Here is a 57,671-nt window from a genome sequence, read left to right as displayed (position 1 = left end):
CCGGAGCGGCGAGGGTCAGTAGCGCGCCGGGCTCCGCCTTGCGGATCGCGTGCCAATCCTCGACACGGACGGCGGTCGTGCGCATGACATTGTCGACCCGCCGCCCCAGGAAGCGCAGATCGCGCTCGCTGCCGATCAGGACGACGCGATGGCCGTGCTCACGCGCTGTCCGGGCGAAGGCGGCGAACTCACGGAGTGGCGCCCGGTGCTCGACGAAGCGCGGCGGCGGGCTGTCGCACCGGTCGATGGTCGCGGTCCGGCGATCGGCGAGAAGGCGGGACCAGTCCTTGTCGGCGATCATGTCGCGCGCCGCCCGCCGCGACCCGCGCCTGGCGACATCGGCGCTCAGCAGTAATAGGCGACGACGACGTTCGTCGGCGGCGGGCTCGACGATGATTTCCGCATCGGGGAGATGCTCGATCAGGCTGGTCGGCCTGGAGCCGAGCGGCGGCTCGGCGACGCGGCCCAGTTCGCGACGATCCAGATCGCCGGTACTCCGCTGGTCGGCGGGATCGTAGGACCGGATGGCGCCGATCCGCCCGTCCGCCACTTCGATGCGCAGCGGTTGCTCGGCATCGGCGGGAAAGACGTCCAGCACCTGGCCGCGCACCGCGACTTCGCCCGGTTCGTCGACCCGCTCGTCGGCGATATAGCCGAGGTCGAGGAGCATCGCGTGCAACCGTGCCAGATCGCAGGGCTCGCCCCGCGCGACGCAGGGCGGCTCGGCATCGAAGGTTTCGGGCGAGGGAAGACCGCGCGCGAGCGCTTCGCCCGAGGTGACCAGCGCGATCGGCCCGCGCTTCTTCTTGCTGAGCGCCGCGCGCAACATGTGCAGCGCCGATACGCGCTGGCCGACATTGGCCGGGGACGCGGGGGCATCGTCGCCGGGCAGCGCATCCGATCCGGGGCAGAACAGGACGGTCGCATCGCGGGCGATGGCGGTAAGGATACTCACCACCGCCATCGCGCGCGTCTCGTCCGTCGTGGCCAGGACGATGTCGCCGCGCGCCAGCCGTTCCGCTGCGCCAGCCGCGAGTTCGGCGACGCCCAGCGTGACATGGGGCGCATCGCCGGACGGGGGCATTGTGGCGATTTCGGCTTTTGACAAGGAACGCACGATGCGGGGCTCTCCCAGGAACTCTCAACCTTGCGAACGGGTGGGGCGCGCACGGCGTTCCGCCGGGGATCAAAGACTTATCGACGGAACCCTATGCCGCCTCATCACTTCATCGGGGCGAATTGATCTGCATCGATGACATGGCCGACCGCCCCCGCGGGGAGGTTCCTCACCATGCCGCGCCGAAGGAGAAAGACGATGGATCTGGGTATCAAGGGCCGCATCGCACTGATCAGCGGATCGGATTCGGGCATGGGCAAGGAAACCGCGCGGCTGCTGCTCGAGGCGGGCGTGCGGGTCGCGCTGACCGACAAGCCCGGCGGTACGCTGGACGAGGCGGTGGCGGACCTGAAGTCGCTCGGCGAGGTGATCGCGGTGACGGGAGATGTCACCAGGCCGGACGAGGTCAAGGCACTGTGGCGGGAGGTTCGCGAAAAGCTGGGCGATCCCGACATCTACGTCAATGCGGCGGGCGTGACCGGCGCGCAGGGTGACTTCCTGGAGACGGGCGACGAGGGCTGGCTGGAGACGCTCGACATCAACCTGATGGGCGCGGTGCGGATGTGCCGGGAAGCGATACCGGCGATGCGGCGCAAGGGCTGGGGCCGGGTCGTGCTGTTCGCGTCGGAGGATGCGGTGCAGCCCTATGTCGAGGAACTGCCCTATTGCGCGTCCAAGGCGGGAATCCTCAGCCTCGCAAAGGGGCTGTCCAAGGCTTATGGCGGCGACAATGTGCTGGTGAATACCGTGTCACCCGCCTTCATCGCGACGCCGATGACCGACAAGATGATGGAGAAGCGCGCCGAGGAAAAAGGCGTGAGCTTCGACGAGGCGATCGACAGCTTCCTCGACGAGGAACGCCCCGGCATGGTGCTCAAGCGGCGCGGCAAGGCGGAGGAAGTGGCTGCCGCCGTCGCCTTCCTGGTGTCGGAACGGGCCAGCTTCATCAACGGCGCGGGCATCCGGGTCGATTCGGGTTCGGTCTTCACCATCGCGGGCTGAAGTCTCCCCGCCCGTCGGCATGGCCTTTCGCGTCGCGCGGGATTAGGCTGACGGGCAAAGCACTTGGGGAGAATGGCGATGCGGCGATGGGCTTGGGCGATGCTGGCGGGCGTGGCGCTGTCGGTGACGGGAAGCGGCATCGCGCAGGATAGCCAGAGCGCGACCCTGGGCGCGACCAACACCAATTTCGACGGCCCGATGACGACGCCGAGCACCGCTCCGACCTTCGGCGACGAATTCAACCGCGCGATCGATCCGAAGCGCTGGCGCTGGGACGTGTCGGCGAACAAGCGCGGCTGGCCCAATCACGAGCTGCAATATTATGTGGGGCCCAAGCGGAGCAACGCGCGGGTCGAGAAGGGCGCGCTGGTGATCGAGGCGCGGCGCGAGGCGGCGAAGGACGCGGCCGATTGGGGCGGGCAGGACTATACCTCCGCCAAGCTCGTCACCCAGCAGACGCTGGGCTACGGCTTTTACGAAGTCAGGGCGAAGCTCCCGTGCGGCCGGGGTATGTGGCCCGCCATCTGGCTGCTCCCCATGGACGGCGCGCGCTGGCCCGACGGCGGCGAGATCGATATCATGGAGATGGTCGGCTGGAACCCGGGCGTCATCCACGCGACCGTCCATTCCGCCGCGTACAACCATGTGAAGAAGACGCAGCGCGGCAGCCAGACCGATGTCGCCACCGCCTGCACCGCCTTCCATCGCTATCAGCTCGACTGGACGCCCGACGTCATCACCATCGGGGTCGATGGGCGCGCCTATATGCAGGTCAGGAACGACAAACCCGGCGGCGCGGCGGCCTGGCCCTTCACCCGGCCCTATTCGCTGATCCTCAACCTGGCGGTGGGTGGCGACTGGGGCGGGCAGAAGGGCGTCGACGACGCCGCGCTGCCGCAGCGGATGGACGTGGACTATGTGCGCTATTGGAAGCGCTGATCGGGTATTCGTCGCCCGAGCGCAGGCTGGGGACTTTCGCGAGTGAGGGTATCCGCTCGCCCGAGATCCCGGCCTGCGCCGGGATGACGACTCTCTCGATTACAGCAGCGTCCCCGACAGGATCGCCAGCGCGATGCTGAAATAGATCACGAGCCCCGTCACATCGACCAGCGTCGCGACGAACGGTGCGGAGGCGCTCGCCGGATCGAAGCCCAGCCGCTGGAGCAGGAAGGGCAGCATCGATCCCGCCAGCGAGCCGAAGGTCACGATCCCGACCAGCCCGGTGCCGACCGTGGTCGCGACCAGCATCCAGTGCGGGCCATAGTCGTAAAAGCCGAGCGTCTGCCAGATGGCGATACGCGCGATGCCGAGCAGCCCCAGGATCGCGCCCAGCGTCATCCCCGCCGGAAGCTCGCGCAGCGCCACGCGCCACCAGTCGCGCAGCCGCACCTGGCCCAGCGCCAGCGCACGGATGATGAGCGAGGTCGCCTGGCTGCCGCTATTGCCGCCCGAGCTCATGATGAGCGGGATGAACAGCGTCAGCACGACCGCGCGCTCCAGCTCCGACTCGAAATGCTGCATCGCGCTGGCGGTCAGCATCTCGGAGAAGAACAGGATGCTCAGCCACCCGGCGCGCTTGCGGATCATCGCAAGGAAGCCGGTCTCCAGATAGGGATTGTCGAGCGCCTCGACGCCGCCGAACTTCTGCGTGTCCTCGGTATGCGCGGCGACCAGCGCGTCGAGTACGTCGTCGACGGTGACGATGCCGATCGGGCGCCCCTGTTCGTCGACGACCGGCAGCGCGAGCAGATCGTGGCGGCGGATCAGGTGCGCGACCTCTTCGCGGTCGGTGGTCGGCGCGACGGTGATCGGGTCATGCCCGCGCGCGAGATCGATCGCGTTCGCGCCGGGTTCGGCGGCGATCAACTGGCGGAGCGAGACGGTGGCGACCAACCGGCCATGCGGCTCCAGCAGGAAGACCGAATAGACGGTCTCGCGGCTCCGCTCGACGGTGCGGATATGCGCGAGCACGTCGGCCACCGTCGCATCGGCGGGGCAGGCGACATATTCGGTCGTCATCATGCCGCCCGCGCTGTCCGGCGGCCAGCGGAGCAGGGTGTCGATCGAGGCGCGGACGGGGGCGGGCAGGTCGGCGCGGATCGCGGCGGCGGCGTCCTCGTCCATCTCGGCGAGTACGTCGGCGGCGCGGTCCTCCGACATTTGCGAGACGAGCGCGGCGGCGCGCGTGGCGGTCAGCAGCGGCAGGATGTCGGCGGCGCAGCGCAACTCGGGGCTGTCGAGCACGGCGACCGCGCGCGCGTCGGGCATTTGCGTCAGCGCGTCGGCCGCTTCCTCGAGAGGCAGCGACTGCAGCGTATCGACGAGATCGGCGATGGACAGGCCGCGCCGGGAAGAACGGAAACCGGCGGTGACACCGGCGATCAGATCGTTGACCATTTCAAACCTTTCGTCCGCACGACCCGGGGCGGACGAAAGCCAGTTTCGCGAAACTAGCGGACGAGCCCTGGGCGTGCGGCGCTACTGGAACTGTCGCTGGACATGTTCTCGCTTTCTGGAACGACGCGGGGGTTCCCACGTCTGTCCGGCGCTCTGATCCTCCGCGCCGCAATCGTCAACACCGCCGGGCAACCTGACAAATATTTAATCCTGGCACCAAGGGTCCGGCGCCGTGGCTCCGTCTGGAAGGGCAAAGCGCACAAAGGGGACTTTATTCGTGCATCGCCTGCTCTTCGCCTCGACCGCCACGCTCGCGCTGGCGGCGGGATCGGCCGCCTCGGCCCAGACCGTCATCGATACCAGGCGGACGACGCCGGTCCGCACCGCGACCGTCAATAATGGCGCCGCCGCCGATATCAGCATCGCGGCGGCGGGCAGCGTCGTGACCGCGGGCGGGACCGCCGTCACGATCGACAGCAATAACAAGCTCGCCAATGCGGGCACCGTCCAGATCACCGACGCCAACGACGCGATCGGCGTCGGCGCGGCGGCCGGCGTCAGCGGCGAGATCGCCAACACCGGCAAGATCATCGTCGACGAAAGCTATACGCCGGTCGATATCGACAAGGACGGCGATCTGGATGGCCCCTTCGCGCAGGGCGCGCGCCGCACCGGCATCCGCACGGCGGGCGCCTTCACCGGGGCGATCGGCAACAGCGGCGAGATCACGGTCGAGGGCAACGACTCCGCGGGTATCTATCTGTCGGGGCCGCTGACGGGCAGCCTGGCACAGTCGGGCAAGATCAACGTCCTCGGCGATCGCTCGGTCGGCGTCCGGACCGGCGCGGTTTCGGGCAACGTCAATCTCGGCGGCACCATCGTCGCGGTCGGCGAGGGCGCGGTCGGTGCGCGGATCGATGGCGATATCGGCGGCGCGCTGACCATCGAGGGTGGCATCGGTTCGACCGGCTATCGCTACACCACGCCGCCCAGCGACGTGTCCAAGCTCGACCCGGACGATCTGTTGCAGGGCGGGTCGGCGCTGGTCGTCGGCGGCAATGTCGCGGGCGGCATCACGCTGGGCAACGCCGCAGGCAAGGCTGCGGATGTCATTTCGAACGGTGCCGCCCCCGCCATGCTGGTCGGCGCGGCGGACCGGGCGATCGTCATCGGCGCGACCGGCGGCAGCACCCCGGCACCGGGCCTCGTCGTCAACGGCCGCATCACCGGCAACGGCGTCTATAGCGGCGTGCGCGCCAATGCGCTGACCATCGGCGGGCAGGGCGGCAACGTACAGATCGCGCAGGGCGTCGCGGTCGGCGGGACGGTCCAGGCCACCGCCAATGGCGCGGAGGCGACCGCGATCCGCTTCGGCTCGGGGGCGGCAAGTCCGGAATTGCGGGTCGGTGGCACGGTCCAGGCGACGGGCGGCGGCGCGGCGTCGGCGGTGACGTCGGCGGTGCTGATCGACAGCGGTGCCACGGTGCCGACGATCCGCAACACCGGCACGATCCGCGCGACGGCGGCGGGCGCGAGCGCGGTGGCGATCCTCGACCGGACCGGCGGGCTGACGCTGGTCGAGAATTCGGGCGCCATTGCGGGGGCGGGCGGTGACAGCTCGCGCAGCACCGCGATCGACCTGTCGGCCAACAGCAGCGGCGCGATCATCCGTCAGGTCGCTCCGGCCAGCGGTGCGGCCGCCCCCAGCATCACCGGCGCGATCCGCTTCGGCAGCGGCGACGACCGGCTTCAGGTCGGGGCGGGCTCGGTGACCGGCGATGTGGGTTTCGGCACGGGCAACAACCGGCTGGAGATGAGCGGGACGGGCACCTATGCGGGCACCGCGAGCTTCGGCACGGGGGCGGACACGCTCAGCATCGCCGACACCGCGCGCTTCGACGGGGTGGCCGATTTCTCCGGGCTGGGCCAGGACGTGGTGGCGATCACGGGCAAGGGCATCTTCGCCGGACGCCTGACCAACTCGGCGCATGTCGCGGTGACGGTCGCCAGCGGCGGCGGCACCTTCGCGGCGAACGGCGCCACCAATATCGCCTCGCTGACCATGGGCGACCAGTCGATCCTCAGCGTCGCGCTGGACAAGGCGAACCCGACGGCCAATCTGATCACCGTGGGCGGCGCGACGACCATCGGCGCCAACAGCCAGCTCGCGTTGCGTGTCTCGGGCGGGACCGACGTGACGGGCCGCTATGTCGTGCTGCGGTCGGGGACGCTGACGGGGGCGAATAACCTGTCGCTCGCGGCTTCGGCCGTGCCCTTCCTGTACAAGGGCGCGATCGTGGCCACCCAGCCCAACGAGATCGCGGTCGAGGTCAGCCGCAAGGCCAAGACCGAACTCGGGCTCAGCAATGCGGGCGTCAGCGCCTTCGACGCGATCGATGCCGCGATCGGCTCGGACGCCAAGCTGTCCGACGCGATCCGGGGCATTTACGATGGCGCGGCCTTCCGCGGCGCGGTCGAGCAGATGCTGCCCAATTATTCGGGCGGCGTGTTCGAGGGGGTGACGCTCGCCTCGCGCGCCGCCGCCGCGCAGCTTCGCGAGCCTGCGGGCGAATTCAGCGAAGAGGGCAAATGGGGCTATTGGCTGAGCCCGCTCGGCTGGGACGCATCCAAGGGCGCGCGTTCGACCCAAAGCTATGACGTGCGCGGCTGGGGCGTGAGCGGCGGGATCGAGCACAAGACCGATGCGGGCAATTTCGGTGCCTCGCTCTCCTATATGAACGGGCGCGACAACGAAGGCTCGGCGATCAACCGGGTAAACCACAGCCAATATGAGCTGGCCGGGTTCTGGCGCGCCCGTTGGGGTGCGTTGGCCGCGCAGGCGCGCGGTTCGGCGGCGTTCCTGTCCTTCGATTCGCAGCGCCAGTTCGACGGCGTGATCGGCACCGAGGCGGTACAGCGCCGCGCCACCGCCGATTGGAAGGGCATGCTCTATTCGGGTTCGGGCTCGGTTTCGTGGGAGCATTGGGTCGGCCAGTTCAACGTCCGCCCGATCCTGGCGGTCGACTATTACCGGCTGAATGAGGATGGCTATCGCGAAAGCGGCGGCGGCACCGGATACGACCTGACCGTTCGCAAGCGCACCAGCGACGAACTGGCGCTGACCGCGAGCGTCGCGGCGGGGATCAATTTCGGCGGCGACAATCGCTACGCCCAGTGGAGCCGGCTGGAGATCGAGGGGGGGCGGCGCGAGCGGGTCGCGGGAACGCTGGGCCGCACGATCGCCAGCTTCGGCGACGGCACGCCCTTCATCCTCGATCCCGAGGCACGCGGCGGCGGCTGGATCGGCCGGGTGCGCGCGATCACCGGCACGAGCGAGATCCGGCTGAGCGGCGAGGTGAATGCCGAACAACGTCTTGGCAACGTCGCGCTGTCGGCGCGCGCGGCCCTTCAGTTCGCCTTTTAGGCGAGTTCGTCCGCGTGCATCCCCCCTGTAGCGTGCGCGGGCGTTCGGAGCCCCACCCAGCGTCCCGGTGGGGCTCCTTTTCACGGGCGGAGGCTTCGTCTAGACGGCGGGGCTTCCGCCCATTTTGTCCGGTTCAGACCATGACGCCCACCGGGATCGAGGCCGTCTTCCTCGCCAATCGCGACAAGCTCGTGCGCTTCCTGACGGCGCGCGGGGCTGGCGATGCGGCCGAGGATCTGGTCCAGGATCTGTGGGTCAAGCTTTCGGGGCGGACCGATGGGCCGATCGCCAATCCGCTGGCCTATCTCTACCGCGCGGCGGACATGCTGATGATCGACCGCTATCGTTCGCGCCGTCAGGCCGAGCAGCGCGACCAGGACTGGGCGGAGGGGCAGGGCGGACCCGAGCCGCCCGTTGCCGAACGCACCGTCGAAGCGCGGCAGACCGCCGAGCGGGTGGCCGCCACGCTCGCTGCTCTGGGGGAACGCCCCGCGCTCGTCTTCCGCCGGGCGCGGCTGGACGGCGTGCCGCAGAAACAGATTGCCGCCGAGCTTGGCGTCAGTATCAGCACCGTCGAAAGCGATCTTCGCATGGCCGCCCATGCGATCGCCGCGCTCAAGGAACAGATCGGATGAGCCAGCCACGCGACAATGCGCTTTCGGCGGCCGATGCGGTCGCCATGGACTGGGCGCTACGTATGGCCGATCCGGCGCGGGCCGACTGGGACGGCTTCACCGACTGGCTGGAGGCCGATCCGGCACATGCGGAGCGATATGACCGGATGGCCGCGACCCTGCTCGACGCGCAGGAGGCACTGGCCGCGCATCCCGAGCTGCTGGAAACGCCCGTGCCCCTGCCGATGATGGAGACGAGGAGGCGTCGTCCGCTACGCTGGATCGGCGGGGCGGTCGCCGCCGCGCTGGTCGCGACGGTCGGGATCTCCGTCTGGCCCGATCGCGCGCAGCCCTATGCCGTCGAGACGGCGGCGGGCCAGACGCGCAGCGTTCCCCTGGCGGACGGGAGCACCATCCTGCTCGCCGGGAACAGCCGGGTCGAACTGGACCGCGCCGATCCGCGCCGCGCGGTACTGGCGCGCGGCGAGGCGCTGTTCCGCGTCCGGCATGACGCGCGCCATCCCTTCGCCGTGCAGGCGGGGACGCTGTCGCTGGTCGATCTGGGCACGGTGTTCGACGTTCGGATTGGGCAGGCGCGCACGCGGGTCGCGGTGGCCGAGGGGGCGGTGATGGTCGATCCCAAGGGGGCGGCGCTTCGCCTCGATGCCGGGCAGGCGGTGGTGGCGAGTGCGGACCGGTTGATCCGTCAGAACACCGCGCCCGCCGATGTCGGCGACTGGCGGAACGGACGACTGGCGTTCGACGGCGTACCACTTGGTGATGTTGCGGAGGACGTGTCCCGCTTCCTGGCCCAGCCGATCGCGGTCACCCCCGCCATTGCGAACAAGCCCTTTCGCGGGACGATCGATCTGGATGCGATCCGCCGCGATCCCCGGCTGCTGGGGCCATTGATGGATGTCACCGTCCGGCGACAGGCGACCGGTTGGATGCTGGAACCGCGCGGGTGAGGCTGGCGGGGGGCGGGATCGTCGGAGTGCTGATCGTCGCGCCCGCGCCCGCGATGGCGGCGGACCGCGTCCCCGTCGACCTGCCCGGCGGAAGCGTCGGTACACAGGTCATGGCACTGGGGCGGCTCGCGGGCGCCAATATCACCGTTCCCGACGCGCGGCTCTGGGATCGGCCCGTCCCGCGTCTGCGGGGTCAGTGGTCGATCGAGCGGGCGCTCGCCGCCATCGCTCGGAGCAGCGGCGCGCAGGTCCAGCAACTCGGCCCGCGAAGCTGGCGACTGGTCCCACGCCGTTCGACACCGGTCGCGCATAGCGCCCGACGTCGGGCGCCCCCCCCGCCACCGCAAGTCCCCGCCGACGATGTCATCGTCACCGCCAGCAAGCGCGACACGACGCGCGACCATTTCGCCGGGCAGGTGGTCCAGGTGGCGGGAAGCGATCTCGAGCTGGGCGGTGCGGGCGGCACCTCCAAGCTCGCCGACCGGATGACGGCGGTCGCGTCCACCTATCTGGGGGCGGGGCGCAACAAGCTGTTCATCCGGGGCATCGCCGATTCCAGCTTCACCGGGCCGACCCAGGCCACGGTCGGGCAATATTTCGGCGACCTGCGGCTCAGCTACAACGCGCCCGATCCCGACCTTCGGCTGGCCGACCTGGCGGCGGTCGAGGTGCTGGAGGGGCCGCAGGGCACGCTCTACGGCGCGGGGTCGCTGGGTGGGCTGATCCGGCTGGTGCCCAACGCGCCCGATCCGAGCCATATCGGCGGATCGGCGATGCTGGGCGGATCGGCGACGACCCACGGCGCGCCCGGCGTGGACGGGCAGGCGGTGCTCAACCTGCCGCTGATCGCCGATCGCCTGGCGGTGCGGCTGGTCGCGGACAGCGCCAGCGAGGGCGGCTATATCGACAAGCCGCTGCTCGGCCGCACCGATGTCAACCGCACCCGCATCACCGGCGGTCGCGCGGCGATCCGCGCCGATCTGGGCGGCGGTTGGAGCGTCGAGGCGATCGGCATCGGTCAGCGCATTCGGGGCGACGACAGCCAATATGCCGATCGCGATGGCCCGCCGCTGACCCGCTCGGCGCCGGTGACCGAGGGCTTCTCGGCCGATTTCGGGCAGGCGCAGTTCATCCTGTCGGGTCGGATCGGCGAGGTCCGCTTCCGATCGAGCAGCGGGATCACCGCGCACGACCTGATGGAGCGGTACGACGCGACCCCGCCGGGCGGCCCGGTGCAGCTCTTCGCGCAGGCCAACGCGACCCGGATGCAGGCAAACGAGACCCGCGCCTGGCATTCCGCGCCCGACGGATCGGGATGGCTGGCGGGGTTCAGCTATGTCCACAACCGGACCCGCCTGACCCGCCTGTTCGGCGAGCCCGACCGGTTGCTGCCGCGAACCGGCGTGGTCAACACGGTGGAGGAGGCGACGCTTTACGGCGAGGCGAGCCTGAGGCTGCTGCCTGGGTTGCTGACCACCGGCGGGCTGCGCGTCACCCGGTCGGTGCTCGACGGCGCGGGCGAGGATCTGCCCGAGGCGTTGTCGGTGCCGACGCTGGCGATGCTGCGCGAGGTCAGCGCCAGCCGGGCGCAGACCATATTGCTCCCCTCCGCATCCGCGCTCGTCGACCTGACGGCGGGCGCCCAATTGTTCTTCCGCTATCAGCAGGGATTCCGGCCCGGCGGGCTCACCATCGAGGGGCCGCTGTTCCGCCGCTTCCGCAACGACCGGGTCGCGACGATCGAGGCGGGGCTGCGCACCGGACAGCCGGGCCGTGACCGGGTCGACGCCTCGCTGACGCTGGCGCACACCTCCTGGCGCGATATCCAGGCCGATTTCATCGATGCGAGCGGCCTGCCCAGTACCGCCAATATCGGCGACGGCAAGCTTTGGACGATCGAGGCGCTCGCGGGCTTTCGCATCGTGCCGGGGCTGCGGGTGGAGGGCGCGATATCGTACAATGACAGCCATATCGACGAGCCGTCGAATGCTCAGATCGTCGCGCTGACCGCCGGACAGGTCGTCGATCGCGCGGTGATCCTGGCGCGATTGAGCCAGATCCCCAACATCGCCCGCGTCACCGGGCGCGTCGGTGCGGTGTTCCAGCGACCCCTGGGCGGCGGGCGCGACCTGCGCGTCGATGGCTGGCTGCGCTATGTCGGTTCGTCGCGTCTGGGGGTGGGGCCGGTGCTCGGCGAGTTGCAGGGCAGCTATCTCGACAGCGGGCTCACCGCGCGGCTGGGGCTGGGGGCTTACGGTGTGACGGCGGGCATCACCAACCTCGCCGATGTGCGGGGCAACCGCTTCGCGCTGGGCACGCCGTTTACGACCGGGCGGGATCAGGTGACCCCGCTCCGCCCCCGGACGTTCCGGATCGGGCTGGACGCGGCGTTCTGATCAGCGGCGCTGCGGCGCCCGACCGAACAGCGCCAGCGGCACGGCTGCGGCCATGACGCGGTAACCCGCCGCGCTGGGGTGGAGATGATCGCCGCTGTCATAGGCGGGAAGCAGCCGCGCGGGCTGTGCCGGATCGGCGAGCGCCTTGTCGAAGTCGACCACGCCGTCGAACAGCCCCGAGGTGCGGATGAAGCGGTTGATCGCCTGACGGTCCGCTTCGGTCTCCGGGCCGGGATGATAATAGCCATTGCCCTGGAACGGCGTGATCGTCCCGACGATCAGGCGGATGCCATGTTCGTGCGCCCGCTCGGCAAGCTGGCGGTAGGCGAAGGTGATCTGCCGCACGATCGCCCGATGGGTGGCGGCATCGACGGGCTGCTCGCGGGTCAGGACGCCGAGGTCGTTGACCCCCTCCAGCAATAGCGCGTGGGTGACCCCCGGTCGCGCGACCACGTCGCGATCGAACCGCGTCATCAGGCTGGGGCCGAGGCCGTCCAGCAGGACGCGGTTGCCGCCGATCCCGGCATTGACCACCGAATAGCCGCGCGTTGCCGGAGCGGCGGCCAGGCGCTTCGCCAGTTCGTCGGGCCAGCGCGTGTTGCTGTCGTCGACGATGCCATAGCCGTCGGTGATCGAGTCGCCGATCGTCACGATCGTCGCGGTCTGCGCCGCATCGCGCACCTCGATATCGGACAGGCCCCACCATCCGCCGATCTTCTGCGCGTCGGGCAGGGCGGCGCGGTCGGTGGCATCGCCCGACACCAGGAAGGTGGTCGAACGCGCGCCCGAATGACCGGTCGGCGCGGTGAAGGCTTGCGGGAAATAGAGGCTGACCGCCACATCGCGACCACGCGCGACGGGCAGGGCGATGGGGTCCGAGAAGATCTCCGCGCCGGGCGGGACGACCGCGTCGCGCTCGCCCGCGAACAGGACCGGCTGGAGCGCGGTGACGGCGGATATTCCGGGCTGGGCCATGCCGATCGTGACGGCGCCAATGTTCAGCGGCGTTTGGCCCGTCAGGTTGGACAGCCGCAGGCGAATGGTGGCGCCGTCGGCGGTGAGATGGACGATCTGTCGGATGGTCGCGGCGCCCGCCTTGGCGACCTTTTCCGCATTGGGCCCGTCGAGCCGCATCTGAGACGCGCCCCAGGCGGGTGTCCAGCGCGCCTCGCGCGACGGAGCCGCCGCCGCGAGCGACAGGCCGAGCGCGATCATCCCGGTAAGCCGGGCGGTCGCCCGGCATGTGGCGCGCGACATCGTCATGTCCTTCCTCTCCCTATCGTCTTCCGCGCTTGCGGCATCCGCGGATGGTAGCGATAACGAAGCCATTGGCCAACGACAAAGCCGGGGCCGTCCGAAAGGCCACCGGGATAAGGAGAGAGACGATGCGCCACCTGTTGCTGTCCGTCGCGCTGACGGCGCTGTTGCCGGGTGTCGCCTGGGCCGCGCCGGATTGCGCGGGACCGGTCGCGGCGTGCGAGCGGGCGATGGCGGGAAGCCTGGCACTGCTGGCGCCGGGGCGGACCACGACGGTCGTGATCGACGCTGGCGACGAGCCGGGGGTGGGGCGCGCCGCGCGCGACGTGGTTGCGGACCTGAAGGCGGTGAGCGGCGGCGAGGTCCGGCTCGGCGACCAGACGACCGGCGGGGCCAGCGTTATCGCCGGGACGCTGGGGCACAGCGAATTGATCGATCGGCTGGTCAGGGCGGGCAAGCTCGACGTGACGGGGCTTGCGGGTCAATGGGAGGGCTATGTCGAGCAGATTGTCGACAACCCCGTGCCGGGCGTCGATCGCGCGCTGGTCATCGCCGGGTCCGACCGGCGGGGCACGATCTTCGGGCTGTACGACCTCAGCGCGAAGGCGGGGGTCAGCCCCTGGACGTGGTGGGCGGACGTGCCGGTGCAGCGGCACCCGACGCTGTACCTGACGGCGGGGCGTGTCGCCGATCACCCGGTGGTCAAATATCGCGGCATCTTCATCAATGACGAGGAACCGGCCTTCGGTGGCTGGGCACGCGCCAAATTCGGCGGGGTGAACCACCTCGCTTACGAGAAGGTCTTCTCGCTGCTGTTGCGGTCAAAGGCCAATTTCATCTGGCCCGCCATGTGGGGCAAATCGCTATGGGAAGACGACCCGGCGTCCGCACCGCTGGCGCAGGAGATGGGGGTGTTGCTCGGCACGTCGCACCACGAACCGATGCAGCGTGCCCAGGCCGACTGGAAGCGCGAGGGGCGCGGGCCATGGGACTATACGAAGAACGCCGAGGTGCTGCGTGCCTTCTGGCGCAAGGGGATCGAACGGCGCGGCAAGGCCGAGGATCCGGTGACGATCGGCATGCGCGGCGACGGCGACGAGCCGATGACCGAGGGCACCGCGACCGACCTGCTCGAGCGCATCGTCCGCGACCAGCGCGGTATCATCGCCGACGTGACCCGGCGCCCCGCCGCCGAGACGCCGCAAGTCTGGGCGCTCTACAAGGAAGTGCAGGACTATTACGACAAGGGGATGCGCGTTCCCGACGACGTGACCCTGTTGTTCGCCGACGACAATTGGGGCAATATTCGCCGCCTGCCCCCGCTGGGCGAGCATCGCGCGGGCGGGGCGGGGGTCTATTACCATTTCGACTATGTCGGCGGCCCGCGCAACTACAAGTGGCTGGATACGAACGCGATTCCCCGTGTCTGGCAACAGATGCGCATGGCCGACCAGTTCGGCGCGGACCGGCTGTGGATCGTCAATGTCGGCGACCTGAAGCCGATGGAATATCCGATCAGCTTCTTCCTCGACATGGCGTGGAACCCGGCGCGGATGGATCTGGCCGCGATGCAGGCCTATCCCGCGCGCTGGGCGACGCGGCAGTTCGGTCCGGCGCACGGTGCGGAGATCGGCGCGCTCTTGACCCGCTATGGCCACCTCGCCAGCCGACGCAAGCCCGAGCTGATCGATGCCACAACCTATGACCTGAAAGGCGGGGAATGGGCGCGGGTGCTGGGCGAATGGAATGCGCTCGACGCGGCGGCGCGGCGTGTGGGCGGACGGCTGCCCGCGAACCAGCGCGACGCCTATTACGAACTCGTGCTTCACCGGGTGGAGGCGATGACCAACCTGCATCGTCTGTATCAGGCGGTCGCCGCCAATCGTGCCGCCGCCCAGGCCGGGGATGGCGCGGCGGCCGGGCGCTTCGCCGCTGCCGCGCGGGGATTCTTTGCCGAGGATGCACGGATTCGCCGCCGCTACGAAGTGGAGACGGCGAACGGCAAGTGGACGAGCATGATGGCGCAGACGCATATCGGCTATACCGGCTGGCAGCAGCCCGGCAGCGATGTCATGCCCGCGCTGGCGAGCGTCGCGAAGTCGCTGCCATTGCCACCGTCGACCCCCGCGCCCCGGCTGCGGCTGGCGGCGGATGCGGGGCGCGCGGTCGACGGGCGGGGCATCCGGTGGCAGCGTGTGGACGGCTTCACGGCGGATGGGGCGGCGATGGTCGCCAACCCTTCGTCCGCACCGGTGATCGCACGGCCGGGCGGGGACAGTCCGCATATCGACTATAGCGTGAAATGGGATCGCGGCGGTCCGGCGACGCTGGGCGTGGTGGCGGCCCCCGGTCTCGACGTGCGCGGCGGCGGGAAGCACCGTATCGCGGTGTCGGTCGACGGCGCCGCGCCGGTGACGCTGAACCTGATGGCGGGGGAGACCGAGGCGAAGTGGGACCGCGCGGTGATCGAGAACCATCGCACTGCCACGACGCGATTGCCATCGCTTTCGCCCGGAACGCACCGGATCACGCTGTGGCTGGTCGATCCGGAGGTGGTCGTGGAGGGCCTTACGCTCGATTGAGGCTCGTTTCCTCGTCCTTCTGCGAGGGGCGGAGCAAGGGATATCAACTCCCGCGCAGCATCCGCATAGCGTGCGCGCGCAGGATGCCGCGATTCTCCGCGCTCGTCGCCAACACGCCGTGCCGATCCTCGGGCAGATGCGCGAGGGGGTGGCCGTCGGGGCGGAAGACATAGTGATCGAACCACGCGCGCCAGGCCGCGCGTTCCGCCTCGGGCCGGTCGGCGATCGCGCTCATCGCGAGCAGCAGCGTGGCGAAGGGCTGATCCGCTCCGACCGGAAAGGCATCCCACCAGTAATTGACGAGGATGTTGAGCGCGCCGCTCGCCTCGACCCGGTGCCACCAGAGCTTGGGCATGTAGAGCGCGTCGCCCGCCGCCAGTTCGATCTCGATCGCGCGGTCGCGCGCCCGTTCGAACCGGGGAAAGTTCGGGTCGTCCGGTTCGGCTTCGGCCGCAAGCGCCACCGGTTGCCCCGCCATGTTGTGGTCGATCGGTCCGACATACAGATCGCCGATCGCATCGGGCGGATAGAGGGTGAAACGACGCCGCCCCGCCACCACGCAGGCGAGATTGTCCATCATGTCATAGTGGCAGGCGACGGTCGACGCATGGCCGATCCAGATGCGCGGCGCCGCGCCCGGCGGGGCGAAGGCCAGCGGCAGTTCCTCCGCCAGTCCGGGCAGGACGAGCGGTATCGGGAGCGAGCCGATATAGAGCGTCTCATCCCCAGGCCGATCATCGACGATCCGCGCGACAGCCTGTGTCAACCGCATCGTCTCCCGGCGGAAATTGAAGCCCGACAGATCGTCGCTATAGGTGTAGCGGCCGGCGATCGCGGCATCGCCCACGAACGCCTCGACCACGCGCCCCGCATCGAATCGCGCGAGATATTCGCCGAGCGCCGACCCGCCCGCCGCGGCCACCCGCGCCAGCGGCCAGTCGCGAACCGCGCCCCTCAGCACGACCGGACGACAGGGGTCGACGACCAGGCGTCGGAACGCCTCCGGGCCATCGATCCGCGCGGCGTCGATCTCGACCGCCGCCCGGCTCACCGCGTCAGCCCGCTCAACCGGTCGTTGCGGCGACGCGCGAGGAAGGGGATATGCCGCACCGACCCGGTCAGCGCGTAGAGGAGCTGCATGTCCCCGGATCGGAACAGCGCCAGAACCGCGTCGTCGGGCAAGGCGTGCAGCGCGTCGAGGCTGATCGTGTAAAGCGAATCGAGGCGCAGGCTTTCGCCATTGTCGAACTCGAAATTCAGGTCGATCGGTTCGACCAGCTGGAGCGCTTCCACCCGCCGGATGAAGGCCTCGGTTTCCGGGAGCCCGACATGCAGGCGGCGCAGCGCAGCCTGTACGCGGCGAAGCGCGGGCGCGGCGCCGCCGTCCGATTCGAACACCGGGTCTCCCCGTCCCGTCGCCAGCGCGGGATGATCGGGATCGATCGCGATATTCTCGCCCGAGACGTAGAAGGCCTGCCGCTCCAGATCAGATGGGCGATAGCCCGCCAGCGAACCGTCCGCCGCCAGGCAGAGATTCTCGTCAGGCACCAGACCCATCAACGCACCCGGATACAGATCGCCCGTCTCCGGATGGCGGGCGAACAGGATCGGGTAATGGAGCGCGGCCGACAGGAATTCGTCGACGACGAGTTGCACGAAGTGACGGCTCGCATCGGGCGTGGTCGAGACGCGCAGCGTTCCGTGACGCGCACTGTCGAGCAATTCCATTTCGGCCATGGCGATTCGGTCCTTCTACATCCCCTCCGGCCACGACGAGTAGCGCGTCCCGGTGACGGGGCCCCGGTTTGTCCGTCTCCCGGAGCCCTGCGTCAAGCCGCGGACTATCGACTTCCGAACGCTCTGACAAATGACTTGTCTCATTTCCATTATAACGCTAACATCCGGCTATCGAATGTGCGGTACGGCAGGGACAATGCCGATCGGACAGGGACATAAGACCTAAGGAGAGGGGAAGATGGTGTCTCGCACTAGCTTTGTCGGCGCGCTCGTTTCGCGTCGTGGCCTGATGACCGGCGTATCGCCGCTCATGGCCCTGGCGCTGATCGCGCCGGGTACGGCCTTTGCCCAGACGGCGGCGCCGGGTGCCGTCCGGCCGGATACCCCGGTCCAGGCCAACACCACCACCGCCCAGGATGCCGGAACGCCGCAGGATCAGGCGACCGCCCCCAGCGCGCAGAACAATGCGCCGTCCCCCTCGGGCGAGGCCAGCGAGGGCGACATCATCGTCACCGGCCTGCGCAGCTCGCTCCAGCGCAACCTCGACATCAAGCGGACCGCGACCGGCGTCGTCGACGCGATTTCCGCCGAAGACATTGGCAAGTTTCCCGATTCCAACGTGGCGGCGTCGTTGCAGCGGCTGCCCGGCGTGTCGATCCAGCGCTCCGGCGCGCGTGGTGAGCCGACCGGCATCACCGTTCGCGGCTTTGGCGGCGACTTCAACACGACGCTATATGACGGTCGCCGCATCTCGACCGCGACCGGCGGCCGCCAGATCGACTTCAGCACCGTCGGCTCGGACTTCATCGGTCAGCTCAGCGTCCTGAAGACCCCCGACGTGACGCTGGCATCGAGCTCGATCGGCGCGACGATCGATATCCAGTTCCCCAAGCCCTTCGACCATCCCGGCTTCCGCGTCGCCACCAGTGCGTCGGGCTCGCTGCAGGACCGCGCGGGCAAGGTCGTCCCGACGCTCGGCGCGCTGGTCAGCGATACCTTCGCCAACGACACGCTGGGTATCCTGTCGAGCTTTATCTATACCCGCCGTGATACCGATACCAACCGCGTCTACGTGTCGGGTTGGCCGGGCGGCAACTTCGCGCCGTGCCAGTTGACCGGCAGCACCGCCGCGACCTGCGCTCCGACGACCAATACGAACGCGGATCCCAGCCAGCAGCGCACCCTGACCGGCTGGTTCCCGCAGCAATATGGCGCCGAGCAGCAGAGGACCACCGACGAACGCGTCGACGGCCGCGTCGCGCTGCAATGGCATCCGTCCAACAACCTGATGGTCACGCTGGACAACAACTTCTCGCGCCAGACGATTTCGACCGACATCTACGGCTTCGGCGTGTGGTTCAGCCAGGATTCGCTGCGCAACGTCAAGCAGGACGCCAATGGTACGGCGGTCAGCTTTACCCAGGCGGGGTCGCCGACCGACTTCACCTCGGCGATGAACAAGCAGATCCTGCAGACCAACCAGACCGGCCTGAACGTCAAGTGGGACGTCACCGAAAAGCTGACGGTCGAGGCGGATGGCGCCTATTCGAAGAGCTGGCTGAATCCGGGCGGCACGATCGGCAGCAGCAACGGCGACATCGGCTATGGCGGCGCGCTGGGCACCAATCTGGGCTTCAACGTCACCGCAGACAGCAACAAGGCGTTCCCGACGATCAGCAACTTCGGTCCCGCCGGTAACGGCGCGGCCTGGGCCGATCCGTCGGTCATCGGTTCGCACGTCACCGTGGTCCAGACCCAGAAGAACACCGACGAGCTGAAGCAATTCCGCGGCGTCGTCACCTGGAAGGAGGATGGCATCACCCTGAAGGCGGGCGGCCAGTATACCGACGATACCTTCAACCTGCTGAACCGCAGCACCTTCACCAACAATTTCTGGCAGGCCTATGCCGGTTATGGCGGCCCCTCGGGCCAGGGTTCGGGCGTATCGCCGCTGCCGTCGAGCCTGTATCAGGGGTCGATCAGCCTCAACAACTTCATCCCCGGTTTCCAGGGCAGCCTGCCGCCCTCGGTCCTGATCTACAGCCCGGCCGCCTATCAGGCCTATCTGACCAGCTTGGGCAATCCGCAGGCGCAGAACGTCCCCGGCTTCAACTATAATGGTGGCGTCAACGGCTTCACCGGCCAGTTCACCGAGGCGGTCGATCCGGGCAGCATCCTGTCGGTCAACGAAAAGACGCTGTCGCTGTTCTTCAGCGGCGCGATGGAAGGGCAGATCGGCAACATGCCGCTCCATGCCGCCTTCGGCGTGCGCACGGAGAATACGCGCCTGCTGTCGATCGGCCAGGGCCGCGCGCCCACGGTCATCACCCGCAGCGCCGCCGATCCGACGCTGCTGTCGATCGCCTTCACCGACGTTCAGCCGATCGCGAACCGCAGCAGCTACACCTATGTGCTGCCGTCGGTCGACCTGCGACTGGAAGTGACCGACAATCTGCAGCTTCGCTTCGACGCGTCGCGCACACTGACCCGGCCGGGTCTCAACCTGCTCAACCCCGTCGTCGGCATCGGCAACGGCCAGCGCGTCGGTGCGCTGTCGGGCAGCGGCGGCAACCCCAACCTGAAGCCCTATCTCGCGTCCAACTTCGACGTGGCGGCGGAATGGTATTACCAGCGCAACTCGTATCTGGCGGTCGACTTCTTCCTGAAGAACGTCAGCAACTTCATCGTCGGCGGCGTGACCAACCAGACGGTCGGCGGCGTGATCGATCCGACCACGGGCAACCCGGCGGTCTTCGCCATCACGGCGCAGGTCAACGGTCCCGACGCCACGGTGCGCGGCGTGGAAATCGCGTGGCAGCAGGTGTTCGGCGACAGCGGCTTCGGCTTCCAGGCCAACGGCACCTTCGTCAACACCAACAAGCCCTATGACCCGAAGATCGTCGGCCAGAGCGGCTTCGCGGTGACCGGCCTTGCGAACTCGGCGAACTTCGTCGGCTTCTATGACAAGAACGGCTTCCAGTTCCGCACCGCGCTCAACTGGCGTGACGAATATCTGGCGGGCTTCGGCCAGAACCAGAATACCGGTTCCTATGGCGCGGAGCCGACCTTCGTGAACCAGAGCTTCCAGATCGATCTGACCAGCAGCTACGACGTCACGAAGAACTTCTCGATCTTCGGCGAAGCGTTGAACATCAACAAGAACAAGCAGAGCACGCATGGCCGGTTCAAGAACCAGCTGCTCGACGTGTTCGATTACGGTCGGCGCTTTACCCTCGGCGCCCGCTATCGCTTCTGACGATAGCCACTGGTGGGGATGTCGGGCTTCGGCTTGACATCCCCGCCGTTTCTTGGACCTTCCGATACCATGGTTCAGCCCGTTCAGAATATCGTGATCGTCGGCGGCGGCACCGCTGGCTGGTTGACCGCGGGCGTCATCGCCGCGCGGCATCAGGGGCGGCGACCGCATGGCTTCACCGTCACGCTGGTCGAGTCCCCCAATGTCCCGATCATCGGCGTGGGCGAGGGGACCTGGCCGACGCTGCGCACGACGCTGCGCAAGATGGGCGTGTCGGAAACCGAATTCTTCCGCCAGTGCGACGCGTCGTTCAAACAGGGCGCGCGGTTCAATCGCTGGACCACCGGCGCGGCCGATGACGGCTATTACCATCCCCTGATGCTGCCGCAGAGCTTTGGGCAGGTGAACCTGGCGCCGCACTGGCTGGCGGCTGAGGGAGAAGCCAGTTTCTGCGATGCGGTCACGCCGCAGGGCCGGATCTGCGACGCAGGGCTTGCGCCCAAGACGATCGCGACGCCCGAATATGAGGCGCTGGCGAACTATGCCTATCATCTTGACGCGGGCAAGTTTGCCGACTTTCTTCGCCGCCATTGCACGGAGCAGCTCGGCGTCCGGCACATCCTCGCCGATGTCGAAGAGGTGCTGCTCACCGAGAACGGCGACATTCGCGCGGTCAGGACCGCGCAGGCGGGTGAGGTGGCGGGCGACCTGTTCGTCGACTGCACCGGCTTCCGCTCTCTGTTGCTGGGCGAGGCGATGGGGGTGTCGTTCAAGCCGCTGAACGACGTGCTGTTCTGCGACACGGCACTGGCCATCCAGGTGCCCTATGACGACCCCGATGCGCCGATCGCCTCACACACCATTTCGACCGCGCAGTCGTCGGGCTGGATCTGGGATATCGGCCTGCCGACGCGGCGCGGTGTCGGCCATGTCTTCTCCAGCAGCCATATCGGACGTGACGAGGCCGAGCGGGAACTTCGCGCCTATCTGGGCGACGCGGGCCGGGACCTGCCTGTCCGCGAGTTGAAGATCCGCGCCGGGCATCGGACGCGCTTCTGGGAACGCAACTGCGTCGCGGTCGGGCTGGCGGCGGGGTTCCTCGAGCCGCTCGAGGCGTCGGCCATCGTGCTGATCGAGCTGTCGGCCAAGCTGATCGCCGAGCAGATGCCCGCCTGTCGCGAGGTGATGGACACGGTCGCACGGCGGTTCAACGACACCACCCTTTATCGCTGGGGCCGGATCGTGGATTTCCTGAAGCTGCATTATTCGCTGACCCAGCGGACCGATACCGACTTCTGGCGCGACAATTGCCGTCCCGCGACGATGCCCGACCGGCTGCAGGAATTGATGACCCTGTGGCGTTTCCAGGCGCCGTGGATGCATGACGAGTTCGATCGGGTGGAGGAGGTCTTCCCCTCGGCCAGCTATCAATATGTCCTCTACGGCATGGGCCAGCGGACGGAGGTTACGCCGGGCAGCCTGGTCGCCGAAAGGATCGCGGCGGAGCGGGCGCGGCGGGAGAACGACGTGCAGACCGGGCGGCTGCTCGCCGGACTGCCGCGTCACCGTGACCTGATCCGCAAGATCGTCGAGCGGGGCTTGCCGACGATTTGAGGCGCGTTGGGGGCGTGGCCCCCGCTCAGCGCCCCGTCAGCGTGAAGCTGTCCACATCCATCCACCCGCCCCTGGCCCCCGGATTGTAGCAGAACAGAGCGAATTGCTGGCCCTGGAATGTCCCCGTCCGCCAGTCGAAGGCCAGCGGGAAATCCCCGCCCAGCGTCCGCCAGTCGCGGCCGTCCACGCTATAGGCCACGCTCGCCCTGTCGGTCCGAAAATCCATATCGGTACGCAGGAACAGGCGGTTGCCGCCAACCGGCTGCGCGTCGACGCGGATGTCGGTCTTCTGCGTGGTGCCCTTGTCCGCGGCGACGTCCTCGATCATCCGCATGGTCAGCGTCAGCCGCCCGTCGCGTCCACGGCCGACCGCGATGTGGCCGCTATACTTGCCGAACGTGCCGAAGCCGCACTGGTCACCCGCGACGATGTGCGAGGCGTCCAGCGCAACCACGCCGCGACCGAACGGGCCTTGCCCCTTCTGCAACAGCGTATTGCGCGCGCTCCATAGTGCCGGGGCCTGGGTAGCGCGGAGGCGGAGATAGCCCGGTCGCTGGGTCAGCGACCAGTGATCGGGCAGCGGGTTGTGGTTCCATTGCCATTGCAGCCCCAGCGCGGGCCTGGCGAAATCGTCGGAGGCGGGGAGGATGGCGACAGTCTGCCCCCCGATCGGCTTGGGCGCGGTGGCGGGCACGCGGCCGGGCGCGTCGGGCGTGCCCCAGACCGGCCAGCCGTCCTTCCAGAAGACCGGGCTGATATTGGTCATCCGCCCGATCGCGCCCGCATCGGTCATCACGAAGCCATAGTCGGTGCCGTCCGGCAGATCGACGATCGCGCCCTGATGGCCGCCGGTCTTGTCGTCGATCTGGTCGCGTGTCTCCCACGGTCCGAACAGGCTCCGGGCGCGCGACACCGTCATGCCGAGCCGCCGAGGAATGGCATTGAACATGTAGTAATAGTCGCCCCGCCGGACGATCTTGGACCCCTCGGCCCCCTTGTTGAAATAGACGACGCGCTTGTCGGTGACGGTGCGCAGGTCGCGGCTGAGGCTGAGCAGCGTGGTCGTGCCGTCCGACCCGACCGAGGTCATGACATAGGCGCTGCCGTCCTTGTCGATGAACAGGCCGGGGTCGAACGCCGCCTCGCTGAGTCGGTTCATCGCCCATGGACCGCGAATGTCGCGCGACCGATAGATGCGCGTCTTCTCGCCCACCGGTGTGACCGCGATGTAGAAGACGCCGTCGTGATAGCGAAGGCTGGGCGCGAAGATGCCCTTGCGATAGGCGCCGCCATTCTTCAGGTCATATTCGGGCAGACCCTCCAGCCGGTCGATGACATGGCCGACGAAGCGCCAGTTGACCAGATCGCGCGAGGTCATGATGGTCAGGCCGGGCACGTTGGCGAAGGTCGTCGTGATGAAGTAGAAATCCTGCCCGACCCGGATGATGTCGGGATCGGGATAATCGGCATAGAGTGGCGGATTGGCATAGGTGCCGTCGCCGCGATCCGACTGCCACACCTGCGCTGCCGCCACCGCGGACACGCCGCCGAGCGCCATCGCGATGACGCCGAGCGATAGGGCGCGGCGCATCACTTCACCTCGTAGACATAGGGGCCGATCACCGTGCCGACGAAGCCGCCCGCGCGTTCGGTGCTGAGGAAGCGGACGTCGAGGCCGGTCTTCAGCGTCATCGTCTTGCCACCGGCCTGGTAATCGAACGCCATCTCGCCGCCCCTGGCGTGGATGGTCAGCGTGACCGGGCCCTTGGCGCTGAAGGGAGCCGAGGCGACCAGCGTCTCCGCCGCCGTCTCGTCGCGCGTGTTCTTGCCCTCGCGCTTAAACAGCGCGATGCGCGGCTGTCCGTCGATCCGGGTCAGGCCGAAGAACAGATAGGCGTAGTCGTTCTGCATCGCGACCAGACCGGCGCGGGCACCGTCCTTGCCAGGGGCGTAGCGCAGCGTGGTCGAGACATCGGCGATCGCATGTTGTTGCCGCCGACCGACAAAGCCCGGTACGCCGCGTCGGTCGCCGAGCGGATCGCCGCCCTTCAGCGTCAACGCGCCGTTCGCCACCGTGTAGAAGGGCGCCTTGGGCGTCCGGACGCCGATCCACTGCATCGCCAGCTTCGTGCCGTCGAATTCGTCCGTATAGCCGAAGTCGCCGCTGGTCGGCAGCTTTGGCGGGCGAGAGGCGGGCAGGTTGGGCCTGGCGTGCGTCCAGGGGACGGTCTTGCCCTTGTCCAGGATGATCGGCCAGCCGTCCTTCCACGTCACCGGCAGCAGGAACGTCTCGCGACCGATATTATAGTAATCCTCGGCATAGGGCCGCGTCGCCAGAAAGGTCGCCCACCAGTCGCCATTTTGCGTCTGGACCAGTTCGGCATGGCCCGCCGCGCTGATCGGATGGGGACGCCTGGGGTCGAGGTCGCGCTGGGTCAGGATCGGATTGCCCGCGAACGGGACATAGGGGCCACGCAGCGACTTCGACCGGAGTACGACCTGCGAATGGTTGACGCTGGTCCCGCCCTCGGCGGCGGTCAGATAGTACCAGCCATCCTTCTTGAAGATGTGTGGCCCCTCGATCCAGACGGGGTTCTTGGATGGGTCGACGCCGCCGTCGATCAGCTGCGTGCTCTCGCCGACCATCTTGCCCGCGCGCCAGTCATATTCCTGCACCCAGATGGCACGATGCCCGTCATAGCGCGGCGGCTCGGCGGGGGCGCGGTTGTTGACGATATAGGCACGATCACCCTCCCAATAGATGGACGGATCGATCCCCTCGAAGGGCAGCCAGATCGGATCCGACCAGGGCCCCGCCGGGTTCTTGGCGGTGATGACGAAGTTGCCCCGGCACTCCACGCAGGTGTTGACGATGTAGAAGGTGCCGTCGTGATAGGTAATGTCGGGCGCGAACACCGCCTCCGACACCGAGCGGCCGGTGAAATCGAGCTGGCTCGGCCGGTCGATGGCATTGCCGATCTGGGTCCAGTGGACGAGGTCGGTCGAGTGGAAGATCGGCAGCCCCGGATAATGGGCGAAGGACGAATTGACGAGGTAATAGTCCTTGCCGACCCGCGTCACCGACGGATCGGGATAATAGCCGGAAATGATCGGGTTCAGATATTCCCCCGCCTTGGGGCGAACCTGTTCGATCGAGCGACCATCATAGGTGAAGCGATCGAACGTCGCGGTCTGCGCCGAGGCGGCCCCCGCGACCGAGAGGGCGAGTGCGAGTGCGGGGGCGAGCGCGGGGGCGCGGGCGGTCAGGGAGCGGATCATGCGATACCTTTTCGGACGGGGGCGGCGCGGAGCGCGTCGGCGATCGCGGTACGCAGCGGCTTGGGCTGGAGCGCGTCGTCATAGGGGAGGGGACGCTGCGGCAGGCGATCGGCGCGCGGGGCGAAACCGTTGAGCCAGCTATGCTTGTCCCACAGGCCCCAGCACAGCAATTGGTCGAGCTGCGGATAGGCGAGCATCAGGTCGAGATAGCCTTTGGCGACCGCCGCCACCTGGCTGTCACGCTGGGCGATGTCCCTGGGCATCTCGCGGTCGTTGATGTCGAATTCGGTGATCAGCAGGCGATAGCCCATGCCGGTGACCTCATCGAGGAAGCGTTTCCATTCGGCGTGCTGGCTCTTCGAATGGCTGCCGTCATTGCCGAGATGGCTCTGGATGCCGAGCGCGTCGACGGGGACGTTCTCCTTGCGGAACCGCTCGAGCAGGCGAAGCACGCCGGTCCGGTGGGTCTCGTTGCCGCTCTCCCACGACATATAGTCGTTATAGGTGCGCTGCGCGTGCGGCGCATGTTCGCGGGCGGCCTCATAGGCGATCTTGAAGACGTCGAAGCCTAGCGACTGGTCGAACACCGTGCCGCGGACCTGCCCGGTCTTGGGGTCGATCGTCTCGTTGACCACGTCCCAGCTATAGATCTGGTCGCCGAAATGCCCCGCGACCCGCGCGATATAGGCGCGCAGCCATTTCTCGGCCCCGGTGCTCCGGACCGTTTCGGCGAGCGCGGGGGAGATGTATTTGTCGTAATTCCACAGCAGCGTATGGCCGCGCAGCTTCATCCGGTTGGTACGCGCGAAGGCGGCGATCCGGTCGGCTGGCGCGAAGTTCAGATGCTCGGGATCGTTGCCCAGAACATAGACCTTCATCTCGTTCTCGGGGACCAGCACGCTGCATTCGCGCGTGACGATCGCGGCATAGGCCGGGTCGTTGATCGGCGAGCCGCGACCCGCATTGATCGCGGTGCCGAACACTATGCCCTTCTGCGCCGCCAGATCGCGCAGCGGCGTATCGGGCCCCGCAGCCCAAACAGCCGAAGGGAGCGCTCCCATCACGAGGCCGCCCGCCAGTCCGGCCAGTTGCTGACGACGAGTCAGCATCGGCCCCATATGCTTGGGTTTCATCACCCTCTCCCTTGTCCTTTGCGCGGACAGTCGCATGGTCGCCGTGAAACGGCAAGGTCATGCGATCATGCCATAAATCGGGCTGTCGACGGATCAGTCGAGCAGGCGGGCATCGCCCCATACGACCGGCAGCGGCGCATCGGGAGCGCTATCGCTCCGGGCGACGAGTTCGATCAGCTTGCGGCCGCGCACATCCGCGTCGATCGTCGCGGGCGCGTCGTTCGGTGCCATGGGGCGCGAGCGGGTGATGAGCTTGCCGTCGCCATACACCTCGAACACCACGCGTCCGGTTCGTGCGGTGGCGGAGTCGTCGACACCGATCGTGGCGGCGAAGCGGGCCTGTCCGGGATTGCGCACCTCCAGTCGCGAATTGGCCAGGACGCCAAGCCCGGTGTCATAGCCCTTGCCCGCCATGCGCAGCGGGCGTCCGAACGGAGTTCGGTCCGCCTGCGCACCGCCCCAGCCGCCATATTGCGGGAAGTCGCCCGGTCCCTTGCTGCCGCCCCAGGGGCTGAGTTCGTGATGGATGGTCGGATCGCCTTCGGGCGTGCGGACGCCGTCCGCGGCGGGGTTCACGTCGCCCGGCGTCTCGGACAGATAATGGCCGCGCGTCAGCCGATGCGCGCCCGACACCCGGTAGATCAGCGTCTGATGCGGCGCGAGCGACAGCTTGGTCTCTCCCGAGAAGCTGCTCTTCTGCCCGGTCCACAGATCGGTCAGGGCGAGCGGGCGGTCGGCGCGCATCTTCAGGTGGTCGGCGGTCAGCACGGGGCTCACCGGCGCGGCGGTCCGGTTGAGGATCGCCACGGCCTTGTCGCCATTGGCCAGCGTCTTGACGAAGATTTGCACGTCGTCGGAAAGATAGGCGGAGGTCGCCTGATGCCCCGCCGGATCCTGGTTGAGCGCGATGATCGCCCGGTTGCCGAGCAGCGCGATCTGTTCGGCATTGGCCTTGCGCAGGTCGAAGCCGATGAGCAGAGGCGCGTTCATCATCGCCCATAGCGCGAAGTGCGAGCGGGCCTCAATCATATGGTTCGCATCGAAATCGCCCGACCCGACGAACAGCATGTCCGGGTCGTTCCAGCTATGCGGATGGGCGTAGAGCGCGCGGTTCGCGCTGGTGTCGAAATTGGTGAGCATACGCGACCAATGCGCGGTGATGTCGTCGCTGGTGCGCGAGACGTTGCCGATCTGCTTGCCCCAGCTGCGGACGTCGGCCGAGCCCCACAGGCAGAGCGAGAAGATATAGTCGCCATCGGGGTTTTCCCGGCGAAGCGCGGTCGCAACCTGATCGTACAATGCCCGCACTGCCGGGATATCCGTCCGGGCGAGCGAGTTCATGTCGATCAAGGGGGCCAGTTCGCGGTAATCGCCCTTGCGGACGTGGTCGCTGTCCTTGCCCAGCCCGCGAATTCCGCAGCCGTCGACCTTGATATAGTCGAACCCCCATTCGCGGAAATACAGCGCGATATCCTGATCGATATGGCCGTAGAGCCCTACCTCGCGCTCGGCGATCGTTCCCTCGGGCTGGTTGGCGAAATTGGGGGTGTAGACCTGGCCGCAGCTATTCCGGCCGATGTCGGAATAGATGCCCGCCTTGAACCCCATGCCGTGGAGCCGGTCGGTCAGCGGGCGGAAGCTGGTCTGCTGGTTCGGCCCGGCGGCGGCGGATGGAAACTTGTCGGCCCGGATGACCAGGCGGCCATCGGGCTGGCGACGGCGAAGCCACCAGCCGTCATCGATGTTGATGTAGCGATAGCCCGCATCCCGCAGCCCCCGGTCGACGATGAGCTTGGCCGAGGCCATCAGCTTTTCCTCGTCGACATCGCTGTTGAACGCGTTCCAGCTGTTCCAGCCCATGGGTGGCAGGTTTGCCTGCCCCTGCTGGTTGGCGCTCCATCGGCCGGTCGGGGCGAGAGGGTCGGGGGCGGCGGTCTGCGACAGGGCGACCATGGGGGCGCCCAGTCCTATCAACGCCGCGCCGCTGGCCAACATCACTTTGATCGCACGTGGCATTCCGTCCCTCTCGATGCTTGTTTTCGGGTATCTTGTCCGACTAATCCGATGCTGTCCATGGCATGGGATCGATTGTTTTCGATCGCTCGCTGGACAGACCGCCGGTTCGTGATAACGGTAATAAAAACAGATATATTGGGAGTGGTTTGTCATGAAGGCATGGCGTGCAACGATGCTGTCCGCGCTCGCGCTGTCGACGGCTGGGGCGGCGGTGGCGCAAGCGCAGGTGGCTGCGCGCACGGTGCCATCGGACGCGGGCGATGACCGGGCCAATGGCCTGGCCACCGCACTCGTCGGGCGCATGACGATCGACGAAAAGCTGGCGCAACTGCTCAACACGGCACCAGCGATCCCGCGACTGGACGTACCGGCCTATAACTGGTGGACGGAGTCGCTCCACGGTGCGCTCGGACCGGTGCCGACCACCAATTTCCCCGAGCCGGTCGGGCTGGCCGCGACGTTCGACCCGACGCTGGTCGGACAGGCGGCGCAGGCGATCAGCAGCGAGGTGCGCGGGCTCCACGCGCTCGCCCGGCAGACCAGGCGGCTTGGCCGGATCGGCACGGGCCTCGACACCTGGTCGCCCAATATCAACATCTTCCGCGATCCGCGCTGGGGGCGGGGTCAGGAGACCTATGGCGAGGATCCATATCTGACCGCGCGGATGGGTGTCGCCTTCGTGCGCGGTATGCAGGGCACCGATCCGAACCGGATCGACGTCGTCGCGACGCCCAAACATTATGCGGTTCACAGCGGACCGGAATCGACGCGGCACGAGGCCAATGTCTATGTCTCGCGCCACGATCTCGTCGACACCTATCTGCCCGCCTTCCGCGCGGCGATCGTCGAGGGTGGGGCGGGTTCGATCATGTGCGCGTACAACCGGATCGACGGCCAACCGGCGTGCGGCAGCGACCTGTTGCTGAAGGACTATCTGCGCGGACGCTGGGGCTTTCGCGGCTACGTCGTCTCGGACTGCGACGCGGTGAAGGATATCGCCGCCCACCACCATTATGCCCCCGACGCCGCCACGGCGGTCGCCGCCGCGATGCGCGCGGGCGTCGATAACGAGTGCAACAATGCGACGCTGACCGACACCGACGGGCTGACCAATCCCTATCGCGACGCGCTGTCGCGCGGGCTGATCTCGGTCGCGGATATCGACCGGTCGCTGACGCGGCTGTTCGCGGCGCGCTATCGGACCGGCGACCTGCCGGGGCTGCGGCCGCTTTCGACCCAGACCAGTTCGCCCGCCGATATCGACACGCCCGCGCATCAGGCGCTGGCGCTCGAGGTGGCGGAGAAGAGCCTGGTGCTGCTCAAGAACAAGGGCGTGCTGCCGCTCAAGCCCAATGCCCGGATCGCGGTCATCGGCCCGCTGGGCGATGCGACGCGCGTGCTGCGTGGCAATTACTCGTCGTCGCTGTCGGGCCCGCAGGTGTCGGTGGTGGAGGGGCTGCGGCGGGCGATGCCGGGGGCGCAGATACGCTATGTTCCGTTCGCCGAGACCTATACCGATGGCGATCCGATCCCGACCAGCGCGCTCCAGACCGAGGATGGCAAGCCGGGGCTGCTTGCCCGCTATTACAATGTCGTCGGCCGCATCCCCGAGCGCTTCGCGCCCGGCGCGCTCGGCGAATGGCTGAAGACCGCCAAATTCGAGGATCGACCGGTCGTCACCCGCGTCGAGGCCAATGCCGCCTCGCGCAGCCTGGACCTGTCGTCGGTGAAGGACGTTCACCGTGCCGTATGGACCGGCTTTCTCGTCGCACCGGAGAGCGGCCGCTATCGGCTCGGCATATCGGGGTTCAACGGCGCGATGACCTTTGACGGGCAACCCTTTGTCGACCTGACCAAGGCGTCGTGGAACAGCCTGCCGACGATGCGCACGGTGACCCTGGAAAAGGGGCGCCGCTACCCGATCAGCGTCTCCACCGAGGCGCGGATCCTGACCGGCATCAATCTGGTGTGGAAGCGGGTCTCCGACGATCCCGCGGGCGAGCTTCGCGCCGCCGCCGGGGCGAGCGATGCGCTCGTCGCGGTGGTCGGCCTGACCTCCGATCTGGAGGCGGAGGAAGCGCCGATCTCGGTGCCGGGGTTCAAGGGCGGCGACAAGACGACGCTCGACCTTCCGGCCGACCAGCAGGCGCTTCTGGCGCAGGCCAAGGCGACCGGTCGTCCGCTGGTCGTCGTGCTGATGAACGGCAGCCCGGTCAGTCTCGCCTGGGCCAAGGCGAACGCCGATGCGATCGTCGAGGCCTGGTATCCCGGCCAGGCTGGCGGACTGGCGGTCGGGCATGTCCTGTCGGGGCGGACCAATCCGGCGGGGCGCCTGCCGCTGACCTTCTATCGCTCGGTCGAGGATCTGCCGCCCTTTGGCGACTATGCGATGACGGGGCGGACCTATCGCTATTTCGCGGGGACGCCGGTCTATCCGTTCGGCTACGGGCTGAGCTACACCAGCTTCGCCTATGCGCCGCTATCGGTCCGGCCCGGCGCGGACGGTGGCATGACGGTCACGACCGAGGTTCGCAACACCGGCCGCCGCGAGGGGGACGAGGTGGCCCAGCTCTATCTGAACTTCCCCAAGGTGCCAGGCACGCCGCGTGTCGCCCTGCGCGGGTTCCAGCGGGTGCATCTGGCGCCGGGCGAGCGGCGCGCGCTGACCTTCGCCCTGACCCCCCGCGACCTTAGCGCGGTGGATGCCGATGGCACGCGCATGGTCATGAAGGGCGATTACCGCGCCTCGATCGGCTCGGGCCAGCCCGACACCGGCGTGCCGGTGCGGAGTGCGGCATTCCGGATAGATCAGGCTCAAGGCATCGCGGATTGATCCTCCCCGGCACGGGGAGGGGGCAGCGACGCTGGTGGAGGGGGGCGGAAAGGACGTCGCCGGTGGAGAGCCCCCTCCGTCAGCGCTTCGCGCTGCCACGTCCCCGTGCCGGGGAGGATCGACCCTATCTCGTCGCCAGCGCCCGGCCGAAGAACGGCAGCACCTGCTCCTGAAAGCGGACGCCGATCCGGTTGACGTGGTCGCCGTCATAGATTTCGAACCGGTGCGCGATGCCATAGCGTTCCATCGCCTCGTGCAGTGCCTGCGCATCGGCCTTCAACCCGTCCTGCGACCCGACGTCGAGCGCGATCGCACGGTAGCTGCGTAGCGGCGCGATATACTGGTCGACAAAGGCGAGCGGTGTGTTGGCCAGCCATTTGGCGGTGACATCGTCGCGAAGCTTCCCGTCCTTGACCGGCAGGTCGAGATAGAGCGGCGGGTTCTTCGGATTGGGCGACCAGGCGGCGGACGCGGCGAGCATCGCGCGCTGGCCCCAGTTGAGCTTCTCCGACTCCTTCGGCGATGCCAGGCTGGTCAGCAACGTCTCGTCGGTGGCCTCGGGCCGTGCCATCATTCGGGGCGACAGGCAGCAGGGGCTCATCATGTAGATGGCGCCGTACATGTCGGCATGTTTCATCCCGATGCGCGCGGTGCCGTAGCCACCCATCGAATGCCCCGCGAGCCCGCGGCTCTCCCGCCGGGCGATGGTGCGATAGCGCGCGTCGATCGCCGCGATCAGGTCATGGCTGATGAACCGCTCGAAATCGCCGACCGTCTGCGACGAGGAATACATGGATCCGTTGTGCATCGTCTTGCTGTCGGGGAACACGAGGATCATGTCCGGCACCCCGCGCGCGAACGCACCCTCGATCGACGCGGGGACATGGATCTCCCGCGTCCACTGGTCGGCGCCGATCGAATAGCCGTGGAGCGCATAGACGACCGGATAGCGGCGGGTCTTGTTGCGGGCATAGTCGGGCGGCAGGACGACGATCACGTCGCGGTCTGCGCTGTTGCCCTCGAGGTTGCCCTCGATCGCGGCCGAATGCACCTTGATCCGCTCGACGGTGACCGGTCTGGCTCCTGCGACGGTGGCGGGTGCCTGCGTCGTCATCTGCGCGGGGAGGGCGGCGAACGGGGTGGCCGCCAATGCCATGGCGAGCAGCGTGGGGGCGTAGGGAAGGCGGCGGGCCATGCGGTTCATCCTCTGTCCTGAATTCGCGCCGACGGTCATGCGTCGGTCGTCATGCTTGTCGGGATACGCCATGTCCCGCGATGATACGGGCGAGACCGGATATCGTTACCAACTATGCGGGTCCGGCTATGTCAAGCGGGGTGGCGAGGCCTCGCCCGACCTTCGACAAGCCGCGAGGCGAAAACGATGAACCACCCTTGCGTCCGCGTCGCTGATAGCGCTATCGTGCGTTCAAAGCCCTGAATAGGGCGCGAATGGGAGAGAGAAAGCGATGAAGCGCTTGATGATGGCCAGCCTGGTGCTGGGGCTTGGCACGGCGGCCTGCGGATCGTCGCAGAATGCGGATAACGCGGCACAGGCGAACACTGCCACCGCCGCCAACGACACCAATCCGACCGCCCCCGACGGCCGTCATTATCTGTCGCAGCCGCTGGTCCGCGACATCTTCACCGCCGATCCCTCCGCGCATGTCTGGGGCGACGGCAAGATGTATATCTACCCCAGCCACGACGTGCCGACCGACACGCCCAACGACGATCTCGGCAACCAGTATGCGATGCACGATTACCGCGTCCTGCGCATGGACGAGCCGGGCGGTCCGGTCACGATCGGGCCTGTCGCGCTCGACGTGAAGGATGTGCCCTGGGCGTCGCAGCAGATGTGGGCGCCCGACGCGGCGTTCAAGGACGGCACCTATTATCTGTATTTCCCGGCGCGCGATAAGACCAAGGATCGCAACGGGCTGGGCGCGTTCCGTATCGGTGTGGCGACCTCGAAGAACCCGATGGGTCCGTTCAAGGCGGAGCCCGAGGCGATCCCCGGCAGCTTCTCGATGGACCCCGCCGTGTTCCAGGATGCGGACGGTACGGCCTATATGTATTTCGGCGGCATCTGGGGCGGGCAGCTTCAGCGCTGGAAGAACGGGAAATATGATCCCAACGGCAGCGACACCGATCTGAAGCAGGACGATCAGCCCGCCATCTCGGGCAAGATCGCCAAGATGAACCCCGACATGAAGACCTTCGCGGAAACCCCGCGCGACGTCGTGATCCTCGACGAAAAGGGCAAGCCGGTACTCGGCGGCGACCACGACCGCCGCTTCTTCGAAGCCTCCTGGGTCTTCAAGCGTGACGGCAAATATTATTACACCTATTCGACCGGTGACACGCATTTCCTGAATTATGCGATCGGCACGAGCCCTTATGGTCCCTTCACCTATAAGGGGCATATCCTGAAACCGGTGCAGGGCTGGACCACCCATCACTCGATCGTCGAGTGGAAGGGCAAGTGGTGGCTCTTCTATGCCGACACCCAGATGTCGGACAAGAATCACCTCCGCAACGTCAAGATGACCGAACTGAAGTTCAATCCGGACGGGACCATCCCGACCATCGACCCGTTCGTGAAGTAAGGGCCGCGCATGTTCCTGGGCATCGATATCGGTACGTCGGGCGTGAAGGCCGTCGTGCTGGACGAACATGGCGCGGTCGTAGGGCAGGGGACGGCGGCATTGACCGTGCAGCGTCCCCAGCCGCTATGGTCGGAGCAGGATCCGGAGGCCTGGTGGCAGGCGACCACGGCGGCGGTCCGCGCCATCGACCCGGCGGTCCGCCGGGCGGTGCGCGGCATCGGCCTGGCCGGGCAGATGCACGGCGCCACCCTGCTGGGCGCGGACGATCAGCCGCTTCGCCCCGGCATCCTGTGGAATGACGGACGCAGCCATGCCGAGTGCGCCGAACTGGAGGCCAAGGCCCCCGCGCTCCACCGTATCGCGGGCAACCTCGCCATGCCGGGCTTCACCGCGCCCAAGTTGCTGTGGGTCGCGCACCATGAGCCAGAAACGTTTTCGGCGATCCGCACCGTCCTGCTGCCCAAGGATTATGTCCGGCTGCGGATGACGGGGGAGAAGGCGTCGGACGTGTCGGACGCGGCGGGGACGCTGTGGCTCGACGTGGCGGCGCGCGAATGGAGCGACGAGATTCTCGCCGCCACCGGTCTGACCCGCGATCAGATGCCCAAGGCGGTCGAGGGGACGGCGCAGACCGGTCGCCTCCGCGCCGAGGTGGCGGAGGCCTGGGGCATCGACCAGGTGCCGGTGGCGGGCGGCGGCGGCGACAATGCCGCCGGGGCCGCGGGCGTCGGCGTGGTCAAGGACGGCGACGCGCTGCTGTCGCTCGGCACGTCGGGCGTCATCTTCGCCGCGACGAAGGCGTTCCGCCCCAATCCGGCGGGCGCGGTTCACGCCTTTTGCCACTGCCTGCCGAATGTCTGGCACCAGATGTCGGTCCATCTCTCGGCGGCGGCATGCATCGACTGGGTGGCGCGACTGACGGGGACGCCCGGCGCCGCCGAACTCTTCGCGCGTGCGGAGAGTGTCGGCCCGGCCAGCGGTCCCGAGATCTTCCTGCCCTATCTGTCGGGTGAGCGCACGCCGCACAACGATGCCGAGGTGCGGGGGGCTTTCCTGGGCCTCGACCACGACACGACGCCCGAGCGGCTGGCCCAGGCGGTGCTGGAGGGTGTCGCCTTCGCGCTCGCCGACGGTCTGTCGGTCCTGCGCGATGCGGGCACCGAGTTCACCCGGCTCTCGGTGATCGGTGGCGGCGCGCGGTCCTCCTATTGGGGGCAGACCCTCGCCGCCGCGCTTGGTGTCGAACTCGTCTATCTCAAGGGGGGCGAGGTCGGTCCGGCACTCGGCGCCGCGCGGCTTGCGCAACTGGCGGTCGACGGCGGTTCGCCGGAAGAGGTCTGCGCGCCGCCGCCCATCAGCCACAGCATCGCCCCCGACGCCGCGCTCGCCGAGCGCTTCGCCCCCAAGATCGCGCGTTTCCGCGACAGCTATTCCCGTATCACTCCGAGGAACCGTTAAATGGCTACCGACTTTTTCGCCGACATCCCGACGATCCGTTACGAAGGCCCCGACAGCGACAACGAACTGGCCTACCGGTTCTACGACAAGAACCGCGTCGTGCTGGGCAAGACGATGGAGGAGCATCTCCGCTTCGCCGCGTGCTTCTGGCACACCTTCTGCTGGCCGGGTTCGGACGTGTTCGGCGGCGGCACCTTCAACCGCCCCTGGCACGCGGGCGCGAACGACAGCGCCGCCGCCGCGCAGAAGCGCGAGGTCGCGTTCGACTTCTTCTCGAAGCTCGACGTGCCCTATTACTGCTTCCACGATGTCGACGTGATGGCCGATGCGCAGGGCGTTGCCGAGCATCGCCGCTATTTCGCCGAAGCCGTCGATCATCTGGAAAAGCTCCAGGCCTCGTCGGGCCGCAAGCTGCTCTGGGGCACCGCCAACCTGTTCAGCCACCCGCGCTTCGCGGCCGGTGGCGCGACGAATCCGGACCCGGAAGTCTATGCCTTCGGCGCGATGCAGGTCCGCGACGCGCTGGAAGCCACGCACCGTCTTGGCGGCGCCAACTATGTGCTGTGGGGCGGGCGTGAGGGCTACGAGACGCTGCTCAACACCAATATGAAGCGCGAGCTGGACAATCTCGGTCGCTTCCTGTCGCTGGTGGTCGAGCACAAGCACAAGATCGGCTTCCAGGGCACGATCCTGATCGAACCGAAGCCGCACGAGCCGACCAAGCACCAGTACGACTTCGACACCGCGACCGTGTACGGCTTCCTCAAGGCCTATGGCCTGGAGAACGAAGTGAAGGTCAATATCGAGGCGAACCACGCCACGCTCGCTGGCCACACCTTCGAGCATGAGATCGCGACGGCGGGTGCGCTCGGCATCTTCGGTTCGATCGACGCCAATCGCGGCGACCACCAGAATGGCTGGGATACCGACCAGTTCCCCAACTCGGTCGAGGAACTGACCCTCGCCGTGCTGGAGATCATCCGCGCGGGCGGCTTCACCACCGGCGGTTTCAACTTCGACGCCAAGGTCCGTCGTCAGTCGATGGATGCGGTCGATCTCTTCCATGGTCATGTCGGCGGGATCGACGTGGTGGCCAAGGGGCTGCTCAACGCCGCCGCGCTGATCGAGGACGGTCGCCTCGATGCGATCAAGTCCGAGCGCTATGCCGGTTGGGACGGCGCGTTCGGTCAGCAGGTCGGCGGCCTCGACCTCGCCGGGATCGCGGACCTGGCCGTGACCAATGCGATCGACCCGAAGCCCCGTTCGGGCCGTCAGGAGCGGATGGAGAATATCGTCAACCGCATCGTCAACGCGGCGAAGTAAGCGGTCCGTCCCGGCGACGGGGAAGGGGGCGTGTCCGGTATTCGGGCACGCCCCTTTCCGTTGGGAGGGATGTCCATGGCTTTCGACTTCGCCCGGGCTGAACGGGGCGGGGGTACAAAGACCATTTGACCAAACTCCGCTCAGCCTCAGCGAAGCCGAAGGTCGAGGACGATCCCCCCACCCAGCCCGCCGCGAACGGTCACACCACCCCGTTCGCCGCCAAATCCGCAAGCGCCGCATGGAAGCGCCCGATCGCGCTCCTATTGAATCCGGCGATGTTGATCCGCCCCGACCCGGCCATGTAGATGCCGTGCCGGTCGCGCAGCCATTCGACCTGGGTCGGCGACAGCGGCAGCGTGGCGAACATGCCCTTGCCATGCGCCACGGCGCCAAGATCAACCCCGCCGATCCGCCCGCCAGCCGCCAGCCCGGCGCGAAGACCCTCCAGCCGCTGGCGCATCGTCTCCAGCTCGTCGCGCCATTCCCGGGCAAGTCCCGCATCCTCGAGGATGATCCGGACGACCGCGGCGCCGTGATCCGGCGGCATCGACCAATTGGCGCGGGCGAGCGACAGCAGGTTGGACAGCACCACCGCGCCGGTATCCGCATCGGGCGAAAGCGCGAACAGCGCCCCGGTCCGTTCGCGATAGAGACCGAAATTCTTGTCGCAGGAATAGGCGAGCAGCGCCTCCGGAACCGCCGACAGGATGGTACGCGCGCCCGCCGCATCCTGGTAGAAGCCATCGCCCAGCCCCTGATAGGCGAGGTCGACCACCGGGGTCAGCCCATGCCCGGCGACGTAGCTGGCGATCGCCGCCCATCCCGCCGCGTCGGGATCGATCCCGATCGGATTGTGGCAGCATCCGTGCAGCAGCACCGCCTCACCCGCCGCCGCGCCGCCGAGACCGGCGAGGAAGCCGGCGAGATCGAAGACCTGGCTGGTCAGATCGTAGCAGGGGATCATCATCGGCTCGACGCCAGCCTGGCGGAAGAGCGGCGCGTGATTGGCCCAGCTCGGGCTGCCGATCCAGATGCGGGCGACGCCCGCACGCGCCAGCAGCTCGGCGGCGAGACGCAATGCGCCGGTGCCGCCCGGGGTCTGCAGCCCGACGACACGATCGGATGCGACCACGCCGTCCAGGATCAGCGATCCCAGCGCGCGGACGAAGCCGATATCACCTTCGGGGCCGAGATAGGACTTGCTCGGCTGTTCGGCGAGCAGGCGCGCTTCGGCGGCCTTGACCGCGGTCATCACGGGCGTGCGCCCGGCCTCGTCGCGAAACACCCCAACGCCCAGGTCAATCTTGTCGGGGCGGGGGTCGGCGGCATGTTGGCCGATGATCCGAAGCAGGGGATCGTCGGGCTGGCGGGTCAGATTGGCGAAACGCATGGGCAGGCCTTCAGAGGAGAAAGGCGCGCACCATAAGGCGTCGGCCGTCAAATGAAATGGACCGCAGCCCTTGGCAAATTCGAATCTGCATTTCGGGGGCGCGCGGCTGCCGCTCGGGAGCAGCGATGCGCGGCTGGCAAATGCAATGCATTTCGGCTCGGATCGCCCCGTTTTTTAAACCAACGCACGAAAAGTGCACGATGTTGATGTGTATTATGGAGCGCGTCCCATGGTTGTTCGTAGACCTTGTGGACGGAAAACTCCGGTGGCGCCCAACTCGCCCTGCCATGACCGTGATGGCACGCTGATCCTGGGTCCCCATCAACGGTTCGGCTCCGTCGAGCCCCCAATATTGTCAGTCCCGGTGACGTGTATCGCGTCGCCGTCCTTGCCACACGACCATGACGCGTCGGTGGCTTGTCGAGGATCGCCCGCGATGAACCCTTGCCGAAGCTACTCGCATATTCGGACGGACTGGAGCACGGGGTTCGATCCGGCTTCGGAAACTTCGTGCCCGGCACCCGGGCTGGCGGGGGCACTGCCATGATTACCGGCTTCGCGCGTCCCGTCGGTGGCAACTCGCCGCCCCCCTTTTGTCGCCTGGCCCGTTTGGCGACGCTCGACGCTGCGGCGGAAGCCGCGCTGGTCGAGGCGATATCGCGGACGCAGATCTATCGGCCCCGGCGGGACCTGACGGTCGAGGGGCGCGACATCGCCAGCCCGCAACTGATCCTGTCGGGCTGGGCCGCGCGCGTTCGCATCCTCCTCGACGGGCGGCGGCAATTTCTGAACTTCCTGCTGCCCGGCGATCTTGTGGGCCTGTACCATCATCACAGGCCGCTGGCGCCAGCGAGCATCATCACGCTGACCGAGATGACGACCTGCGTGCCGCCCGCCTGGGGAAAGAACGCGTCGCTCGATGAAGCCTATGCCGTCGCGGAAGCGCTGGACGAGGCATTCCTCCTGGCGCAGATCGCAAGGCTCGGCCGCATGAACGCGATGGAGCGGATCGGTGATCTGATGCTCGAGCTGCACGAACGGCTCTCGATGAGCGAACTGACCTATGGCAGCAGCTTCGACCTTCCGATCACGCAGGAGACGCTGGCGGATGCGCTGGGGCTGACCGCCGTCCACGTCAACCGGATGTTACAGGCCGCGAGGCGGGCCGGGGACCTGCTCTGGTCGTCCCGTTCGCTGACCATTCCCGATCCCAAAGCCCTCGCTCGCAAGGTCGGACGCGCTCCGATCCGGGTATCGGGACGGTAGATATCGCACCCGCCACGGATCCTGACGCGGATCATTGATATCTATCAAGATATTGGAAATACGTGATTAATTGAGGAACAACCAAGTTCGCGCCGCGCTGTTCTCGTCAAGGAACGAGGAGAATGGCTTATGCCGGACATCGCCGACAGACCCTATGACGACGCGCCCGTATCGACCGCGAAGGACAGCGCCGCCGCGGTAAGGGTCGAGACCAGCGAGACAATCGCGGAGCGGGGCGACAGCCTGGCCGCATGGGCGGTGACGATCAACCGCCCCGTCGCGGAGCTTTATGCCTGGTGGCGCGACTTCGGCAACCTTGCGACCGTCATGGAAAATGTCGAGCGCATCGACGTGCTCGACTCGACGCGCTCGCATTGGGTGGTCAAGGCGCCCGGCGGTGCGAGCGTCGAATGGGATGCGATCGTCACCGACGAGCAGGACGGATCGCTGATCGCCTGGGCGTCCGCCGAGGGCGCGGACGTCTCCAATGCGGGCCGCGTCACCTTCCGCGATGCAGGCGATCGCGGGACCGTCGTGTCCGCGACCATCCTCTATGATCCGCCCGCCGGGGTCATCGGCAAGCTTGTCGCCAAGCTGTTCCAGCGCGAACCCAATATCCAGGTCCGCCGCGACCTGTCGCGCTTCAAGCAGCTGATGGAAACCGGCGAGGTCGCGACCAACGCGATGAACGTGAAGCAGTTCGAGGAGCAGGGTGCATGAAGGCGCTGACCTGGCACGGCAAGCATGACGTCCGCATCGACAATGTCGACGATCCCGGCATCGTCAACCCGCGCGACGCGATCATCAAGGTGACGGCGACCGCGATCTGCGGCTCGGACCTGCACCTCTATGACGGCTATATCCCGACCATGCAGTCGGGCGATATCCTGGGCCATGAGTTCATGGGCGAGGTGGTCGAGACGGGCTCCGCCTCCACCCTGAAGAAGGGGCAGAAGGTGGTGGTCCCGTTCACCATCGCCTGCGGCTCCTGCTATCATTGCGGCAAACACCAATATTCGGGGTGCGAGAACGGCAATCCCGCCGACAATCAGGATATCGCGCGCGAACTATACGGCCAGCCCATGTCCGCGCTGTTCGGCTATAGCCATATGACCGGCGGCTATGCAGGCGGGCAGGCCGAATATGTCCGCGTTCCATTCAGCGATACCGGTCCGATCGTCATCCCCGATGGCGTAGAGGACGAGAAGGTGCTGTTCCTTTCCGACATCCTCCCTACTGGCTGGATGGCGGCGGAAAATGCGCAGATCGAGCCGGGCGATACCGTCGCGGTCTGGGGCTGTGGTCCGGTCGGGCTGTTCGCGGTCCAGTCGGCCTTTCTGATGGGGGCGGAGCGGGTCATCGCGATCGACCACTTCCCCCATCGCCTGGAGCTGGCGCGCAAGTTCGGCGCCGAGACGATCAACTACGAGCAGACCTCGACCTATGACGCGCTGATGATCATGACCGGCGGCATCGGTCCCGATGCGGTGATCGACTCGGTCGGGCTGGAGGCGCACGGGCTGTTCGTCGACAATGCGATCGACCAGATCAAGGCATCGACCTTCCTCGGCACCGATCGCATCCATGCCATCCGCCAGGCGATCATCGCCTGTCGCAAGGGCGGGCGGGTCTCGATGCCCGCCGTCTATGGCGGCTTCGTCGACAAGTTCCCGCTCGGCGCGGTGATGCAGAAGGGCCTGACGCTCAAGACCGGGCAGACTCATGTCCAGCATTACCTGCCGGGACTGCTCGATGCGATCATGGAGGGGAAGATCGATACGACCTTCCTGATTTCCCATCGCCTGCCGCTGGAACAGGCGCCCGAGGGCTATCGCATGTTCCATGACCAGCAGAATGAAGTGACCAAGATCGTGCTGAAGCCCGGTCAGATGGTCGCGAAGTGACGGAGGCAGACATGGCAGGAAAACTGGCGGTCGTGACCGGTGCCTCGAGCGGCATCGGTTATCATCTCGCGGCGTGCGCGGTCCGCGCCGGCTATGACGTCGTCATCGTCGCGGACGAGCCCGAAATCCGCACCGCCGCGAGCGATCTCGCGGCGCTGGGCGGACAGGTTGAGGCGGTCGAGGCCGATCTGTCGTCGCTGGAGGGTGTCGACCGGCTGCTGGCGACGGTCGACGGGCGGCGGATCGACGTGCTGTGCGCCAATGCCGGGAACAGCAAGGGCGGGCCCTTCCTCGACCAGCCGGTGGAGGTCTGGCGGCGTTCGGTCGATACCAATGTGACGGGAACGGTCTATCTGATCCAGCGCGTCCTGTCGGCGATGATCCGGCACGGTGGAGGCAAGGTACTGGTGACCGGTTCGATCGTCGGCTTCATCCCCGGCCCGTTCAACGCGATCTACAACGCGACCAAGGCGTTCATCGTCAACTTCACCGAGGCGCTGCGCAACGAGATCAAGGAGGAGAAGGGGGTGACCCTGACCACCCTGATGCCCGGCCCGACCGAAACCGAATTCTTCGCACGCGCCGACATGCTCGACACCAATGTCGGGCAAAGCAGGAAGGACGATCCCGCCGAAGTCGCGCGCAAGGGATGGGACGCGATGATGGCGGGCGAGGGGCATATCGTTCCCGGTCTGGCCAACAAGGCGCAGGTCGCCGGTTCCGGCGTGGTGCCGCAATCGGTGCTGGCCGAGGCGCATCGCAAGATCGCTGAACCGGGTTCCGCCGACCGCTGACGCGGTCGGCGACACGGCCGCGTCAATGCGCGATCTGCGTCACGCCCAGCATCAGGACGATCCCCGCGATCGTCGCCAGGCTGGTCCGGAAGCGCGGATCCAGCGACTGGCTGCGCGGCACCAGCTCGCACGCGCCGATATAGAGAAAAACGCCCGCGAACAGGGCCATGAGCGGTGCGAGCATGGCTGCCGGGATGGTGATGCCCATGCCGATCAACACGCCCAGCATCGGCGCCAGCCCGTTGAGGATCAACCACCGTCTCGCCGCCGTCTCCGACCGGGCGGCGAGGCTGAGGCTGACGGTATTCACCCCATCCGCCACGTCATGGGTCAGCACCGCCAGCGCGATCATCCAGCCCGCCGCCGTATCGATCTGAAAGGCCAGGCCGATGCCGAGCCCGTCCATCAGGCTGTGGAGACATAGCATCGCGGGGCCCAGGTCTCCCCGCCACGATGCCGCCGCGCGCGGGATCCGTGCGAGCAGCCGGTCGAGCAGCATATAGCCAGCCAGGCCGAGCGCGGTGAACGCCATCATCTCGCGCACCGCCCAGCGGTCGCCAGCCAGACCCAGCGCCTCGGGCACCAGATCGAAGAGCGCGACGCCGACGACGATCCCGGCGGTGACGCCCAGGACGGCGCCGATACGATGCCGCAGGCGAAGCGCGAGCATCCCGCCCGCCAGCGTCGCCGCCATCGCCGCCAGACCGAAGGCCAAGGGGATCAACGTCACCGCGCGACCCGCTGCTCGAGGAGATGGAGAAAGGGGAGCGGTCGCGGCATCGGCGGTCTTTGGACCAGCCGATGTGACGTTACAAGGTCACGCGTGAGGAATGGACGATGGCCCCGCCGTCCCGCGTCGGGTGAGGGGGACATGGGCCTAGCCCCTTGCGATAGCGTCGAGAACCTCGTCCGCGACCTCGCGGCGACAGATCAGCAGGTCGGGCAGCAGCGGATTTTCGCAATTATAGACCAGCGGCTGTCCGTCGATCCGCGAGGCGTGGAGCCCGGCCGCCAGTGCGACGGCGGCGGGGGCGCAATTGTCCCACTCATATTGCCCGCCGTCATGCAGATAGACGTCGGCACGCCCCTCCACGACGGCCATCGCCTTGGCACCCGCCGATCCCATCGGGATGAGGGTGGCGCCAAGCCGGTCGCCGACGCAACGCGCGATATCGGGCGCGCGGCTGCGGCTGACGACGACGCGCAGGCCGGTTGGGCAGGGGGGATGCTTGGGCGGCAGGTCGTCGGTCGCGAAGATCTGCGCCCGGTCGGGCACCGCGACCGCGCCCAGGGCGGGGCGACCATCGACGGCGAGGCCGATATGCACCGCCCACTCATCCGATCCGCTGGCATATTCGCGCGTGCCGTCGAGCGGATCGACGATCCACACCCGCCGCGCGGCGCAGCGGGCGCGATCGTCGACCGACTCCTCGGACAGGATGAAGTCGTCGGGCCGCGCCGCGCGAAGCCGGTCGAGGATCAGGGCATTGGCGTCCCGGTCGCCCAGCGCACCGAGCGGCGCGCCCGTCAGCCCGCTCGAGGCGCGGATGTCCCTCAGCAATTCGCCCGCCGCGATGGCGACCGACCGCGCGAGTTCGGCGTCGGTCACAGGTCGTAACTCCAGATGCCCAGCACATGTTCGACGATCCGCGATGCCGCCTGTTCCGGCGTCTCCCTGGTCGTGTCGACGCGGATTTCGGGGCGTTCGGGCGCTTCATAGGGGCTGGAGATGCCGGTGAACTCGGCGATCTCGCCCGCGCGCGCCTTGGCGTAGAGCCCCTTCACGTCGCGGTCCTCGGCAACCGACAGCGGCGTGTCGATGAAGATCTCGACGAATTCCCCCTCGGGCAGCAGCGCGCGGACCATGTCGCGCTCGGCGCGGAAGGGTGAGATGAAGGCGGTCAGGACGATCAGCCCGGCATCGGCCATCAACCTGGCGACCTCGCCCACCCGGCGGATATTCTCGACCCGCCCCGCCTCGGAGAAGTCGAGATCGCGGTTGAGGCCATGGCGGATGTTGTCGCCGTCGAGCAGGAAGCTGTGGCGGCCGAGCCCGTGGAGCTTCTGCTCGACCAGATTGGCGATGGTCGACTTGCCCGAGCCCGACAGCCCGGTGAACCACAGCACCTTCGGCGTCTGTCCCTTTTGCCGGGCATGGGCCTCGCGCGTGATGACCGTCGACTGCCAATGGACATTCTGCGCGCGGCGAAGCGCATGGTCGATCATCCCCGCCGCGACCGTCGCGTTGGTCGCGCGGTCGATCAGGATGAAGCCGCCGAGCATACTGCCCTTCGCATAGGGCTCGAAGACGATGGGTCGGTCGGCATAGACTTCGGCCAGCCCGATATCGTTGAGCGCGAGGGTGTCGGCGGGGCGCTGTTCCTGGCTGTTGACGTCGACCACGTGACGCGGCGGCTGCACCGTCGCGCCCACCAGTTGCGTACCGAGCTTGAGCGAATAGCTGCGCCCCGGCACCAGCGGCGCATCGGCCATCCAGACGATGGTTGCGACGAACTGGTCGGCGGTTTCGGGCGGGTCCTCGGCGGCGGCGATCACGTCGCCGCGCGAGCAATCCACCTCGTCCGCCAGGACCAGGGTCACCGCTTCGCCCGCAATCGCCTGTGGCCGGTCGCCGTCATAGGTGACGATCCGTGCGATCTCGGTCGTCTTCCCCGATGGAGCGATCCGCACCCGGTCGCCGATCGACACCCAACCGCCGGCGATCAGCCCGGCAAAGCCGCGAAAGTCGAGGTCGGGGCGGTTGACCCATTGCACCGGCATCCGAAACGACGCCGCCACCGCGCGGTCGCCATCGATCGCCACCGTCTCAAGATGCGGCAGCAGCGCGGGGCCGTCATACCAGGGCATGTCGGGCGAGCGCGTGGTGACGTTCGCGCCGGTCAGGCCCGACAGCGGAATGGCGGTGAAGCGCTCGATCCCGATGCCGCGCGCGAAGCCCGCATAGTCCGCGACGATCGTGTCGAAGACCGACCGGTCGTGCCCGACCAGGTCCATCTTGTTGACCGCCAGCACGATCTCCTTGATCCCGACGAGATGCGCCAGATAGCTGTGCCGCCGCGTCTGGGTCAGCACGCCCTTGCGCGCATCGATCAGGATCACCGCCAGATCGGCGGTCGAGGCGCCCGTCACCATGTTCCGCGTATATTGCTCATGCCCCGGCGTATCCGCGACGATGAACTTGCGTTTCTCCGTCGCGAAGAAGCGGTACGCGACGTCGATGGTGATGCCCTGCTCCCGCTCGGCGGCGAGGCCGTCGACCAGCAGCGCGAAGTCGATATTCTGCCCCTGCGTGCCGACGCGGCGGCTGTCCGCCTCGAGCTGGCTGAGCTGATCCTCGAAGATCGTCTTCGAATCGTAGAGCAGCCGTCCGATCAGCGTCGACTTGCCGTCATCGACCGAGCCGCAGGTGATGAAACGCAGCATCGACTTGGCGGCATGGGTGGCGAGATAGGCGTCGATATCGGCGGCGATCAGCGCATCGGGTTGATAGGCGGTCATCTCAGAAATACCCCTCGCGCTTCTTCTTCTCCATGCTGGCGGCCTGATCGTGGTCGATCGCGCGCCCCTGTCGTTCCGACGTGGTGGTCAGCAGCATTTCCTGGATCACGTCCGACAAGGTCGCCGCCTCGCTCTCGACCGCGCCGGTCAGGGGATAGCAGCCGAGCGTGCGGAACCGGATCGAGCGATCCACCGGAACTTCGCCCGGCCGCAGCCGGAAACGGTCGTCATCGACCATCAGCAGCATCCCGTCGCGCTCCACCGTCGGGCGGGGGGCGGCGAAATAAAGCGGCACGATTTCGATGCCCTCCTGCAGGATATATTGCCAGATATCGAGTTCGGTCCAATTGGACAGCGGGAAGACGCGGATGCTCTCCCCCTTGTGGATGCGGCTGTTGTAGAGGTTCCACAGCTCGGGCCGCTGCGCCTTGGGATCCCAGCCATGCGCGGCCGAGCGGAAGGAGAAGACGCGCTCCTTGGCCCGGCTCTTCTCCTCGTCACGCCGCGCGCCGCCGAACGCCGCGTCGTAGCCGCCGGCGGTCAGCGCCTGTTTCAGCCCTTCGGTCTTCCACATATCGGTGTGGCGGCTGCCATGATCGAAGGGGTTGATGCCCAGCGCTTCCGCTTCGGGATTGCGATGGACGATCAGGTCCATGCCCGCCGCCTCGGCCGCGCGGTCGCGTAGTTCGTACATGGCGCGGAATTTCCAGGTCGTGTCGACATGGAGCAGCGGGAAGGGCGGGCGGGCCGGGAAGAACGCCTTCTTCGCCAGATGCAGCATTACGGCCGAATCCTTGCCGACCGAATAGAGCATGACCGGCCGCTCCGTCTCGGCGACCACTTCGCGCAGGATATGGATGCTCTCGGCTTCGAGCCGCTGAAGGTGCGTTAGTCCAGTCATCGGATTGTCAGATAATGTCGCCAGCGAACCGTGCGACCAACTTATCCTGTCAATCGCGATAGTCCCGCTCCAGCGAGTCGAGGATCCGCGCTCCGGCCATGAACACCGCGATGGGGCAGGCGGCGAACATCACCTTGCCCATCCAGCCCGGATAGGCGGTCAGATAATGCATGCCGCGCTCCACCGCGCCCAGCCCGAGACCATAGATGACGAGGAACGCCTCGAACTTCGTCTTGATCGTGAACAGGGCGACGATGCGGGACCACATGGACCCGATTACACCACCCCATGCTCCAAAGGCCAAGTCCCTAAGTGCTCGTCAATATGAGACAATCCAGCTGGGTCAACAGCGCGGTGCGCGCAGCCTCGATCCGCTGGATCAGGGCAGGGTCGCCGATCTCCGCCGGGTCGATCGCTTCGGGCCAATGGCCTTCGATGACGGCGGCGATCCGGTCGAGCCGGGCGTGATCGACCAGGAAGCGCGGGTCGACCGTGGCGGGATCGGCGACCACGCGCAGGCGGAGACAGGCGGGACCGCCGCCATTGGCCATCGATTCGCGAACGTCGACCACTTCGAGCCGTCGGATCGGGCCGTTGCCCGCGACATGATCCTGAAGCCAGGACCACACCGCGTCATTGTCGCGCGCCTCCTGCGGCAGGATCAGGGTGGGCTCGCCGCCCGGCGGGGTGACCAGTTGCGCGTTGAACAGATAGGAGGCGATGGCGTCCTCCAGGCTGACGCGGTCGGCTGGGACTTCGACGATCTCCACCTCGCGCATCAGGCTGCGCAGGTCGTCATAGAGCCGGGTGGGATCGGCAAAGGCCTGTTCGTGCGCGAACAGGACGCGTTCGTTGGCGACCGCGACCACATCGTTATGGAAGGCGCCAGCGGCGATGGCGGCATCCGACTGGCGGGCGAACAGGACCCGGTCGGGGGACAGGCGATGCGCGCGCGCGACCGCTTCGCACGCCTGCCGATGCTGGCGTGCCGGGAAGGGGCCGCCGCTCTCGCCATAGACGAAGACCTCGACGCCGGGGTGATCGTGCGCGACGCAGAGCCGCATATGGTTGGCCGCGCCCTCGTCGCCAAAGGGGGCGGGGACCGGCGAATGGACGACGAAGGCCGGATCGGCGAAGGCGAGGCGAAGCTGCGCCAGGGTCGCCGGCCATTCATGGCTGCGATGCGGCATGGTCATGAGATTGGCGACGGTCAGGTGGCAGCGTCCGTCGCGGCTGTCCGGCGCTGGCGAGACGGTCGCGGCATTGGCCGCCCACATCGCCGAAGCGGACAGCGCCTGCGCCTTCAGGACCGGGGAGGCGGCATCGTAATCGGTCGCCAGACGGCCCAGCCAGGGATGATCGGGACGCGGATGGGGCAGGAGGATGCCCTGCACCAGCCCCAGGTCGAGGTTCGCACGCATCTTCGCGATCCCCTGCAGCGCGGCGGCGCGGGGGTGCGAGGTCTTGCCCGCATTGCGGGTGGCGGCGAGGTTGCCATGGCTGAGCCCCGCATAATTGTGGCTCGGGCCGATGATGCCGTCGAAGTTGATTTCTCTCAGCATGACCCTCACCGATCGATATGGAGGACGGTATCGCCGACCGACAGGTCGAGCGTCGTCGCGGTGTCTTCGGAAATGATGATCCCGCCATCGCCGTCGCGCACCTCGCCCAGCGCGCAGCGAAAGTCGGTCAGCCGCCCGGCGGCGACCAGCGCCTCACGTCCCGAATGCACGTCGATCCCGACGACCCGGCTTTCACGCGCGTCGCGGATCGATCGAACCTGATCGGTGCGCGCGGTCATGGTCGGTCCGCCGTCGAAGATGTCGATATAGTGTTCGAAGGCGAACCCCTCATTCTCCAGCATCCGCATCGCCGCGCGGCCCGATGGGTGGGGCAGGCCGATCGCCGCGCGGGCGGTCTCGGTCAGCATCGCGGTATAGATGGGGTGCTTGGGCATCAGGTCGGCGATGAACTGGTGCCCGTGGATGGCGTTGAACTCGTCCGCCTGCTGGAAATTCATTCCGAAGAAGCGACCCGCCAGGCCATCCCAGAAGGGCGATCCCCCCGCCTCGTCGATGACCCCGCGCAGCTCGGCCAGCACCCGGTCGGCGAAGCGCGCACGGTTGGCGCGGATGAAGAGATAGCGGCTGCGGGCGAGCAGGAGGCCGAGACCACCCGCGCGCTCGCCGGGATGCAGGAACAGCCCGCCCACCTCGCTCGCCCCTTCCAGATCGGTCGCCAGCGACAGCATCTCGGCGCGGAAGGTGCGGTCGAGTTCGCGACTATGCTGGGTCAGCGTGCCGATCCGGTAGCTGTAGAAGGGATGCTTCTGCCCGACATGGGTGAAGATCTGGCAGGTGCCGCGTACATCACCGGTCGTCCGGTCCTCCAGCACCAGGACGAACAGCTCGTCGCGGATGCTGCCGTCCGCCTCGCGGCCGAAGGCCTCGTGGCTGCGCGCCAGCTTGGCGCCCAGCGCGCGACGGTCCGGGGGCAGGTTGGTGAAGCCGCCCCCGGTCAGCTTGGCCATCTCGTACAAATGGCGAAGGTCGCTGTCGACGGCGGGACGGATGCGAAAGCTGTTCATGCGGCACCGATGATGCGCAGGATCGTCAGGGCGGACAAGCCCGCGCGCTCGGCGAGGCTGTCGATCAGCATATATTCGTCCATCGAGTGGATCGCGCCGCCACGCACGCCCATCGTGTCGACCACGGGCACCCCCGCCGCCGCGATGTTGTTGCCGTCGCACACACCGCCCGTGGCGCGCCAGCCGATCGACAGGCCCAGGTCGGCGCCCGCGCCGCGCACCGTCTCGAACAGGGCGGCCGCGCCGTCGTCGATCGGCTTGGGCGGGCGGTTGAAGCTGCCATGCACCGCCACGCGGACGTCATGCTCGGCGGCGATCCGCTCGGCGATCACCTTCATCGCGGGGCCGGTTCGCTCGATCGCGGCAAGCGCGCGGGGGCGGAAATTGACCTGCAGCATGGCGAGGTCGGGCACCACGTTGTTCGGGCCACCGCCATCGATCCGCGCCGGGTTGACGGTGATGTCGTCGGCGGCGAGCTGGTTGAGTTCCAGCGTGATGCGCGCGGCGGCGACGATGGCGTTGCGGCCTTCCTCCGGATTGCGTCCGGCATGGGCGCTGCGTCCGCGCACGACGATCGTGAAATTGCCCGTCCCACCTCGGGCGCCCGCCAGCGTCCCGTCCGGGAGCGCGGGCTCGTAGGTGAGCGCGGCGACCTTGCCCGCCGCCAGTCGCGCGATCAGGGCCGCCGACGAGGCCGACCCCGTTTCCTCGTCGGAGTTGATCAGGACGTCATAGCCGAAGCGATCCGCCAGCGGGCTCGCCTCGACCGCATGGAGCGCGGCGAGCAGCACCGCCAGCCCGCCCTTCATGTCCGCGACGCCGGGGCCGCCCAGACGATTGTCGTCGATCCGGGTCACCTGCTGAAACGGGTGATCGACCGGATAGACAGTATCCATGTGTCCGGTGAACAGCATCCGCACGGGCGCGTCGGGGCGGACGGCGAGATGCAGGTGGTGCCCATGATCCAGCGCGACCGGGTGGCCGTCGGAGCCGACCCGCTCGACCCGATCCGGCGCGACCATGGTCAGCGCGCCGGGCAGCGTGCCGAAACGCTCGGCAAGCTGTTCGGCCATCGTCTTCAGGCCGGGCAAGTTGCGCGTCCCGCTGTTGATCGCCGCCCATTGCTCGGTGAGCGTCAGCATGGGGTATGCGGCGGCGGCCGCCACGGCGTCCCGCTCGGTGGTGTTCAGTCTCTCCATGGCGGCAGCCTAGGCCATGGAAGGGGGGCAGGTGAACCCCGGCTGGCGGAAATCGGAGGGGAGACCGTTTCTCCCTCGCCCCTGGACAGGAGTGAGGGAAAAAAGTTTCAGAAGCTATATACCACCGAGGCGCGACTGATCGTGTCGGTGGTGCGGCGACCGATCGGGGGCTGGCTTTCATACTGGACATTGTACGAGAATTGCGCGGACAGCGGCCCGAACACCTTGGCGTTGAGCGCTGAGTTGGTGCCGACCGTGCTGTTGAACCGCTGAAGATAGGCCGACGCCGTCTGGTTGAACGATATGGCCGGGGTCAGCTTCCAGGTGAAGTTCAGGTTGCCACGTGCCGCCAGCGCGCTTTCGATCCGGTCGTCGGTGAATTCGGTATGGCGGAAGGCGGGTCCGAGTTCGACGTCGAGTGTCATGTTGGGCTTGCGGATCGCGCTGTAACCCGCACCCGCCGAAGCGGAGAAGCGGTTGAAATAACCGAGGAACCGGTCGCTCTCATATTGCGCGGCGCCATAGACGTAATTGTTGGCGCTGAGTTTGAAATTGGGTTCGTAGGACGCGACATAATGTTCGCGACTGACGATGTTGAAGCTTTCCTGATAGTCGCCCTGCAGGTGCAGCTTGTGCCGCCATTGCAGCCCTTCGCGGGTCAGGTCGACGATGCCGGTCAGGCCGATATTCTGGCTGTTGCCCGTCGTCGCGAAGCCGCCCAGTTCGGCCCGGCCATGCCACAGGTCGAAGAAGGTCGCCTCGCGGATCGTCCGGCTGTGGCTGGCTGTCTTTTCGTCGCGCCAGACATCGGCCATCGCGTCGATCGCATCGGCGGCGTCGGGCACGGCGTTGCGCGCATATTTGACGACGGTGGTGATCTCGGTCTCGTTGCCGCTGGCGATCGCGGCCTCCAGCATCCGGCGGATCTCCGGCGGGATCAGCGCGGGGTCGGGATCGTTGGGATCGGCATTGGCCAGCAGGCCCAGCGCGATGGGGATCAGCAGCAGCCGCTTCGTCATGGGCGCGAGCCTTATGCGCTTCGTGGACCGGCGGGAATGGCGGCGTCCCCCTGCGGTGCGGCGAAATGGTCCGCGAAGACGACCAGCAGTTCCTCGTACAGCGCCTTCTTGAAGGGCACGATCATCGCGGGCAGCGTTTCCGGCTCGGCCCAGCGCCAGGCGCGGAATTCGGGATGCTCGGTCTCGATGCGGATATCGCCGTCGTCACCCAGGAAGCGATAGAGAAACCAGCTCTGCCGCTGGCCACGCCACTTGCCCTTCCAGACCTTGCCGATCATGTCCTCGGGAAGGTCGTAGGTCAGCTCGCGCGGCGCGCGCGCGATCAGCGCGACCTTGTCGGCGGTGACCCCCGTCTCCTCCCACAGCTCGCGCAAGGCGGCGGTATCGGCATCCTCGCCGGGGTCTATCCCGCCCTGCGGCAACTGCCACGCCTCCAGCGTCGAATCGATCCGCTGCCCCACGAAGACGCGGCCGTCGCGGTTCATCAGGATGACGCCCGCACAGGGGCGATAGGGGAGTTCGGTCATCATCATTGTCCCATTGGGCGTGCCGCAACCGCCTCGACGATCAGCGCGTGCAACGCAAGCAGGAATGCGGTCAGGTCGCCGACGCCGGAGGGGATCGCCTTGCGCAGCGTGGCAAAGCCGTGGATCGTGCCCTTGGCTTCTCGAAAATCGACGGGCACCCCTGCACGGACCAATGCCGCCGCATAGGCGCGCCCCTGATCGCGGATCGGGTCGCACTCCGCGGTCACGATCGCCGCTGGCGGCATGGCGGACAGGTCGCCCCGCATCGGCGCGGCGCGGACATCGCCAAGGTCGGCGGCGTAGCAGTCGACGAACCAGTCGAGCATCGCGCGGGTCAGGAAATAGCCCTCGGCGAAGTCGCGAAGCGACGGATGCGCCCGCCCCATATCGGTGGCGGGGTAGAGCAGCCCCTGGGCGATTACGGGCGTCGCCGCCGGGCGATCGCGCAACGCCATCGCCGTCGCCGTCGCGAGCGTACCCCCGGCACTGTCCCCCATCAGCACGAGGCCGGTCGTCCCCGGCTGATCGGCCAGCCAGCGTGCCGCGGCCTCGCAATCCTCGGGTGCGGCGGGCCAGCGGTGTTCGGGCGCGAGCCGATAGTCGAGCGAGACGACGGGCAGGTCGAGCGACCGGGCGGTCTCGGCGGCGAGCGGGGCATGGGTGTCGATATCGCCCATCACGAACCCGCCGCCATGAAGGAACAGCACGACCGGACCCGCCCCTCGATCCGCCCCTCGATCCGCCCGGCTGTCGAACAGCCTTGCCGGCATCGCACCGGCCGGCCCGTCGATGGCGAAGCGCCGGTCGATCCCCAGCGGTCCGATCGGCGGATCGGTCAGGTCGCGCGCCGCGCGCATCATCTCACGCGCGGCCACTGGGCCCAGATCCTGCTGGGGCGGGCCGGGGAGGCGGTTGTAATAGCCGAGGAAGCGGGCGACGTCGGCGCGCAGTTCGGGCACGGGGCGCTCGGCCCTCCTATCGCGGGTCATGGCATCCTACCTAGGCAGGATGATCCATGTCGTCCATCACCCGGCCTATGTGACCGAGGCCACCACGCGGTCCACCTATCGCTGGGGCAAGAACGGTGCGATCCGCGACCTGTTGCGCGAACGGGGCGATGCGGTGGCGTGGACCGAACCGGCGCTGATGCCACCCGAATGGATCGAGGCGGTGCACGATCCCGATTACGTCGCCGAGGTGCTGGAGGCGCGGGTGCCGCCCGAGAAGACGCGGCGGATCGGCTTTCCGGTCACCGAGCGGGTCGCATATCGCGCGCGGGCGGTGCCGGGTGGAAGCTGGACCGCCGCGCTTCTGGCGCTGGAACATGGCTTCGCCGCCAACACCGCCGGGGGCAGCCACCACGCGCTGGCCAATACGGGGGCGGGCTATTGCATCTTCAACGACCTGGCGATCACCGCCAACCGGCTGGTCGAGGAAGGCATTGTCGGGCGCGTGGCGATCGTCGACTGCGACGTGCACCAGGGCGACGGCACCGCCGCGCTGACCGCCGGGCGGACCGATATCGTCACCTATTCGATCCACGCCGAGAAGAATTTCCCGGCGCGCAAGGCACGCTCGACGCTGGACGTCGGCCTGCCCGATGGCGTGGACGACGATGGCTATCTCGCCGCGCTGGAGACGACGCTCCGGCCGTTCCTCGACGAGCATCGGCCCGACATCATCCTCTATCAGGCGGGCGTCGACCCGTTCGTGGATGATCGGCTGGGACGCCTGTCGCTTTCGCAGGCAGGGCTGGTGGCGCGCGAGAACCGTATCGCCGATCTGGCGCTGGCGCGGGGCTTGCCGCTCGCGAGTACGGTCGGCGGCGGATATGGCGACGATGTCATGGCGATCGCCGAGCGCCACGTCACCGCGATCCTGACGCTGGGCAAACGATGGCAGGGCCGGGAACCGGGCGGCGGGCGAAGCGTAGCCACCGGATGACCGCCGTCCCCTCCATCCTGTGGTTTCGCCAGGATCTCCGACTTCATGACCAACCCGCACTTCTTGCGGCGGCCGAGGCGGGGCCCGTCATCCCGGTCTATATACTCGACGACGACACGCCCGGGGACTGGCGGATGGGCGCGGCGCAGCGCTGGTGGTTGCACCACAGCCTGACCGCCCTCGCCGCGGACCTGAAGGCGCTGGGCAGTCGCCTGATCCTTCGCAAGGGACCAGCGGTGAAGACCCTGCGCGCGCTGATGAAGGAGACGGGGGCGGAGACGATCCATGCTATCCGCCATTACGAACCCTGGTGGCGCGCGGCGGAGCGGCAACTGGGGGACGCGATCTGCCTCCACGACGGCAACCATCTCGCGCGCCCCGAGCTGGTTACGACTGGCGGCGGCAAGCCCTTCCGCATCTACTCGGCCTTCTGGAAGGGGCTGCAGGGGCATCTGCCACCGGAACATCCCGTCGATCCGCCCGAAGCGCTGACCGCGCCCGAACCCTGGCCGAAGGGCGAGACGCTGGGTGACTGGAAACTGCTGCCGACCAAGCCCGACTGGTCGACGGGGTTCGACGCGGACTGGACGCCGGGCGAGGCGGCGGGGCGCGAGCGGATCAAGGACTTTGTCGGCAAGGCATCCGCCTATGACACGGCACGCAACATGCCGTCGGAGGAAGGCAGCTCGCGCCTGTCGCCGCATCTCCATTTCGGCGAGGTGTCGGTGCGCGCGGTCTGGTATGCGCTCGACCGGCACGGCGATACGGAGACCTATCGCAAGGAACTGGCCTGGCGCGACTTCACCGACGGCGTGGTGATGGCGCTGCCCGACTATGCCGATCGCAACGGGCGCGAGGCGTTCGATCGCTTGCCCTGGCGAACGGGCAAGGCGGCCGAGGCCGACCTGAAGGCGTGGCGGACCGGGCGGACCGGCTATCCGATCGTCGACGCCGGGATGCGCCAGCTCTGGACGACCGGCTGGATGCACAACCGCGTCCGGATGATCACGGCGTCCTTCCTCATCAAGCATCTGTTGATCGACTGGCGCGAGGGAGAGCGCTGGTTCTGGGATTGCCTGGTCGATGCCGATTACGGAAACAATGCGGTCAACTGGCAATGGGTCGCGGGGACCGGGATCGACGCCAACATGTTCGGACGGATCATGGCACCGCTCAGTCAGTCGGAGAAGTTCGACGCCGGTGACTATATCCGCGAATGGGTGCCCGAGTTGAAGCATCTGTCCGATACGGCGATCCACGATCCGGACGAGGCGGGGTGTCGTCCGAAGGACTATCCGGCCAAGATCATCGGCCACCGCGAGGCCCGCGAACGCGCGCTGGCGGCCGGAAAGGCGGCGCGCGGCTAGGATCGGGCGTACGCTTCGACTTCGCTCGGCGCGAACGGCCGTAGGGCGACATTCCCAACCCGCGTTCAGCCCGAGCGTAGTCGAAGGCCACGCCCAACCCTCACCGCTTCTTCCGGCACGTATCCGAACAATAGACCACCTGATCCCAGTCCCGCGCCCACTTCTTGCGCCAGGTGAAAGGTCGCCCGCACGCCGGGCAGATCTTGCTCGGCAGGTTCTGCTTGGCGACCCCGTTGGGCATCAGCGGGGTTCCGTGTCCAGGAAGGCGGCGACGTCGTCGAGATCGACCGTCTTGTCGAGATAGGTCCGCCCGATCCCGCGCGCGAGCAGGAAGGGCAGGGTGCCCGACGCCATCTTCTTGTCGTGCTTCATATGCTCGACCAACGTCGCGGGGGCTGCATCGATCCCGGCGGCGGCGAGGCCATCGGGCAGCCCGACGGCGCGAAGATGCGCGGCGACCCGTTCGGCGTCCTGCCGCTCGCACAACCCCTTGCGCACCGAATAGCGGAAGGCGAGCGCGCAGCCCGCCCCCACGCCCTCGCCATGGAGAAGCCGATCGGAGAAACCCGCCTCCGCCTCCACCGCATGACCGAAGGTGTGGCCCAGGTTGAGCAGCGCGCGGATGCCGTTGGTCTCATGCTCGTCCGCCGCGACGATACGCGCCTTGGCGGCGACCGAATGGGCGACGGCGTGAACGCGTGCATCGGCGTCGCCCGCGAGCAGCGCGGGGGCGTTCGCCTCGCACCATTCGAAAAAGGCGAAATCGTCGATCAGCCCGTATTTGACGACCTCGGCATAGCCCGCGCGAACGTGCCGGTCGGGCAGCGTGTCGAGCACCTGCGGGTCGATCAGCACCATCGCGGGCTGATGGAAGGCACCGATCAGGTTCTTGCCCGCCGCCGTATTGATCGCGGTCTTGCCACCGACGGACGAATCGACCTGCGCCAGCAGCGTCGTCGGAATCTGGACGAAGCGACAGCCGCGCTTGACGATCGAACAGGCAAAGCCGACCAGATCGCCGATCACGCCGCCGCCAAGCGCGATGACATGGTCCGAGCGCTCCACGCCGAGCTGCAGCAGCCGGTCGCAGACATGCTCGAGCATCGCCCAGCTCTTTGTCTTCTCGCCCGGCGGCAGGATGATCGCCTCGCTCTCGACCCCCGCGGCGGTCAGCGACGCCTGTAGCGTCTGGAGATGCGGGCGGACATTCTCGTCGGTGACGATCGCCATCCGCCGCCCTCGCGAAAGGGGGGCGAGCCAGTCGGCGGCGCGGGGCAGCAGACCGGCCTCGATATGGATGGGATAGCTGCGGTCGCCCAGCGACACGGTGACGGTCTTCATCGTCCGATGGCTTTCAAGATGGCGTTGACGGTGGCCTCATGCGGGCCGCGCTTGCTGGAGACGTGGATGGGCGCGAGCGCATAGATCGGGTTGCGCGCCGCCGACAACTCGCGAAGCACCTTGAGCGGGTCCTTGCCACGAAGCAGCGGACGCGTGTCGCGCCGCCGGACGCGTTCGGCCAGGACCTCGGGCGCCGCATTCAGCCAGATCGCGGTCGCCTGTTCCAGGATGAGCGCGCGGGTGTCGTCGTTGATGAAGGCGCCGCCGCCCGTCGCGATCACCTTGGGTCGGCCATCGACCAGCCTTGCGATCACGCGACGCTCGCCATCGCGGAAATAGGGTTCGCCGAACTGGGCGAAGATCTCGGACACGCTCATGCCCGCGGCTTCCTCGATCGCGGTGTCGGCATCGACGAAAGGCACCCGCAGCCGATTCGCCAGGCGGCGGCCGACGGTCGACTTGCCCACGCCCATCAGCCCCACCAATACGATGGGTGACCCGTTCCAGCTTGCATCTACAGGGTTGTGGCTTTGCAACATTGCACTCTGCGCTATACAGCGGGCGCGCGCCCGGCAACACCGGCCGGGCTTTCACGGGTCCATTATAAGGTTTTGCGTTTCATGTCCCGTTCGCTCGTTGCGCTCATCCTCCTCCTCGTGGTCATCGTCGGGGGGCTGTTCCTGCTCTCGGGCCGGGCGACCGAGCGGCCGACGACCCAGGTCGAGAAGGCGGTCTCGCTTGGCAACCTGCAATAAGCGGACGGCGGTTTTCCGCCATCTGCCCCGCGCCGTCGCGCTGCTGATGGTCGGGGCCGCCGCGCTGGCGGCGGCGCAGGACCGGCCCGAATCGCTGCTCCCTCCCGGCTTCGGCCAGCCCGCCGCCCCGGCCAGCCCGCGCCCGA

General features: G+C 67.6%; 45 protein-coding genes (1 of these 45 running past the window's edge). 20 read left to right on the top strand and 25 right to left on the bottom strand.

Going from position 1 to position 57,671, the window contains the following annotated elements:
• A protein-coding gene (locus LRP66_RS12390) for a helicase-related protein (RefSeq protein WP_230482909.1) crosses the window boundary here: on the bottom strand, positions 1-1,084 show its 5' portion. Its footprint begins 2,069 nt before the window's first position; 1,084 of the gene's 3,153 nt are visible here — the first part of the coding sequence; it begins with the start codon at positions 1,082-1,084; its stop codon lies beyond the left edge, outside the window.
• 231 nt (positions 1,085-1,315) lie between these two features.
• Here LRP66_RS12390 and LRP66_RS12385 point away from each other — a divergent pair, with 231 nt between their 5' ends.
• Positions 1,316-2,119 (top strand): SDR family NAD(P)-dependent oxidoreductase, encoded by an 804-nt coding sequence (locus LRP66_RS12385; RefSeq protein ID WP_230482908.1) that lies wholly within the window; start codon positions 1,316-1,318, stop codon positions 2,117-2,119.
• Positions 2,120-2,197: 78 nt separating this feature from the next.
• On the top strand, positions 2,198-3,058 hold the full coding sequence (locus tag LRP66_RS12380; protein WP_230482907.1) for a glycoside hydrolase family 16 protein: 861 nt from the start codon (positions 2,198-2,200) through the stop codon (positions 3,056-3,058).
• A gap of 99 nt (positions 3,059-3,157) precedes the next feature.
• Here the strand turns inward: LRP66_RS12380 and mgtE are convergent, their stop codons facing one another.
• The gene (mgtE, locus tag LRP66_RS12375) at positions 3,158-4,516 is read right to left on the bottom strand and encodes a magnesium transporter (protein ID WP_230482906.1); all 1,359 of its coding nucleotides are present in this window, start codon (positions 4,514-4,516) and stop codon (positions 3,158-3,160) included.
• Positions 4,517-4,793: 277 nt separating this feature from the next.
• On the opposite strand from mgtE, the gene LRP66_RS12370 reads away from it, so the two are divergent.
• From LRP66_RS12370 to LRP66_RS12355, 4 genes are all read left to right on the top strand, one after another.
• A complete protein-coding gene (locus tag LRP66_RS12370; protein WP_230482905.1) occupies positions 4,794-7,940 on the top strand; it encodes an autotransporter outer membrane beta-barrel domain-containing protein in 3,147 nt (1,048 codons plus the stop codon).
• Positions 7,941-8,080: 140 nt separating this feature from the next.
• Positions 8,081-8,575: an RNA polymerase sigma factor gene (locus tag LRP66_RS12365; RefSeq protein WP_230482904.1), complete on the top strand. Its 495-nt coding sequence runs from the start codon at positions 8,081-8,083 to the stop codon at positions 8,573-8,575.
• Positions 8,572-9,522 (top strand): FecR family protein, encoded by a 951-nt coding sequence (locus LRP66_RS12360; RefSeq protein ID WP_230482903.1) that lies wholly within the window; start codon positions 8,572-8,574, stop codon positions 9,520-9,522. The genes LRP66_RS12365 and LRP66_RS12360 overlap by 4 nt, the downstream gene beginning before the upstream one ends.
• Positions 9,498-11,918, top strand: coding sequence for a TonB-dependent receptor (locus LRP66_RS12355; protein WP_230482902.1), 2,421 nt, complete (start codon positions 9,498-9,500; stop codon positions 11,916-11,918). The genes LRP66_RS12360 and LRP66_RS12355 overlap by 25 nt, the downstream gene beginning before the upstream one ends.
• Here LRP66_RS12355 and LRP66_RS12350 read toward each other — a convergent pair whose 3' ends face one another.
• Positions 11,919-13,181, bottom strand: coding sequence for an SGNH/GDSL hydrolase family protein (locus LRP66_RS12350; protein WP_230482901.1), 1,263 nt, complete (start codon positions 13,179-13,181; stop codon positions 11,919-11,921).
• A 122-nt stretch (positions 13,182-13,303) separates the two neighbouring features.
• Between LRP66_RS12350 and LRP66_RS12345 the strand changes: the two genes are divergently transcribed.
• On the top strand, positions 13,304-15,757 hold the full coding sequence (locus tag LRP66_RS12345; protein WP_230482900.1) for a glycosyl hydrolase 115 family protein: 2,454 nt from the start codon (positions 13,304-13,306) through the stop codon (positions 15,755-15,757).
• A gap of 43 nt (positions 15,758-15,800) precedes the next feature.
• Here the strand turns inward: LRP66_RS12345 and LRP66_RS12340 are convergent, their stop codons facing one another.
• Both LRP66_RS12340 and LRP66_RS12335 read right to left on the bottom strand, forming a co-directional pair.
• Entirely contained in the window at positions 15,801-16,808 is a 1,008-nt protein-coding gene (locus LRP66_RS12340) for a cupin-like domain-containing protein (RefSeq protein WP_230482899.1), read from the bottom strand.
• A complete protein-coding gene (locus tag LRP66_RS12335) occupies positions 16,805-17,494 on the bottom strand; it encodes a SapC family protein (protein ID WP_230482898.1) in 690 nt (229 codons plus the stop codon). The genes LRP66_RS12340 and LRP66_RS12335 overlap by 4 nt, the downstream gene beginning before the upstream one ends.
• Before the next feature lie 238 nt (positions 17,495-17,732).
• Between LRP66_RS12335 and LRP66_RS12330 the strand changes: the two genes are divergently transcribed.
• Positions 17,733-20,750, top strand: coding sequence for a TonB-dependent receptor (locus tag LRP66_RS12330; protein WP_230482897.1), 3,018 nt, complete (start codon positions 17,733-17,735; stop codon positions 20,748-20,750).
• A 69-nt stretch (positions 20,751-20,819) separates the two neighbouring features.
• Positions 20,820-22,364, top strand: a complete 1,545-nt coding sequence (locus LRP66_RS12325) for a tryptophan halogenase family protein (RefSeq protein ID WP_230482896.1) — start codon at positions 20,820-20,822, stop codon at positions 22,362-22,364.
• A gap of 25 nt (positions 22,365-22,389) precedes the next feature.
• On the opposite strand, the gene LRP66_RS12320 is transcribed toward LRP66_RS12325, so the two are convergent.
• The 4 genes from LRP66_RS12320 to LRP66_RS12305 form a co-directional block, all read right to left on the bottom strand.
• On the bottom strand, positions 22,390-23,955 hold the full coding sequence (locus tag LRP66_RS12320; RefSeq protein ID WP_230482895.1) for a glycoside hydrolase family 43 protein: 1,566 nt from the start codon (positions 23,953-23,955) through the stop codon (positions 22,390-22,392).
• Positions 23,955-25,643: a glycoside hydrolase family 43 protein gene (locus tag LRP66_RS12315; protein WP_230482894.1), complete on the bottom strand. Its 1,689-nt coding sequence runs from the start codon at positions 25,641-25,643 to the stop codon at positions 23,955-23,957. The genes LRP66_RS12320 and LRP66_RS12315 overlap by 1 nt, the downstream gene beginning before the upstream one ends.
• Entirely contained in the window at positions 25,640-26,776 is a 1,137-nt protein-coding gene (locus LRP66_RS12310; RefSeq protein ID WP_230482893.1) for an endo-1,4-beta-xylanase, read from the bottom strand. The genes LRP66_RS12315 and LRP66_RS12310 overlap by 4 nt, the downstream gene beginning before the upstream one ends.
• Before the next feature lie 93 nt (positions 26,777-26,869).
• Positions 26,870-28,792, bottom strand: a complete 1,923-nt coding sequence (locus tag LRP66_RS12305; RefSeq protein ID WP_230482892.1) for an NPCBM/NEW2 domain-containing protein — start codon at positions 28,790-28,792, stop codon at positions 26,870-26,872.
• Between the two features lie 151 nt (positions 28,793-28,943).
• Between LRP66_RS12305 and LRP66_RS12300 the strand changes: the two genes are divergently transcribed.
• Positions 28,944-31,625 carry a glycoside hydrolase family 3 C-terminal domain-containing protein gene (locus LRP66_RS12300; RefSeq protein WP_230482891.1) on the top strand — a complete coding sequence of 894 codons (2,682 nt, stop codon included), beginning with the start codon at positions 28,944-28,946 and terminating at the stop codon, positions 31,623-31,625.
• 124 nt (positions 31,626-31,749) lie between these two features.
• Here the strand turns inward: LRP66_RS12300 and LRP66_RS12295 are convergent, their stop codons facing one another.
• On the bottom strand, positions 31,750-32,820 hold the full coding sequence (locus tag LRP66_RS12295; protein WP_230482890.1) for an alpha/beta hydrolase: 1,071 nt from the start codon (positions 32,818-32,820) through the stop codon (positions 31,750-31,752).
• 271 nt (positions 32,821-33,091) lie between these two features.
• Here LRP66_RS12295 and LRP66_RS12290 point away from each other — a divergent pair, with 271 nt between their 5' ends.
• From LRP66_RS12290 to xylA, 3 genes are read left to right on the top strand one after another with little or no spacing between them, the layout of a single operon-like run.
• Complete coding sequence (locus LRP66_RS12290; RefSeq protein WP_230482889.1) at positions 33,092-34,231, top strand: glycoside hydrolase family 43 protein; 1,140 nt, start codon at positions 33,092-33,094, stop codon at positions 34,229-34,231.
• Positions 34,232-34,240: 9 nt separating this feature from the next.
• Positions 34,241-35,689 (top strand): xylulokinase, encoded by a 1,449-nt coding sequence (xylB, locus tag LRP66_RS12285; RefSeq protein WP_230482888.1) that lies wholly within the window; start codon positions 34,241-34,243, stop codon positions 35,687-35,689.
• Positions 35,690-37,012 (top strand): xylose isomerase, encoded by a 1,323-nt coding sequence (xylA, locus tag LRP66_RS12280; protein ID WP_230482887.1) that lies wholly within the window; start codon positions 35,690-35,692, stop codon positions 37,010-37,012.
• Between the two features lie 199 nt (positions 37,013-37,211).
• Here xylA and LRP66_RS12275 read toward each other — a convergent pair whose 3' ends face one another.
• Entirely contained in the window at positions 37,212-38,402 is a 1,191-nt protein-coding gene (locus LRP66_RS12275) for an aromatic amino acid transaminase (protein WP_230482886.1), read from the bottom strand.
• Positions 38,403-38,945: 543 nt separating this feature from the next.
• On the opposite strand from LRP66_RS12275, the gene LRP66_RS12270 reads away from it, so the two are divergent.
• The 4 genes from LRP66_RS12270 (at position 38,946) to LRP66_RS12255 (ending at position 42,366) form a co-directional block, all read left to right on the top strand.
• Positions 38,946-39,668, top strand: a complete 723-nt coding sequence (locus LRP66_RS12270; protein ID WP_230482885.1) for a Crp/Fnr family transcriptional regulator — start codon at positions 38,946-38,948, stop codon at positions 39,666-39,668.
• A 129-nt stretch (positions 39,669-39,797) separates the two neighbouring features.
• Positions 39,798-40,388, top strand: coding sequence for an SRPBCC family protein (locus LRP66_RS12265; protein WP_230482884.1), 591 nt, complete (start codon positions 39,798-39,800; stop codon positions 40,386-40,388).
• Positions 40,385-41,572 carry a zinc-dependent alcohol dehydrogenase gene (locus LRP66_RS12260; protein WP_230482883.1) on the top strand — a complete coding sequence of 396 codons (1,188 nt, stop codon included), beginning with the start codon at positions 40,385-40,387 and terminating at the stop codon, positions 41,570-41,572. Before LRP66_RS12265 ends, LRP66_RS12260 begins: the two co-directional genes overlap by 4 nt.
• A gap of 11 nt (positions 41,573-41,583) precedes the next feature.
• Positions 41,584-42,366: an SDR family NAD(P)-dependent oxidoreductase gene (locus tag LRP66_RS12255; protein WP_230482882.1), complete on the top strand. Its 783-nt coding sequence runs from the start codon at positions 41,584-41,586 to the stop codon at positions 42,364-42,366.
• Between the two features lie 22 nt (positions 42,367-42,388).
• Here LRP66_RS12255 and LRP66_RS12250 read toward each other — a convergent pair whose 3' ends face one another.
• From LRP66_RS12250 to LRP66_RS12200, 11 genes are all read right to left on the bottom strand, one after another.
• The gene (locus tag LRP66_RS12250; protein WP_230482881.1) at positions 42,389-43,096 is read right to left on the bottom strand and encodes a ZIP family metal transporter; all 708 of its coding nucleotides are present in this window, start codon (positions 43,094-43,096) and stop codon (positions 42,389-42,391) included.
• A gap of 147 nt (positions 43,097-43,243) precedes the next feature.
• Positions 43,244-43,975: a 3'(2'),5'-bisphosphate nucleotidase CysQ gene (locus tag LRP66_RS12245; protein ID WP_230482880.1), complete on the bottom strand. Its 732-nt coding sequence runs from the start codon at positions 43,973-43,975 to the stop codon at positions 43,244-43,246.
• Entirely contained in the window at positions 43,972-45,885 is a 1,914-nt protein-coding gene (gene cysN / locus LRP66_RS12240; RefSeq protein WP_230482879.1) for a sulfate adenylyltransferase subunit CysN, read from the bottom strand. Before cysN ends, LRP66_RS12245 begins: the two co-directional genes overlap by 4 nt.
• A 1-nt stretch (position 45,886) precedes the next feature.
• On the bottom strand, positions 45,887-46,786 hold the full coding sequence (gene cysD / locus LRP66_RS12235) for a sulfate adenylyltransferase subunit CysD (protein WP_230482878.1): 900 nt from the start codon (positions 46,784-46,786) through the stop codon (positions 45,887-45,889).
• Positions 46,787-46,835: 49 nt separating this feature from the next.
• A complete protein-coding gene (locus LRP66_RS12230) occupies positions 46,836-47,054 on the bottom strand; it encodes a hypothetical protein (RefSeq protein WP_230482877.1) in 219 nt (72 codons plus the stop codon).
• A gap of 40 nt (positions 47,055-47,094) precedes the next feature.
• Positions 47,095-48,348, bottom strand: a complete 1,254-nt coding sequence (locus tag LRP66_RS12225) for an N-succinylarginine dihydrolase (RefSeq protein ID WP_230482876.1) — start codon at positions 48,346-48,348, stop codon at positions 47,095-47,097.
• A 5-nt stretch (positions 48,349-48,353) separates the two neighbouring features.
• Entirely contained in the window at positions 48,354-49,373 is a 1,020-nt protein-coding gene (locus LRP66_RS12220; protein WP_230482875.1) for an arginine N-succinyltransferase, read from the bottom strand.
• A complete protein-coding gene (locus LRP66_RS12215; RefSeq protein ID WP_230482874.1) occupies positions 49,370-50,572 on the bottom strand; it encodes a hydrolase in 1,203 nt (400 codons plus the stop codon). The genes LRP66_RS12220 and LRP66_RS12215 overlap by 4 nt, the downstream gene beginning before the upstream one ends.
• A 107-nt stretch (positions 50,573-50,679) precedes the next feature.
• Complete coding sequence (locus LRP66_RS12210; protein ID WP_230482873.1) at positions 50,680-51,591, bottom strand: DUF481 domain-containing protein; 912 nt, start codon at positions 51,589-51,591, stop codon at positions 50,680-50,682.
• A gap of 11 nt (positions 51,592-51,602) precedes the next feature.
• A complete protein-coding gene (locus LRP66_RS12205) occupies positions 51,603-52,118 on the bottom strand; it encodes an RNA pyrophosphohydrolase (protein WP_230482935.1) in 516 nt (171 codons plus the stop codon).
• Between the two features lie 2 nt (positions 52,119-52,120).
• Positions 52,121-53,107, bottom strand: a complete 987-nt coding sequence (locus tag LRP66_RS12200) for an alpha/beta hydrolase (RefSeq protein ID WP_230482872.1) — start codon at positions 53,105-53,107, stop codon at positions 52,121-52,123.
• A 19-nt stretch (positions 53,108-53,126) separates the two neighbouring features.
• Between LRP66_RS12200 and LRP66_RS12195 the strand changes: the two genes are divergently transcribed.
• Entirely contained in the window at positions 53,127-54,062 is a 936-nt protein-coding gene (locus tag LRP66_RS12195; protein WP_230482934.1) for a histone deacetylase family protein, read from the top strand.
• Complete coding sequence (locus LRP66_RS12190) at positions 54,059-55,429, top strand: cryptochrome/photolyase family protein (RefSeq protein ID WP_230482871.1); 1,371 nt, start codon at positions 54,059-54,061, stop codon at positions 55,427-55,429. The genes LRP66_RS12195 and LRP66_RS12190 overlap by 4 nt, the downstream gene beginning before the upstream one ends.
• A 100-nt stretch (positions 55,430-55,529) precedes the next feature.
• Here LRP66_RS12190 and LRP66_RS12185 read toward each other — a convergent pair whose 3' ends face one another.
• Genes LRP66_RS12185 through LRP66_RS12175 form a run of 3 tightly spaced genes read right to left on the bottom strand, consistent with a single transcriptional unit; the run spans position 55,530 to position 57,309 of the window.
• A complete protein-coding gene (locus LRP66_RS12185; protein ID WP_230482870.1) occupies positions 55,530-55,670 on the bottom strand; it encodes a DUF2256 domain-containing protein in 141 nt (46 codons plus the stop codon).
• A complete protein-coding gene (gene aroB, locus LRP66_RS12180; protein ID WP_230482869.1) occupies positions 55,670-56,770 on the bottom strand; it encodes a 3-dehydroquinate synthase in 1,101 nt (366 codons plus the stop codon). Before aroB ends, LRP66_RS12185 begins: the two co-directional genes overlap by 1 nt.
• On the bottom strand, positions 56,767-57,309 hold the full coding sequence (locus LRP66_RS12175; protein ID WP_230482868.1) for a shikimate kinase: 543 nt from the start codon (positions 57,307-57,309) through the stop codon (positions 56,767-56,769). Before LRP66_RS12175 ends, aroB begins: the two co-directional genes overlap by 4 nt.
• Before the next feature lie 81 nt (positions 57,310-57,390).
• On the opposite strand from LRP66_RS12175, the gene LRP66_RS18280 reads away from it, so the two are divergent.
• Complete coding sequence (locus LRP66_RS18280; protein WP_268992459.1) at positions 57,391-57,525, top strand: hypothetical protein; 135 nt, start codon at positions 57,391-57,393, stop codon at positions 57,523-57,525.
• Positions 57,526-57,671: the final 146 nt, after the last annotated feature.

The organism is Sphingomonas sp. Leaf21 (assembly GCF_916858675.1).
Classification (GTDB): domain Bacteria; phylum Pseudomonadota; class Alphaproteobacteria; order Sphingomonadales; family Sphingomonadaceae; genus Sphingomonas.
The sequence above is the reverse complement of the archived record's forward strand: the minus strand, read 5'-3'. Positions and strand labels throughout refer to the sequence as shown.

Bases quoted from the DNA above. Each gene is read 5' to 3' on its own strand.
- LRP66_RS12385 (WP_230482908.1), top strand. From the start codon at position 1,316: ATGGATCTGGGTATCAAGGGCCGCATCGCACTGATCAGCGGATCGGAT.
- LRP66_RS12380 (WP_230482907.1), top strand. From the start codon at position 2,198: ATGCGGCGATGGGCTTGGGCGATGCTGGCGGGCGTGGCGCTGTCGGTG.
- mgtE (WP_230482906.1), bottom strand. From the start codon at position 4,516: ATGGTCAACGATCTGATCGCCGGTGTCACCGCCGGTTTCCGTTCTTCC.
- LRP66_RS12365 (WP_230482904.1), top strand. From the start codon at position 8,081: ATGACGCCCACCGGGATCGAGGCCGTCTTCCTCGCCAATCGCGACAAG.
- LRP66_RS12360 (WP_230482903.1), top strand. From the start codon at position 8,572: ATGAGCCAGCCACGCGACAATGCGCTTTCGGCGGCCGATGCGGTCGCC.
- LRP66_RS12350 (WP_230482901.1), bottom strand. From the start codon at position 13,181: ATGACGATGTCGCGCGCCACATGCCGGGCGACCGCCCGGCTTACCGGG.
- LRP66_RS12345 (WP_230482900.1), top strand. From the start codon at position 13,304: ATGCGCCACCTGTTGCTGTCCGTCGCGCTGACGGCGCTGTTGCCGGGT.
- LRP66_RS12335 (WP_230482898.1), bottom strand. From the start codon at position 17,494: ATGGCCGAAATGGAATTGCTCGACAGTGCGCGTCACGGAACGCTGCGC.
- LRP66_RS12330 (WP_230482897.1), top strand. From the start codon at position 17,733: ATGGTGTCTCGCACTAGCTTTGTCGGCGCGCTCGTTTCGCGTCGTGGC.
- LRP66_RS12325 (WP_230482896.1), top strand. From the start codon at position 20,820: ATGGTTCAGCCCGTTCAGAATATCGTGATCGTCGGCGGCGGCACCGCT.
- LRP66_RS12320 (WP_230482895.1), bottom strand. From the start codon at position 23,955: ATGCGCCGCGCCCTATCGCTCGGCGTCATCGCGATGGCGCTCGGCGGC.
- LRP66_RS12315 (WP_230482894.1), bottom strand. From the start codon at position 25,643: ATGATCCGCTCCCTGACCGCCCGCGCCCCCGCGCTCGCCCCCGCACTC.
- LRP66_RS12310 (WP_230482893.1), bottom strand. From the start codon at position 26,776: ATGAAACCCAAGCATATGGGGCCGATGCTGACTCGTCGTCAGCAACTG.
- LRP66_RS12305 (WP_230482892.1), bottom strand. From the start codon at position 28,792: ATGCCACGTGCGATCAAAGTGATGTTGGCCAGCGGCGCGGCGTTGATA.
- LRP66_RS12300 (WP_230482891.1), top strand. From the start codon at position 28,944: ATGAAGGCATGGCGTGCAACGATGCTGTCCGCGCTCGCGCTGTCGACG.
- LRP66_RS12295 (WP_230482890.1), bottom strand. From the start codon at position 32,820: ATGGCCCGCCGCCTTCCCTACGCCCCCACGCTGCTCGCCATGGCATTG.
- LRP66_RS12290 (WP_230482889.1), top strand. From the start codon at position 33,092: ATGAAGCGCTTGATGATGGCCAGCCTGGTGCTGGGGCTTGGCACGGCG.
- xylB (WP_230482888.1), top strand. From the start codon at position 34,241: ATGTTCCTGGGCATCGATATCGGTACGTCGGGCGTGAAGGCCGTCGTG.
- xylA (WP_230482887.1), top strand. From the start codon at position 35,690: ATGGCTACCGACTTTTTCGCCGACATCCCGACGATCCGTTACGAAGGC.
- LRP66_RS12275 (WP_230482886.1), bottom strand. From the start codon at position 38,402: ATGCGTTTCGCCAATCTGACCCGCCAGCCCGACGATCCCCTGCTTCGG.
- LRP66_RS12270 (WP_230482885.1), top strand. From the start codon at position 38,946: ATGATTACCGGCTTCGCGCGTCCCGTCGGTGGCAACTCGCCGCCCCCC.
- LRP66_RS12265 (WP_230482884.1), top strand. From the start codon at position 39,798: ATGCCGGACATCGCCGACAGACCCTATGACGACGCGCCCGTATCGACC.
- LRP66_RS12260 (WP_230482883.1), top strand. From the start codon at position 40,385: ATGAAGGCGCTGACCTGGCACGGCAAGCATGACGTCCGCATCGACAAT.
- LRP66_RS12255 (WP_230482882.1), top strand. From the start codon at position 41,584: ATGGCAGGAAAACTGGCGGTCGTGACCGGTGCCTCGAGCGGCATCGGT.
- cysN (WP_230482879.1), bottom strand. From the start codon at position 45,885: ATGACCGCCTATCAACCCGATGCGCTGATCGCCGCCGATATCGACGCC.
- cysD (WP_230482878.1), bottom strand. From the start codon at position 46,786: ATGACTGGACTAACGCACCTTCAGCGGCTCGAAGCCGAGAGCATCCAT.
- LRP66_RS12230 (WP_230482877.1), bottom strand. From the start codon at position 47,054: ATGTGGTCCCGCATCGTCGCCCTGTTCACGATCAAGACGAAGTTCGAG.
- LRP66_RS12225 (WP_230482876.1), bottom strand. From the start codon at position 48,348: ATGCTGAGAGAAATCAACTTCGACGGCATCATCGGCCCGAGCCACAAT.
- LRP66_RS12220 (WP_230482875.1), bottom strand. From the start codon at position 49,373: ATGAACAGCTTTCGCATCCGTCCCGCCGTCGACAGCGACCTTCGCCAT.
- LRP66_RS12215 (WP_230482874.1), bottom strand. From the start codon at position 50,572: ATGGAGAGACTGAACACCACCGAGCGGGACGCCGTGGCGGCCGCCGCC.
- LRP66_RS12210 (WP_230482873.1), bottom strand. From the start codon at position 51,591: ATGACGAAGCGGCTGCTGCTGATCCCCATCGCGCTGGGCCTGCTGGCC.
- LRP66_RS12205 (WP_230482935.1), bottom strand. From the start codon at position 52,118: ATGACCGAACTCCCCTATCGCCCCTGTGCGGGCGTCATCCTGATGAAC.
- LRP66_RS12200 (WP_230482872.1), bottom strand. From the start codon at position 53,107: ATGACCCGCGATAGGAGGGCCGAGCGCCCCGTGCCCGAACTGCGCGCC.
- LRP66_RS12195 (WP_230482934.1), top strand. From the start codon at position 53,127: ATGATCCATGTCGTCCATCACCCGGCCTATGTGACCGAGGCCACCACG.
- LRP66_RS12190 (WP_230482871.1), top strand. From the start codon at position 54,059: ATGACCGCCGTCCCCTCCATCCTGTGGTTTCGCCAGGATCTCCGACTT.
- LRP66_RS12185 (WP_230482870.1), bottom strand. From the start codon at position 55,670: ATGCCCAACGGGGTCGCCAAGCAGAACCTGCCGAGCAAGATCTGCCCG.
- aroB (WP_230482869.1), bottom strand. From the start codon at position 56,770: ATGAAGACCGTCACCGTGTCGCTGGGCGACCGCAGCTATCCCATCCAT.
- LRP66_RS12175 (WP_230482868.1), bottom strand. From the start codon at position 57,309: ATGTTGCAAAGCCACAACCCTGTAGATGCAAGCTGGAACGGGTCACCC.
- LRP66_RS18280 (WP_268992459.1), top strand. From the start codon at position 57,391: ATGTCCCGTTCGCTCGTTGCGCTCATCCTCCTCCTCGTGGTCATCGTC.